The organism is Sinorhizobium sp. GQ132 (genome assembly GCF_059758575.1).
Genome location: NZ_JCAXDX010000020.1, coordinates 1 through 43,810, shown reverse-complemented (window position 1 = coordinate 43,810; position 43,810 = coordinate 1). Strand labels below are relative to the sequence as shown.

Genomic DNA, 43,810 nt, shown 5'->3' with positions numbered 1-43,810 from the left:
TCTAATTTGAGGAGGAATGAGAATGCGCGAGGCACTGATCGTCTGGGGCGGCTGGAGCGGGCACGAGCCGCAGGAATGCGCCCATATCATCCGCGACATGCTGCAGGAGGACGGGTTCAAGGTCTATCTGGAACACACGACCGAAGCCTTCGCCGATCCGTCGATCCACGACCTGTCGCTGATCGTTCCGATCATGACGATGTCGAAGATCGAGAAGGAAGAGGTAAAGAATCTTGCCGCGGCCGTCGAAGGCGGCGTCGGTATCGCCGGCTATCACGGCGGCGCGGGCGATGCCTTCCGCGAGAGCGTCGAATACCAGTTCATCATCGGCGGCCAGTGGGTGGCCCACCCGGGCAACATCATCGACTATCGCGTGAACATTACGCGCCCCGACGATCCGCTGATGGAGGGTATCTCCGATTTTCCCTATACCTCGGAGCAATATTACATGCATGTCGATCCGTCCAACGAGGTGCTGGCAACGACCACCTTCTCCGGCGAGCATGCCTCCTGGATCGAAGGCGTGACGATGCCGGTGGTCTGGAAGCGCAAGCATGGGAAGGGCCGGGTCTTCTACTCCTCGCTCGGGCATGTGGCCAAGGAATTCGAGGTGCCCGAGATGCGCACGATCTTCCGCCGCGGCGCGAATTGGGCTGCGCGCTGACGGGGGATACGGCGGATCGACCGGGTCCGCCGCGCTCGTCGATGGCGCTCCCTCGAGGTCTACGATGCAGCCCGGAGAAGCCTGCAGTGGCGGAGGACATCGAGCCGCAGTTTGACGCGCTCACCCAAGTCTGGCCACGGGGTAACTCAGCGCTGGACGTAGCCGCATAATTTACGTATTTTACGTATATTGGGAACGGAGCGACGCAGATGAAGCAATTCACTTTCAGCGAAATGAATCGCGCGTCCGGCGAGATCCTCGAGGCAGCGTTGATCGAGCCCGTAGCGCTTACCAAGCGCGGAAAGGAAAAGCTCGTCATCCTGTCCGCTGCTCAGTATCAGAAACTGGTTGGCCGACCTCACGCGGCCGCCTACACGCTCGAGAATGCGCCGGACGATATTCATGATGAACTCATGACCGGCCTCGATGCGATCATTGCCAGCGATGACCACGACGATGTTCAAGGCGGGTGACGTCCTTCGCTGCTACTATCTTTGGGCGAGGCAAGCCGGCGACGGTGAGGAATCGGGCCGCAAGGAGCGGCCGGCTTGCCTTTTGGTGAAGACACCGACGGAGCCGGTGAAGCTGTTTTTGTTCCCGATCACCTCACGGAGTCCGGATCCGTCGATCGTCCACATTGCCGTCAGCGAAATCGAATGCCGCCGTGGCGGGCTCCGTTTCCCGTCCTGGCTGATCCTGGACGAGTACAATCTGCTCCGTCTCGACGAAGCCTATGATCTCGCATCGACAACGCCGATCGGCACCTTCAGCCCGGCTTTCGTTCGCAAGGTGGCCACCCTGATCAAGCAAGCGGCGGCACAACGCCGTCTGCGCGTTGTCATCCGAAAGTAGAAAGGATGCCTTCCGGACAGCGAAGGAGCGCGCTTCGAGAAACGCATTGACGCGGGCTACGCCCGCAAATGGGCTTGAAGAGAGGCCGGGCGCGAAAGCAAACCGGCCAATTGCATACCCAATCCTATCCAACACTTCTTATGCAGGATGCCGACGGGCGGATGAGGGGCAATCGATCAATGATCGACGCCTGCATAGGCGCGATCGCCCCAGAGCTTCTCGACAGTTCGGTTTCTGCCGCAGCCGTTGCGATAGTACCAGTAGCGGATCGGGTTCCGCTTGCCGAAGTCCTGATGGTAGTCTTCCGCCGGCCAGAATTTCGCTGCGCCTTCGACGGGCGTGACGATCGGCCGGCCGAGCTCCGCCTCGGCCTTGATCTTTTCCGCCTTCGCGTCCATCGCCTGCCGCTCGTTCAGCGCATAGATCGCGGTCGTATAGGCGAAGCCCCGGTCGCAGAACTGGCCACCGTCATCCGTCGGGTCCGTCGTACGGAACAGGACGCCGACGAGCTCCGCATAGGAGACCCGGTCCGGGTCGAACTTCACGCGCACCACCTCGCGGTGTCCACCCCTCGAATAATCTTCATAGGTCGGGTTCGCGCTCTTGCCGCCGGCATAGCCGGAGATCGTTTCGAGAACGCCGGGCACGGCGTCGAAGTCGCTCTCGACGCACCAGAAGCAGCCGCCGGCGAAGATAGCATATTGCGGTTCTGCCGCCCGCGCCGGCAGCACCAGGAAACAAGTGACGAGAAAACCGAGCAGCAGGCGAAGCATCGGCGACCCTCCATCCTCGGCTATTACCTAACTGCCTCGCGGCGCGTTTCAAATCACTTAGCAACACGTCGATGTGACGGACGTGAAAGCAAAACGGCGAGCCGAGGCCCGCCGTTGAAATGATGCTGAGAAACACCTGCAGGACGGAAGGGTCAGAACCGCCGCTCGACCAGCATCTTCTTGATCTCGCCGATCGCCTTGGCGGGGTTCAACCCCTTCGGACAGGCCTGGGCGCAGTTCATGATCGTGTGGCAGCGATAGAGCCGGAACGGATCTTCGAGATTGTCGAGACGCTCGCCGGTGGCCTCGTCTCTGGAGTCGATCAGCCAGCGATAGGCCTGCAGGAGGACGGCGGGGCCGAGATAGCGGTCACCGTTCCACCAATAGCTCGGACAGGAGGTCGAGCAGCAGGCGCAGAGAATGCACTCATAGAGGCCGTCGAGCTTCAGGCGATCTTCGTGGCTCTGCCGCCATTCCTTGGCCGGCGTCGGCGAAACCGTTTTCAGCCAGGGCTCGATCGAACGGTGCTGCGCATAGAAATTGGTGAGGTCGGGCACGAGGTCCTTGACGACGGGCATGTGCGGCAGCGGATACACCTTCACGGCGCCCTTCACCTCATCCATGCCCTTGGTGCAGGCCAGCGTATTGGTGCCGTCGATATTCATCGCACAGGAGCCGCAGATGCCTTCGCGGCAGGAGCGGCGCAGCGTCAGCGTCGGATCGATGTTGTTCTTGATGTAGAGCAGACCGTCCAGAACCATCGGGCCGCAATCGTCGATATCGATGTAATAGGTATCGATCCGCGGGTTTTTGCCGTCGTCCGGATTCCAGCGATAGACCCGGTATTCGCGCAGGTTCGCCGCACCGACCGGTTTCGGCCACACCTTGCCTTCGGTGATCTGCGAGTTCTTGGGGAGAGCGAGTTCAACCATGTGCCTTAGTCCTCGAGATCAGTAGACGCGCGCCTTCGGCTCGATCTTGTAGGGATCGATGCCTTCGGCGATCAGCTCGGTGTGCACCGGACGAAAATCGAGCCGGACGTCGCCCGCTTCGTTGACCCAGGCAAGCGTGTGCTTGCGCCAGTTGACGTCGTCGCGACCGGCGAGCGGGCCGTCCTTGTAGTCCTCGCGCGCATGCGCGCCGCGGCTTTCCTTGCGCGCCTCGGCGCCGTAGACCGTGGTGATGGCGTTGGCCATCAGGTTTTCGAGCTCCAGCGTCTCGACGAGATCCGAGTTCCAGATCATCGAGCGGTCGGTGACCCTGACATCCGGCAGTTCCTTCCAGATCGCCGACAGGCGACGGCAGCCGGATTCGAGCGACTCCTGCGTACGGAACACGGCCGCGTCTTCCTGCATGGCGCGCTGCATCTTGTCACGCAGCACTGCCGTGGGCGTGGTGCCGTTGGCGTGCCGCAGCCGGTCGAACCGCTCCATGATGCGGTCGCAGGAGGCCGTGTCGACGTCCGGCACCGCCTCGTTGCGGTCGATGATCTGGCCGGCGCGGATCGCCGCCGCACGGCCGAAGACGACAAGGTCGATCAGCGAGTTCGAGCCGAGCCGGTTGGCGCCGTGCACCGAGGCGCAGCCGGCTTCGCCGACGGCCATCAGTCCGGGCGCGATTCGCTCCGGGTTCTGGCCGTCCGCATTCAGCACTTCGCCCCAGTAATTGGTCGGCACGCCGCCCATATTGTAGTGAACGGTCGGCAGCACCGGGATCGGCTCGCGCGTGACGTCGACGCCGGCGAAGATCTTCGCCGATTCCGAAATGCCCGGCAGGCGCTCATGCAGCACTGCGGGATCGAGATGGTCGAGGTGCAGGAAGATATGGTCCTTGTTCTTGCCGACGCCTCGGCCCTCGCGGATTTCCATCGTCATGCAGCGGGAAACGACGTCGCGCGAGGCAAGGTCCTTGGCAGAAGGCGCGTAGCGCTCCATGAAGCGCTCGCCCTCGGAATTGACCAGATAGCCGCCCTCGCCGCGGGCACCTTCGGTGATGAGGCAGCCTGCGCCGTAAATGCCGGTCGGATGGAACTGCACGAATTCCATATCCTGCAGCGGCAGACCGGCGCGCGCAATCATGCCGCCGCCGTCGCCGGTGCAGGTATGCGCCGAGGTCGCGGAGAAATAGGCGCGGCCGTAGCCGCCGGTCGCCAGCACCACCATCTTGGCGGCGAACCGGTGGATCGTGCCGTCGTCGAGGTTCCAGGCGACCACGCCGGTGCAGCGCCCGTCAGCCGACATGATCAGGTCGATGGCAAAATATTCGATGAAGAATTCGGCATTGTTCCGGAGCGATTGGCCATAAAGCGTATGCAGGATCGCGTGGCCGGTACGGTCGGCGGCGGCGCAGGTGCGCTGCACCGGCGGCCCTTCGCCGTAGTTCTGCATGTGGCCGCCGAAGGGGCGCTGATAGATCTTGCCTTCTTCGTTGCGCGAGAACGGAACGCCATAGTGCTCGAGTTCGTAGACCGCCTTCGGCGCTTCCATTGCGAGATACTGCATGGCGTCGACATCGCCGAGCCAGTCGGAGCCCTTGACGGTGTCATAAAGATGCCACTGCCAGCAGTCGGGCGTCATGTTCTGCAGCGAAGCGGCGATGCCGCCCTGTGCCGCGACCGTATGCGAACGCGTCGGGAAGACCTTGGTTATGCAGGCCGTCCTCAGGCCCTGCTCGGCCATGCCGAGCGTCGCGCGCAGGCCCGCCCCGCCGGCGCCGACGACGACGACGTCGAAGGAATGGTCGACATATTGATATGCCTTGCCGTTTGCAGCGGGTGAACTGATCGATGCCATGACGAAATTACCCTGCAAAAGCGATCTTCAGGACGGCGAAAAGACAGAGCCCGCCGACCGCGATCGTGAAGAATGTGTTGAGCATGAGAAGCGCAATCTTGGCGCCCTCCGCATGGACGTAGTCCTCGATGATGACCTGCATGCCGATCTTCATGTGGACGAGGCCGGCGACGACCATCAGACCCATGGCAACCGCCACGAAGGGGTTCGAAAGGGCCGCGATCAGTTCCGCATGCGGTGCGCCCGCATAATGGGCGAGAAAGACGACGAAGAAGATCGTGAGAGGAATGCTGGCGACGGCCGTGAGGCGCTGCCGCCAGAAGTGATCCGTGCCTTCCTTTGCCGAACCGAGACCCCGGACCTTGCCGAGAGGTGTACGCATATTCATGTCGAATTCCCTTAACGAGCGAGGTAGCCGACGACCCAGATGACGAGCGTCAGCGTCGCCGATGCGACGATCATGGCCTTCGCCATTCTCGTCGCGAAGTGCTTCTCATAGCCGTAGCCGAGATCCCAGCCGAGGTGGCGGATGCCGCCCAGCAGATGGTGCACAAGGGCCCAGGTATAGCCGAAGAGGACGACCTTGCCGATGAACGTGCCGAACAGCCAGTTCACCCAGTCGTAGTAGGCAGCGCCCGAAGCAGCGGCGATCAGCCACCAGGCCACCAGGACGGTGCCGAAATAGAGCGCGCCGCCGGTGATGCGGTGCATGATCGACATGATCATGGTGGGGATCGGCTTGTAGATTTGAAGATGCGGCGAGAGCGGCCGGCTTCTTGTGACATTCGTCATCGGAACCTCGCGGGATGACCGGATATGCGTCCAAAACTGGACTCTTTTCGTCCGGTATCGCACCCGATTGTGCGCAATTCAGTCACCCGGACCTTTAATCACCATAGGGCTTCACGACAAGTGTGTTTGCAGTGCAAAATCAATTTAATCGATTTGACGGAAAACGGCATTTTCCCGCCTCGGAGAGACATCCGGCCTTTTAACGATATGCACGAAAAAACCCAGCCGAATCCGTGACATTTCCCGTCGGTTGCCGCAGGATGCACTTTAACGGTTTGTTAACGATGATCCGGAGGCAGCGAGACATGAACCCCTCGCAAATGGTCCGCGCGGCCAAAGCTCTAGTCGTGGCCTTCGCACTTGCGATGCCCGCCGGTTTGCCGGCACGGGCCGCCGAAAGCGACGGTTTCGGCAATGTGGAGACCCGAACCCGCCATGTCCGGATCAAGCATCGCACGCCCCATCACACCTGGCGCAAGGCGCGCCACCGGTCAGTAACGACCGTCGGCGGTTTCGCATCTGCCGGTTCCATGGGCCTGCCCGATGTTCAGACCCGCACCCGGCACGTCCGGCCGAGATATCCCTGGCCGGGATATTCCCGGCATCGTTACGCTCCCCGCGGACGGGATCGTGGTCCTGTGATCGTCATCAATGGGGGCGGATACGCGTCCGGCGGTTACGGCAGCTATGGGAGTTACGACTTCCCGACACCCATTCCGGACATCGGCACCTATGCCGGCGGCCTTTCGGCGTTCCGCGATGAAGGAAACGGCATCTATTTCAGCCGGGACGGCGGCTACGCCTATCTTGCCGGCGAGACCGCAGCAGCCAACCCATCGTCGAAACGCGCGAAGATCATCATCGTCTCGCCGCAGGTAAACGCCAGCGCTTGCTCCTGGGAGCACGGCGTCTGCGTCGTCCGGCCGTAGAGGGCGGACGTTCCTCTCAATCGTCGCCGGCGCCGACAGCCGGACCGAACCGCCAGACCGTCGTGCGCTTCACCTCGCTGTCTTCGAGCGCCCGCGTCACCGGCACCTCGTAGGTCGCAAGGTCAGTCATCCGCCCGCGTGGACAATAGGCCCGGCCCGGATCGCCGACGAGAACGACGGCACCGGCACGTTCGAGCGCGTCGAACCAGGGCAGAAGAAGATCGGCGAAGCTCTTGTCGTAGAAGACGTCTCCGGCGAGGTAGACGTCGGCCGCCCGTTCCGAGCCGACGATATCGTCTCCGGTGAAGGCGAGCGATACGCCGTTGAGCCCGGCATTCAGCCGCGCGGCCGTTTCGGACCATGGGTCGATGTCGGCGGCGGTGACCTCATCGGCGCCGGCCAACTTCGCCGCAATGGCGACGAGGCCGGAACCGGAGGCGAAATCGATGACGCGGCGGCCGCGCACCGTCTCGGGATGATCGAGGACATAGCGGGCAAGCCCCTGCCCTCCCGCCCAGGCGAAGGCCCAGAAGGGCGGCGGCAGACCGATCCGTTCCAGCTCCTCCTCGGTCTTCAGCCACAATTCATGCGCCTCGCCCGCAAGATGCAGGCGGATTTCCGGCACGTGCGGCGGCGCGAGAATGTCGGTGTTGGCGCGGATGAAGCTTTCGGGATCGGTCTTCACGACATTCGGGTCGCTATCGGGGCGGATTGTCCAGCCCGCCCATGCGGCAGACCTCGATCCACTCGTCATCCGTCACCGGCTGCACCGAAAGACGCATCGACGTGACGAGCGACATCTTGGCGAGCTTCGGGTTTTCCTTGATTTCCTTGAGTGAAACCGGCCGTGGCATGTCCCTGACGGCGCGGATGTCGACGCAGTCCCAACGGGCGTCGCCCTCTGCCGTCGAGTCCGGATGCGACAGCGCGCAGACCTCGGTGATGCCGACGATCTCGAGCCCCTCGTTGGAGTGATAGAAGAAACCCTTGTCGCCGATCTTCATCGCCCGCATGTTGTTGCGCGCCAGGTAGTTGCGCACGCCGGTCCATTCGGTGCCCTTCTCGCCGGCATCCTTCTGCATCTGCCAGGACCATTTCGCCGGTTCGGATTTGTAGAGCCAGAACGCCATCGCCCCTCAAGCCTCCGGATTGTTGAAGACCCAGTTGTAGGCCTTGATCTCGACATTGGCGAAGAGACCCGCCTTCGCGTAGGGATCGGCCTCGGCAAGCGCCCTGGCCTCTTCGAGCGTGTCGGCCTTGACGATCACGAGGCTCCCCGTCGGCTTGCCGTCGGCGCCGAGGAAAGGCCCTGCGATCTTCAGGATGCCCCGGGCATTGAGGTCGTTGAGATAGGCGACATGGTCAGGTCGGGTGTCGACCCTGAGTTGCAGCGCGCCGGGCTTGTCGGTGCAGAGCAGTGCGAAGAGCATGGATCCTCCTGAAGACATCATTCGTGGGTGATCGGTCTGGACATCAGTTGTTCGAGAGCCGAGCGGACATCCAGCTTTCCGTCGACGATGGCTGCGACGGCCTCCGTGACCGGCATCTCGATGCCGAGTCCGCCCGCCACGCGGGCGGCGACGGATGCGGCAAAAGCGCCCTCCACCAATTCGCTGCCGGCGGCAGCCCGGCCGTCTTTACCGAGGGCTATGCCGAAGCGCAGGTTGCGCGACTGGTGGCTCGTCGCAGTCAGCACGAGGTCACCCAATCCCGAAAGGCCGCGCACAGTGTCCGCCTCGCCGCCCCTCGCGACGATGAAGCGCGACATTTCCGCAAGCCCGCGCGAGATCAGCGCAGCGCGGGCCGAGTCGCCGAGGCCGGCGCCTTCGACGATGCCGCAGGCGATCGCCAGCACGTTCTTGAGCGCCCCGCCAAGCTGAACGCCGGTGCGGTCCGCCGAGGGATAAAGCCGGAACGTCCGCCCGGAAAGCGCCTCCGCAAGCTCCGTCGCGATCGCGGTATCGGGGGCGGCGATCACCATGGCGGTCGGCAGGCCGCGAGCGATATCGGCGGCAAAGCCCGGGCCGGAAAGCACCCCGACGCGACGGCCCGGCAACTCCTCTTCGAGAACGTCGGTGAGGAGTCGGCCGGTCGATTGCTCCATGCCCTTGGCGCAGGTGACGACGATCGCCCTGGCGCCGATCGCGGCACCGTAGCACCGCGCCGCGTCCCGATGCGCTTGCGAAGGCATCGCAAAAAGCACGATGTCGGCGTCTTCGAGCGCGGTCGCCTGCGAAGAATAGACAAGGCGCGGGGGAAGCGGAATTCCCGGGAGAACCGCGTCATTCCGCCCGGTACGGCGACATTGCGCGGCCGCTTCTTCCCGCCGGGCAAGCAGAGTGACATTCGCCTTGTCCTTCGCTGCCGCGACGGCCGAAAGCGCCGTTCCGAAGGCGCCCGCCCCGACGACCACGATTTTTTGCGCGCTCTTCGATTTGCCGCTCATCTTCCGTCCATCATGCCTTGGCGCCGCGTCTGCCGGAGCCGATCAATGCCTTGGCTTCGGAATCGAGCGGCCAGCGCGAACGCGGAGCCGCATCGAGCCCGTCCGCCGGCAGGCCCGCCGCGAGGCGCTCCGCACCGGCCCAGGCGATCATCGCGGCGTTGTCGGTGCAAAGCGAGAGCGGCGGCGCGATGAAGCGGAAGCCGTGCTCGTCGCAAAGCAACTGCAGTGTCCGGCGCAATGTCTGGTTCGCGGCAACCCCGCCGGCCACGACGAGAGCCGGTTGGTCGACGGAAGCGAAGTCCGCCCTGAACCGTTTCAAGCCGCGTCCGACCCGATCCCTGAGCGTGCGGGAAATGGCGCGCTGGAAAGAGGCACAGACGTCGGCGATATCCTGATCCGTCACCGGCTCCAGCGACTGTGCGGCCTGGCGGACGGCGGTCTTGAGGCCCGAAAAAGAAAAGTCGAGCCTGGCGTCACCGACGAGCGGCCGGGGAAAATCGAAGCGCTCCGCATTGCCGGCCTGCGCCGCCCGCTCGACGGCCGGCCCGCCCGGATAGGGAAGACCGAGCAGCTTTGCGGTCTTGTCGAAGGCCTCGCCGAGCGCATCGTCGATCGTCGTGCCCCAGCGTTCGTATTCGCCGACGCCCTTGACGAGGATCAGCTGTGTATGGCCGCCCGAGACGAGCAGCATCAGATAGGGAAATGAAAGGCCGTCGGTCAGCCGCGCCGTCAGCGCGTGACCTTCGAGGTGATTGACCGCATAGAGCGGCTTGCCGGTCGCCCGCGCGATCGCCTTGCCGGTCATCAGCCCGACGATGAGCCCGCCGATCAGGCCGGGACCGCTTGTCGCAGCGACCGCGTCGATGTCCCGGAGCGTCACGCCGGCGCGCAGGAGCGCTTCCTCGATCAGCGTGTCGAGCGCCTCGACATGGGCGCGCGCCGCGATCTCGGGAACGACGCCGCCATAGGCGCTGTGCTCTTCCAGCTGGCTCAGCACCACGTCGCCGAGAATCCGGCCGTGGCCCTCTTCGTCACGCAGCACGACCGAAGCGGCGGTTTCGTCGCAGCTTGTCTCAATGCCGAGGATGCGCAAAGGCGGGGACGTCACGTGCTATACTCAAAGATTGCGGTCGCAGTGAAAGGTGGTTACACGAAACTCAAACAGCGCCGTGCGCCTTCAGACGCACAAGGGACGCTGTAACGCTTTGAACTGCTGCATGGTTTTGTCCTGAACCGGTTCCGATCCAAGGAAGCATGCAGTAACAACGGATGGCGAAGGATGCAAACGAAACCTTTCCGCATCGGCACGCGCGGCAGCCCGCTGGCGATGGCCCAGACGCATGAAACGCGCGACCGGCTCGCCGCCGCCCATGGTCTGCCACCGGAAATGTTCGAGATCGTCATTCTTTCCACGAAGGGCGACCGGATCACCGACAGGTCGCTTGCGGAGATCGGCGGCAAGGGCCTGTTCACCGAAGAGCTCGAGGAGCAGCTTCTGTCGGGAGACCTCGACTTCGCCGTACATTCGTCCAAGGACATGCCGACGAAGCTGCCGGACGGGCTGTTCCTTTCGGCTTTCCTGCCGCGCGAGGACATCCGTGACGCCTTTGTCGGCCGCTCGGCCGAAAGGCTCGCCGATCTCCCGCAAGGCGCCACCGTCGGCTCGTCTTCGCTGCGCCGTCAGGCGCTGATCCGGCGGCTTCGGCCCGATATCGACGTGATCACCTATCGCGGACAGGTCGAGACACGCCTGCGCAAGCTTGCCGAAGGTCAGGTCGACGGCACGCTTCTGGCCTTCGCCGGCCTGAAGCGTCTCGGCATGGAGCATGTGCCGACGGAGCTGCTTGACCCGGAAGAATTTCCGCCGGCGCCGGCTCAGGGCGCGATCTGCGTCGAGGCCCGCATCGGCGACGACCGTATCAACACGCTGCTTGCGGCAATCGACGACCCCCGCACACACGAGGCGGTCTCCTGCGAGCGCGGCTTCCTGGCGACACTCGACGGCTCCTGCCGTACGCCGATCGCCGGCTACGCGCAATCGGACGGGACACATATCCGTTTTGCCGGCATGATCCTGACGCCCGACGGCACCACCTTCCACCAGATCGAAATCGACGGCAGAGCGGCAGACGCGGAAAGGCTTGGGCAGGAGGCCGGCGAGCGGATCCGCGCCAAGGCGGGGCCGGGTTTCTTCTCGACCTGGAGCTGATCCGATGCGCGTGCTCGTGACCCGGCCACGCCCGGCCGCTGAAAGGACGGCGGCAAGGCTCAGCGCCATGGGTCATGAAGCGGTCATCCTGCCGCTTATGCAGGCGCAGCATCTCGCCGGCGCGGTTCGGGCAGCATTGAGCGAGCCCCACCAGGCGATCGCCGTCACCAGTGGGGAGGCGGTCCGCGTCCTCGGTGCGCTCGGTCCGGCGCTTGAGCCACACCTTGCAACACCGCTCTTTGCAGTCGGCGAAGCGACGGCGCGCGCCGCGGGCGATCTCGGATTTACCGACATCCGCATCGGACCGGGAACCGGCGAGGGGCTCGCCGAGACGGTCGCTGCCCTTCTCCCCCCCGGCGAAATGCTGGTCTATCTCGCGGGTTCACCGCGGACCGAGGGTTTCGAACGGGCATTGCACCAACGGCGAATCGAGCACAGGACCGCCGAATGCTACCGGATGGCGCCGGTCCACTATCCTGCGGAGACGCTGCCCGGGCTCCTCCGCGCGGGCCCCTTCGATGCGGTAATGCTCTATTCCCGCGAGAGCGCGCGGCGCCTGGATGCAGCATTGCGGGAGAGCGGGCTTGAACCCGCGGACCTCGCCTCGCGCTTTCTCTGCCTGAGCTGGCCGATAAGAGAGACCCTGCCGGACGGTCTTGTCTGCAGGGTCGCGGCAGCGCCCGACGAGGAAAATCTCTTTCAGCTTCTTTGAGGCCAAATCAGCAAAGTCGGCGCCGGTTTTCCGCCTGCCTTATGCACATTGCTCGGGTCATCTGGGCCATTTCCGTCAAAAAGCATGGTCTGGGGCTTTCCCTCGTCATCCTCGCTGACTAGGTTTGCGTTTAGAACGGAGGAAGGTGCGGAGCGTTCCTGCTGCAGATCCGCTCAGGCCCGACCGACAGGCAATGAAACGGTAAAAGAGGTGACCATGGCATCGGAAAAGCCGCCGCGCCGCTCGAAACCCGGGAAAGAACCGCTGACGATCGATCTCGAGGCGGAGAAGACCGAACCTGCAGCGGGCGAGGCAGCGGCCGGGCCGGATGCGGCACCGGGCAAGCCGGCGGATATTTCGACGAGCGAGGCGGCTGAAGCCGGCGAAGTGAGGACCGGCGAAGTCGAAAGCAACGAAGCCGGCATCGGCGAACCTCCTTTGCCGGCGGGCGATCCGCAAGAGGAAACAGAGACGGAGGAGGCACGCGCCGACGCGGCTGCGGCCGCCTTCGACGCGGAGCTTCCGCACGCGACCAACGGCGAACTGCCCGAGGCAAAGAGGAGACAGGCCACAGGCGCAGGTGCGCTTGCAGCCGGCATCCTCGGCGGTCTCATAGCGCTCGCCGGTGCCGGCGTGCTGCAATATGCCGGCTACGTTCCGGCGCCCGGACCGGAGCAGCCGGGTACCGAGCAGAACCTTGCCAGCGAGATCGAAGCGATCAAGGCGGAGCTTCAGGCGCAGGCCCCGGCGGCGGCGGTGGACGTCGCCCCTTTGGAAGACCGCCTCGCCGCTCTGGAACAGGCGGCCCGGGAGCCGGGCGCAGCTGCGGCGGACGCTCCCGAAATCAAGGCGCTCGAAGCGGAGGTCGCCAATCTGACGAATGAAATGGCCGCCCTGAAGACCGAGCTTGCCGAGGCTCGCCAGGCGGCGGACGCCGCCAGGGCGGAACTTGCCGGCCGTATCGGCCAGGCGGAGCAGAAGCTCAACGAGCCTGCGAACGATATCGAGATGGCGAAAGCCGTTGCCGTCACCGCGCTGAAGACGGCGATCGATCGCGGCGGGCCGTTCCTCGCCGAACTCGACGCATTGCGCAGCATCGCCCCCGAGGATCCGGTCGTCAAAGAGCTGGCCGATGTCGCCGCGACGGGGGTCCCCACACGGACGGAATTGAGGGAAAGTTTCCGGCCGGCGGCGGACGCGATGCTGGACGCGCTGCATCGGCCCGATCCCGATCAGGGCATTTTCGATCGCCTCGTCTCCAGCGCCATGTCGGGCATTCGCGTGCGGCCGGTCGGCAGCGTCGAAGGCGACACGCCGGAAGCGGTGATCGCCCGCATCGAAGACAAGCTCGACAACGGCGATCTCAAGGGCGCATCGCTCGAATGGGACAGCCTTCCCGAAGCCGCGAAATCCGCTGGCCAGGGATTCAAGGAGAAGCTCGACCGGCGGCTTGGCGTCGAAACGGTGATCGATGCCGCCGTGGCCGGCACCATGACGCGCACGGACAAGCAAGGTTAGCAGGAGAAAGAAGACCATATGATCCGGATACTGTTCTTCGTACTCCTCGTCCTTTGCCTGGCTCTCGGCTTTGCCTGGCTCGCGGATCGTCCGGGGGAATTGTCGCTGATCTGGCAGGGCCAACTGATCGAGATGAGCCTGATGCGCGCCGCCTCGATCCTGATCTCGCTCTTCGCTGCCGTTCTGATCGTCATCTGGCTGCTTCGCACGATCTGGTTGTCGCCGCACACCGTCACGCGTTACTTCCGCGCCCGCAAGCGCGACCGCGGCTATCAGGCATTGTCGACCGGCCTGATCGCGGCCGGCGCCGGCGACGCCAATCTCGCCCGCAAGATGGCCGCACGCACGCGGAACCTCATCAGCTCGGATCAGGAGCCGCTCATCCATCTGCTCGAAGCGCAGACCGCGCTGATCGAAGGCAAATACGACGACGCACGCAAGAAATTCGAGGCGATGGCGGACGACCCGGAGACGCGCGAACTCGGCCTGCGCGGGCTCTATCTGGAAGCCAAGCGCCTCGGCGCCAACGAGGCCGCGCGCCAATACGCCGAGCGTGCCTCCGAGAAGGCGCCGCACTTGCCGTGGGCGACCCTGGCAACGCTCGACCATCGCAGCCAGGCGCGCCAGTGGGACGAGGCGATCCGTCTGCTCGACCAGAGCCGCGCCGCCCATGTGCTCGAAAGGAAGGAAGCGGACCGGAAAAAGGCCGTTCTTCTGACGGCGCGGGCAATGGAAAGATTGGATGCAGACCCGAAATCCGCGCGGGACGACGCGCAGGCGGCGCTGAAGCTCGACGACCGCCTCGTGCCGGCGGCCCTCGTTGCCGCCAAGGCGCTCTTTCGCGAGGACAATCTGCGCAAGGGTGCTTCGATCCTCGAGAGGATGTGGAAATCGGATCCGCATCCGGACATTGCGCGCCTCTATGTGCGGGCGCGCGGCGGCGATTCCACCCTCGACCGTCTGAAGCGGGCGAAGAAGCTCGAATCGCTCCGCAGCAACAATGCCGTCGCACTGGCGACCGTCGCCGAGGCGGCGCTCGATGCGCGCGAGCTCGCTCTTGCCCGGTCAAAGGCAGAGGCCGCCGCCCGGCTCGAGCCGAGGGAGAGCATTTTTCTGCTGCTCGCGGATATCGAGGAGGCCGACACCGGCGACGAGGGCCGTATCCGGCACTGGATGGCGCAGGCGCTGAAGAGCCCGCGTGATCCGGCCTGGACCGCCGACGGCGTCACCTCGCCCGTCTGGCTGCCGGTCTCGCCGGTCAGCGGCAGACTCGACGCTTTCGAGTGGAAGGCTCCGCCGTCGCAGATCGCGGCGGCAACGGAGGACGGGCATCTGAACCCCGACCAGGCAATTCGCAGCCTCCCGCCAGTCGCGACGGTGCTCCGCCCCGCCGAGGAACCGGCTTCTGAACGGACGGTCGGGGCTGCCCCGCCAGCGGAGCGCGAGCAAACCGAGAGAGAACGAGCCGAGGGAGAGCGGGACGAGAAAGAACGGGTCGAGCCGGAGAAGGCGATCACCGTTCCCGACCGGAAGGAACCGGCCGCATCGCCTGCAAAGGACAAGGATGCGGAGGAGGCGCCGGATCCCTTTTTCGGACGCCCCCCGGACGATCCGGGCGTGCGCGAACCGGCGGCGGCGGAACGGACCACCGCCAACTTCCGTCTTTTCTGAACCCCGACATATCCACAGGCTGCAGGCGATAGTGCATGTTTGAACGTTTTCGCGCATTTCTGGAAGGAATGACTGGCTCGGCGCGGATTGAACTGGGGGACCCCCGCGTGGCGGTGATCGGCCTCTGCTTCCAGGTCATGGAAGCGGACGGCGCGGTCCGCAGCTCCGAGCGCCGCAAGATGCGCAAGCTCATCAAGGAGCATTACAAGCTTGACGATGCCGCTCTCAACGCCCTGGTCGCGGCCGGCGAGAGCGCCGAGAGCGAAGCGATCGATTTCTACCAGTTCACGTCGGATATAAAGCGGCACCTGCCCGAGGAGCAACGCATCGAGCTCGTCGGCATGCTGTGGGAAATCGTTTACGCGGACGGTGCGCGCAGCGAGATGGAAGATCACGTGATCTGGCGGATTGCCGACCTCCTCGGCGTTTCCGGGCGTGACCGGGTCTTGAAACGCCAGGAAGCAGCCGCCAAGATCGACATGGTGGAGGAAAACGAGGCGCAACAGGAAAGCTGACGATGCCGCCAGAGGTCCCAGACACCCAAAGAGACCCCAAGAGACCCATCCTCATCGTGCTTCACCAGGAGCGCTCGAGCGCCGGCCGTGTCGGCCACATTCTCGAGCGGAAGGGCTTTACGCTCGACATCCGCCGTCCCGCGCTCGGCGACGAGCTGCCGCCCACGCTGGAAGCGCATTCGGGGACGATCATCTTCGGCGGACCGATGAGCGCCAATGACGAGGAGGAGTTCGTACGGCGCGAAATCGACTGGCTGTCCGTGCCGCTTCTGGAAAACAAGCCCTATCTCGGAATCTGCCTCGGGGCGCAGATGCTGGCCCGAAATCTCGGCGGCAAGGTCGCAGCCCATCACGAAGGCATCACCGAGATCGGCTGGTATCCCCTGAGAGCCACGCAGGCCGGCAAGGCCCTGATGGACTGGCCGGCGATGGTCTATCACTTCCACCGCGAAGGCTTCGACCTGCCGAAGGGCGCCGAATTGCTGGCAACCGGCGATACCTACCCCAACCAGGCCTTCCGCTACGGCGAAAATGCCTGGGGCATCCAGTTCCACGGCGAGCTGACGCGGGCGATGATGCATCGCTGGGTGGTGCACGGCGCCCATCGCTTCGAGCTCCCCGGTGCCCAGCTGGGCAAAGCGCATCTGGAGGGCCGCATGCTGCACGACCATCCCTTGCGGACATGGATGGAGAATTTTCTGGAGCTGATTTTTATGGAGGGCGGGGCTGCAAGAGGGCGCGATCGCGGCGTGCAGCGGCAATTGCCCGCTTCCTGACCCCTCCCGATCACCCCCTCCGCTGCGCCTCCGGCACATCCAGCGTGTCGATCCGGCGCAATTGCGGAAAGCCGAGTGCCCACAGCAGCGACACGAAAAGCGTGCCTGCGCCGCCGAAGACGACCGCGAAGACCGCGCCGAAGCCGGACGCCATCATGCCGGCGCGGAACTCGCCGAGCTCGTTGGAAGCACCGACGAACACCATGTTGACGGCGTTCACGCGGCCGCGCAGCTCATCCGGGGTCCAGAGCGTGATCAGGATCTCGCGCACATAGACCGAGATCATGTCGGAAGCGCCCATGACGACGAGCGCGGCGATCGATATCCAGGGCGTCGCCGAAAGGCCGAAAACGACCGTCGCGAGGCCGAAAAGGGCGACGCCGACGAACATATAGAGACCGGCCCGATTGCGGATCGGGTGGGCGGCCAGCCACACCGCCATGCCGACCGCACCGACACCGGGTGCGGCCCGCAGGAGGCCGAGGCCCCACGGCCCGAGCGTCAGGACGTCCCGCGCGAAGACCGGCATGAGCGCGACGGCGCCGCCGAGCAGCACGGCGAAGAGATCGAGCGAGATCGCCCCCAGCACGATCTTCTCGGCCTTGATGTAGCGGAAACCCGCGGTAATCGTCTGCCAGCTTGCGGCCGACGGCGGGGAGCGCCTCGCGGGCTTCGGCACGGCGAAGACCATCAGGGCGCCGGCAGCGAAGAAGCCGAGGCTGACCGCATAGGGCACGGTCGGGCCGAATCCGTAGAGGAGCCCACCAGCCACCGGGCCGACGATCATCGCCGTCTGCCAGGAGGTCGAGTTCCAGGCGATTGCATTGGGCAGGTCTTCCGCAGGCACCAGATTGGGCGCCAGAGACTGGGAAGCGGGGCCCAGAAAGGCCCGCTCTATGCCGAAGACGACAAGGATCGCGTAAACCGGCCAGGGTGAAAACAGCCCCGTCACCGTCAAAAGGAGAAGTGCTGCGCCGCAGAGCGTGCTGACCAGCATGCAGATGCCCATGATCGCCCGGCGATTGTAGCGATCCGCCACGCTGCCCGTCACGAGAATGAGGGCGAGGGAGGGCAGGAACTGGAAAAGGCCGATGAGACCGAGCGAGAAAGGATCCCGCGTCAGATCGTAGATCTGCCAGCCGACGGCCACGGACATGATCTGGACGGCGAAATAGGCGAGCAGGCGGGAGAAGAAATAACGCCGGTAGCCGACATGCCTGAAGGCGGCGAAGCGGTGCGCGGCATGGACGGCCGACATGCTGGAATGCTCCTGCTGCAGGCTCCTGATATCGTCGCCGATCGACCAGCGGGAGCGTGCGGAAATTGAATCCTGCAGCGATCCTTGCGCATCGGAAGACCGCTGAGCACTGCAGGGAAGGGAAGAAAGGCGCGCTCCGTGCCATTAACATCATCGCGCGAGACGGGCCGGCGTACTTGCTCGTTTAGTTCCTAATGTCTACATGTCTGTCAACAACGAATTGGAGACTGGCATGCTTGCTGTCATCGGCACCTTGAATTTCATCATCAACATTGCGTGGTTTCTGATCATCGCCTCGGCCATCTTCTCCTGGCTCTATGCGTTCAACGTGATCAACGTGAACAATCAGGCGATCAACATGATCGGCCGCTCGCTCTATCAGTTGACCGAACCGCTCTACCGGCCGATCCGGCGCGTGCTGCCCGACATGGGCGGCGTCGACCTTTCGCCGCTCGTCGTGCTGGTGATCCTCTATTTCATCCAGCTCTTCCTGAACACCACCATCGCTCCTGCGCTGCTGCGCTAAGGCGATGTCGGCACGCATGGCGATGCGCTTGAATTCCTTCGTGCGCCACTGAACGTTTCCTTTGATCGTAGCCATTCAAAGGACAAAAACATGCAGCAGCTCAAAGTGCTGCAGCGACCTGCGCGTCTCCTAAGACGCGCGGCGCTCTAGGAAACGTATCGGAAACTGCAATCTCTCCTTTTTCCTTATCCCTGTGCTCGACACAGGGATGAGAGCAGCGCAGCGTCCGCAGCGCGGGAAGCGTTCTTTCAGCCCAAGGACTTGGTCTGGCTGGATTTCTGTGACAAGCACAGGAATGAGGAGATCAAACAAGCGGCGGCGGCTGGCCCGAATCTCAACAGGCCTCAGGAGGTATCGGAGGACTGGAACCTCTCCTCCGTCCTCATCTTGTGCTCGTCACAGGGTTCCATCAGCGCCGCGTCTGCGGCGCGGAAGGAGTTCTTTCAGCCCAAGGACTTGGTCTGGCTGGATTCCTGTGACAAGCACAGGAATGAGGAGATCAAACAAGCGGCGGCGGGTGGCCCGAATTTCAACAGGCCTCAGGAAGGTATCGGAGGACTGCAATCTCTCCTCCCCTCATCCCTGTGCTCGTCACAGGGATCCAGCAGCGCCGCGTCTGCGGCGCGGGAAGAGCTCTTTCAGCCCAAGGACTTGGTCTGGCTGGATTCCTGTGACAAGCACAGGAATGAGGAGATCAAACAGGCGGCGGCGACGGGCCCGGATCTCAACACGCCCCAGAGCAGGGATGAGGAAAAGTTTGTGCGGTTTCGCCCCCGTCGCGCGCGTCGACCTATTCGAGAGTTTACGGCGACCCGACCTAAGATCGTCCTGATCCAAGCGCAAAAAACCTCCGGGTCGAGGTCGACCCGGAGGTTTTCAGTTTCGGAGAAACAGCGAAACGATTATTTCTTCGTCTTGGCGCGCTCGACCGCTTCCCGGATCAGCTGCTTGGCCATGCTGGCATCCTTCCAGCCGAAGATCTTCACCCACTTGCCGGGTTCCAGATCCTTGTAGTGCTCGAAGAAATGCTCGATCTGCTTGAGGGTGATTTCCGGCAGGTCGGTGTAATCGTGCACCTTGTCGTAGCGCTTGGTCAGATGGGCGGAGGGAACCGCTATGATCTTTTCGTCCTGACCGGAATTGTCTTCCATCATCATCACGCCGATGGGGCGGACATTGATGACGCAGCCCGGAACCAGCGGACGGGTATTGCAGATCAGCACGTCGATCGGATCGCCGTCGTCGGAAAGCGTGTGCGGCACGAAGCCGTAATTGCCCGGATAGGTCATCGGCGTGTAGAGGAAGCGATCGACCACCAGCGTGCCGGCCTCCTTGTCCATTTCGTATTTGATCGGATGCCCGCCGACCGGGACTTCCACGATTACATTGACATCTTCCGGTGGATTCTTTCCGATGGAAATCGCGTCGATCCGCATGAGCACCTCCAGGGGTCGTTTGAAAAGTCGTCCCGTCGGATAAAGGGAAACATGCCGCGATGCAACATGACTTTGGTTCCGGGCGGGCGGATTTGCTCTAGGCACGCCACGCGGCTAAAAAGGGGCGGGGCTGATATTTATCTTCGCAGGAGAGACAATGCGCCCGAAACTTCGCTGTTTTCTTTCCGCCGCCCTGATCTCTGCGCCTGCACTTGCCAATGACAGCGTCTACACAGACGCCAGCCGCGACAAGTGCCGGCTCCTGCGCGAGTGGGAAGGCGCCTCGTCGCAGAGCCTTTGTCCCGGGATAGGTGACTATCCCGTCCATTTCATCGAGAGCGATATCCGCCAGAGCTTCTTCTTCGGCCATGTCAGGCAAAGCTATCTGGAGAACGGCTTCGAGAGTTTCGGTCCCTTCAACCATGCCGAAACCACCGTCGAATGGCGCCTCGACGACAGCAGGAAGCCGGTCGCCGCCATCCTGCGCTGGATCATCGAGAACCCGGATCCGCAGACGGACAGGAGCACGAAGGCGTTCCAGGGACAGGTTCTGGTGATTTCGAAGGTCGCGCAGAAGGAGGACGGCGACGGCTGCGTCGTCGGCTATGTCGACGCGCTCGCCAATGCCGATGCGAACACGCTGGCCCGCAGGATAGCCGACGAAGAAGCCGCAAGCTTCCGCTGCGGCACGGACCAGGCATCCTATCACGGAAACCGCGGCGAGAAGGCGGGAGAACCCATGCACTTCCTGCCGAAATGAGGCTATCCTAAACGCCCGGACCGATGACAGCGCTTGGCGGCACTCCTCAACTCCAGACGAAGCCGACCTTCTTCAGGTGTTTCTCGCCGAAATCCTCCATCCCTTCGGCAATATCGCGACCGCCTGCCGAATGGAAGAAATTACAGGCGTTCGCGCTGTCTTCCAGGCACCAGACGACCAGCCCTTCGCAGCCGAGCGATTTCAGAAGGCTCTTTGCTTCGCCGAAGAGGACACGCCCGAGGCCGATGCCCTGATATTCCGGCCTCAGATATATCTCGTAGATTTCGCCTTCCTGCGGCAGCGCCCGAGCCCGGCTCAGGCCCAGCGTCGCATAGCCGGCTATCGTGCCGGCGACGTCGACGACGAGAAGGGTCGCCGGTCCGCGCGTGGCCTTGCGCCACCAGGTCTCGTCGCGGCGATGGACCATTCGGACAAGGGGGCGGTGCGGGATGATGCCGCCATAGGCCTGCAACCAGGAAACGCGATGCACGTCGGCGATTGCCGCCGCCTCATGCGGCTCCCCAGGCCGAACCTCGATCGAAACAGTCTTCATGACTTGCGACTCTAAACACACGACGCGGCGGACAGGAATCCCGCCGGACTGTCGCGCGGCGTTAACCCACAGGCAACTTTAACGGCACCTGCCCCAAGGTTAACGCCTTTTTAACTTTATCCGCAAGCCGCCCGCGAAAGGCACACACAGCAAAAACCCCGGATCGCTCCGGGGTTCGTAAGATCGACGAAATCAGAAGGGTCGGACTCGCCCTCTCCTCGGGTCCAGCCCTTAAGCCGCGCCGGCAGTCCGCGACTTCTCGAAGCGCTTGCGCTCGTTCGGATCGAGATGCATCTTGCGGAGCCGGATCGACTTCGGCGTGACCTCGACCAGTTCGTCGTCCTGGATCCATGACAACGCCCGGTCGAGCGTCATGCGGATCGGCGGCGTCAGCTTTACCGCCTCGTCCTTGCCGGACGCGCGCATGTTGGTGAGCTTCTTGCCCTTGAGGACGTTGACTTCCAGATCGTTGTCGCGCGTGTGGATGCCGATGATCATGCCGGCATAGACCTTTTCACCTGCGTCGATGATCATCGGGCCACGATCTTCAAGGTTGAACATCGCATAGGCCACGGATTCGCCGGCGTCGTTCGAGAGCAGAACACCGTTCACCCGGCCGCCGATCTCACCCTTGTAGGGCTGATAGTCGTGGAACAGACGGTTCATGATCGCCGTGCCGCGCGTATCGGTCAGAAGCTCGGACTGATAGCCGATGAGACCGCGGGTCGGCGCGAAAAACACCAGCCGCACGCGGTTGCCGCCGGACGGACGAAGCTCGGCCATTTCGGCCTTGCGTTCGGACATTTTCTGGACGACGACGCCCGAATGCTCCTCGTCGACGTCGATGACGACCTCTTCGATCGGCTCCAGAAGCTGCCCGTTCTCATCCTTGTGCATGACCACTCGCGGACGCGAGACGGCGAGCTCGAAGCCCTCGCGGCGCATCGTTTCGATCAGGACCGCGAGCTGCAGTTCGCCTCGGCCCGACACGTAGAACGAATCCTTCTCGGACGATTCCTCGATCTTCAACGCGACGTTGCCCTCGGCCTCCTTGAACAGACGGTCGCGGATGACGCGCGAAGTGACCTTGTCGCCTTCGGTGCCGGCAAGCGGAGAATCGTTGACGAGGAAGGACATGGTGACGGTCGGCGGATCGATCGGCTGCGCCTTCAGCGGCTCGTTGACGGCCGGATCACAGAACGTGTCGGCGACGGTACCCTTGGAGAGGCCGGCGATCGCCACGATGTCGCCCGCATGGGCTTCCTCGATCGGCTGACGCTCGATGCCGCGGAATGCAAGAATCTTGGAGATGCGTCCGGATTCGAGCACCTTGCCGTCCTGCCCGAGGACCTTGACCGCCTGGTTCGGCTTGATCGAACCGGAATGAATGCGCCCGGTGATGATGCGGCCGAGGAAGGGATTGGCTTCCAGAATGGTGCCGATCATCCGGAACGGACCTTCGCCGACGCTCGGCTCCGGAACGTGATCGAGAACGAGATCGAGGAGCGGTGCCAGGCCCTGATCCTGTGGTCCTTCCGGCGCGACGTTCATCCAGCCGTTACGGCCGGAACCGTAGAGAATCGGGAAATCGAGCTGCTCATCGGTCGCGTCCAGCGCCGCGAAGAGATCGAATACCTCGTTGATGACTTCCTCGTGACGGGCATCGGGACGATCGATCTTGTTGATCGCCACGATCGGCCGAAGACCGACCTTGAGGGCCTTGCCCACGACGAATTTCGTCTGCGGCATCGGGCCTTCGGCGGCGTCGACCAGAACGATGGCGCCGTCCACCATCGACAGAATGCGCTCGACTTCACCGCCGAAGTCGGCGTGGCCGGGGGTATCGACGATATTGATGCGCGTACCCTTCCACTCGACCGAAGTCGCCTTGGCGAGGATGGTGATGCCGCGTTCCTTTTCCAGTTCGTTGGAATCCATCATGCGCTCGGCGACGCGCTGGTTTTCGCGGAAGGAGCCCGACTGCTTCAGGAGTTCGTCGACGAGCGTGGTTTTCCCATGGTCGACGTGCGCGATGATCGCGATGTTGCGAATGCTCATTTTTTGTCTCGGAAAGTTCGTGGGCACGCGCGACGAGGCAGGTACCGCTTTTCAGTTGCCGCGCTCATACAGGTTTTTTCCCGGAAGCGAAAGGGGGCCGGCGCGCAGGGCTGACCTGCGTGAGGCGCCGCCGGCTCAAACGGACACCGCCGGATTGAGGATCACCCGCCAGAGTTCCCGATCCTGCCGGTCCATCAGCCGCACCGTCATCTGCCGCGTCTGGCCGCTGATATCGACGATGCCGAAGAATTGCAGGCCCGCCGACGGCGGCAGGTTGCTGTCGATTCCTCCGCCCGACGCCTTGATGAAGCGAACCTCGGGACCGAAGGTCATGTCGAGCTCCTTCGGTCCGTAGGTGCCGGAATGAAGCGGCCCGGAGACGAACTCCCAGAACGGCGAGAAGTCCTTGAAGGCGGCCCGCGAGGGATCGTAGTGATGCGCCGCCGTGTAATGCACGTCCGCCGTCAGCCAGACGATGTTCTCGATCGCGTTGTCGCGGACGAAGCGCAGGAGATCCGCAAATTCCGTCTCGCGCCCCTTCGGCGCGCCATTGTCGCCATCGGCGATGGCATCCGATCCGCGCCTTGCCGAATAGTCGTCCCAGACGATGAGACCGATCGGCATGTCGCAGGCGATCACCTTCCAGGTGGCACTGGACACCGCAAGCTCGCGCTTCAGCCAGTCCGCCTGCCGCCAGCCGAAGAGGTCGCCACCCCCCTCGCCCTGGTTGGGGCCGCGATAAGAGCGCAGATCGACGAAGAAGACGTCGAGCAGCGGACCATAGGCGATCTTGCGGAAGATGCGGCCGGGCTCCGTCGGCAGCGTGCGGATCGCCGTCATCTCGTGGAAGGCGCGGGCTGCGCGGGCGGCATAGACGGCGACATCCTTCTCTGGATAGCGCGGATCGTCGCTGAGATCGGTCGAGGCCGACCAGTTGTTCAGGACCTCGTGGTCGTCCCACTGATAGAAGGTGGGACATTCGGCATGGAGCCTCCGCACATGCTCGTCGAGCAGGTTGTACTTCCACTGGCCGCGATATTCCTCGAGCGTGCGCGCGACGTCGCGCTTCTCGGGCGTGACGATCCGGTTCTTCCACATGCCGCCGTCGCGCAGCCTGATCTCGTCGGGGATGGGGTTGTCGGCATAGATCGTGTCGCCGGAATGAATGAAGAAATCCGGCTCGTGCAGCCGGATGGTCGAATAGGTCTTCATGCCGATCTCGTCGATGCCCCAACCCTGCCCCGCCGTGTCGCCGGACCAGACGAAGCGCACGGAGCGGCGCCGCAAGGGAGCCGTCCGGAAGCGCCCGACGACCGGTTCGGAGACGCGATTGGCGTCGTAGAGATCGGTCGCGACGAAGCGATAGAAAATGTCCTGGTCCGGCAGCAGCTTGTCGAGCCGGCACTTGACGGCGCAGTCCGTCAGCGGCGTCGCATCGATATCGGCAAGCCTGACGGCATTCGAAAAGCTCTCGGTGGTCGAATATTCGACGGAAACGCGCGCCGGCCGATCGACCCGCGTCCAGACCATCCCCGAGCCCGTATCGACATCGCCGGACTGCACCCCATGGGCGAATTCCGGCCGCCCGTAGCCGCGCGCATAGAATGGCGTGGCGAGACCGGAAGAAGCGACAAGACCGGCGGCGCCGGCAGAGAAGAGGAAAGAACGCCTGGTGAGGGTGTTTCGAAGAGCGGCCAATCCCTGCCTCCGGTTCCGTTTCGCGAATCGTCGGTTCTCGCGAGCGGACCATTGGCCAGCCGGATGTCAGCGGCTTTACAGACGGATGAAACTATTCGGACTGTTTGGCGACAGTTCTGTGAAACGGGCGCGGGCCACCCGCCGCCGCTTGTTCGATTTCCTCATTCCTGTGCTTGTCACAGGAATCCAGCCAGACCAAGTCCTTGGGCTGAAAGAGCTCTTCCCGCGCCGCAGACGCGGCGCTGCTTGCATCTCTGTGACAAGCACAGAGATGCGGAAGAAGGAGAGATTTCAGTCCTCCGATACCTTCTTAAGGCCTGTTGAGATTCGGGCCACGCGCCGCCGCTTGTTTGATTTCCTCATTCCTGTGCTCGTCACAGGAATCCAGCCAGGCCAAGCCCTTGGGCTGAAAGAACGCTTCCCGCGCCGCAGACGCGGCGCCGCTCTCATCTCTGTGACGAGCACAGAGATGACGAAGGAGGAGAGATTGCAGTCCTCCGATACCTTCCTGAGGCCTGTTGAGAATCGCGCCACCCGCCGCTTGTTTGATTCCCTCATTCCTGTGCTTGTCACAGGAATCCAGCCAGACCAAGTCCTTGGGCTGAAAGAACGCTTCCCGCGCCGCAGACGCGGCGCCGCTCTCATCTCTGTGACGAGCAGAGAGATGACGAAGGAGGAGAGATTGCAGTCCTCCGAAATGAATCTCAGTAATGAAACAGGCCTTAATGCAGGAACCCGTAGTGATGGCGGATGTGCTGATTGAAATAGTTGCCGGCGGAATCCGCATGCAACAGTTCCTCGTAAACCTCTTCCGGAACGTCGAGGTAGTGATAGGGCCTGCGGTTGCCGAGGAACCAGACGCTCAACGTCCGGCGCGGCGCATCGTATCTGACCTCGTGGATGGCGGAGGAGTCGAGGATTGCGGAGGATCGTAGAATTCGCATCGGCGTCTTCCCGATTGCTTGTCGCTATCGCCCCCTATTGTACATCAATCGTGCGATCCTTTAAATATTGGAGCGCTTCCAAGGACTTCCATCCGGACTTGGGCCGCAATTCACGAGGTTCCTTCCTTGCCCCCCTCAGATATGCCGTCCCGCGACCGCCTCGAAACCGTTCTCGCCCGACTTGACGGGCGGCGGAACGATGAACGCGTTTTTGTAAAGCTCTATCGGGAGCGAGCCCGCGCGGAAGCGGACGCTGCCGACGGGAGGCGGCGCGAGGGCACGAGCCTCGGGCCCCTCGACGGGCGGATCGTCTCCATCAAGGACCTCTTCGACATCGCCGGCGAGCCGACGCTTGCGGGCTCCATCATCCGCCGCGCGGCGCCTCCGGCAACAGCGGACGCGGCGATCGTCCGGCGTCTCCGCGCGGCCGGCGCCGTCATCATCGGCAAGTCTCACATGACGGAATTCGCGTTTACGGCCGTCGGCCTCAATCCGCATTACCCGGTGCCCGGCAACGCCGTCGACCCGAGCCTCATTCCCGGCGGTTCCTCCTCGGGTGCCGCTGTCTCGGCGGCGGAGGGCACGAGCGAGATCGCCATCGGCTCCGACAGCGGCGGCTCGGTGCGCATTCCGGCCGCCCTGCAGGGCCTGGTCGGCTTCAAGCCCACCGCCCGCCGCGTATCTCTGGAGGGCGCATTTCCCCTGTCCCCCAGCCTCGATTCGATCGGCCCGCTTGCGCGCACGGTCGCCGATTGCGCGGCCGCCGACGCGGTCATGGCCGGCGAGACGCCGAGGCCGCTCGAGCCCGTGCCGCTCGCCGGCCTGAAGCTCGGCATCCCCGAAGGCGCCCTTCTCCAAGGGCTTGCGCCGGAGATTGCGGCGGCTTTCGAAAGGAGCCTGCAGGCACTCTCCCGTGCGGGTGCGAAACTCGCCGCATGCAGGATCGACGATCTGCTTGCCCGCTTCGCCGAGGCAACCGCGATCGGCTCGCTCGCCGGCCTCGAGGCAAGCCGTGTGCACGCGGGCTGGCTCCTGGACGACAATGCGCCGGTCGACATCCGCGTAAAATCCACATTGCGCCGCCGCCTCACGGTCCCCGACGCCGCGATCCAGGACCTGCTGCGGACGCGGCAAGAGCTCATGCGCGCCATGGACGAGCGGCTGGCACCCTTCGATCTCACGCTGCTGCCGACCACACCCATCCCCGCCGTCAGCATCGCCTCGGTCGAAGAGGACAGGAGGGAATACCGCCGCGTGGAGTACCTGCTGCTGCGCAACACTCAGGTTGCCAACCAGTTCGACCTGACCGCAATAACCCTGCCGATGGCGGGCTCGAGCCGGCCGGCAGGGCTGATGCTGATGGGCCGGCACGGCGCGGACGCGATGCTGCTTGGCGCTGCGGCCGCAATGGAGGGTCTGCTCCAGAAGGGGTGAACGGCTTCGCTTTCCCCTCGCGCGGGATGGCCGTTCGCGTGCAGGCTTACCGGCGATGCCTCAATGCATCGACCGGCTCGACCATTCCTCATTGAGAATCCGAAATGCGTCTTCGAGCGCAGCGACCAGCACGTCGGTCAGCTCGCCGCCGTCATTGTTCATGAGGTACAGGGCCACGGTCGCATCCTGCGGGTCGCCGTAGCGCTCAACATCGTCAGACATCGAATCGTCCTTCCTTCGCCGCATGCATTACGGCTGTCGGGCGACGTTAGAAAGGCTGACTTGTGCAGAACTGGACGGAGACCGGCTTTCAAACCAAGGTTCGGCGGGCACCGGAAATTTCGCTCGCCCTCATTTTCCCGGCGCGCTGGAGCGCTTCCAGGAAAGTGTGTAACGGTTTTCCGTCCGAAACTGCGTTGGATCCGTTAGAGCATTTCAGTGTTTCTATGAAACGGTGAAATGCTCTAGACCGCCCGGGAGTGTCACAAGCGGAGCCGAGATGGCGAAGAAAACCAAAGGCGACGACGCCCCCTACCTGCACCGCCTCAAGGCCGAATTTCCGGAAATCCACGCCGCGCTTGCCACCGGCAAAATCCCGTCGCTGCGCCAGGCGCTGGTCCTCGCCGGCCTGAAGCCGGAGCGCAGCCGTCTGGAGAAGCTCAAGAACTCCTGGGCGAAGGCAAGCGATGCCGAACGTGCAAGCTTTCTCGCCTGGCTCGTCTCCAAAGGCGCGCTGCCGGCGCCCGCCGCCGCCCCGCTGGAAGCCGGCCCGCAGCCCGCCGGAACCCCGATCGCCAGCGGCCGCTACCTGCTTCCCTCAACAATTGCCGGGATCAGAACGATAATGACCCGGCGCGGGCTGAAACCTGCCGACGTCATGGCCGAAATGGGCTTCCCGCCCGACGGCCGCCCGCTTGCCCGGGCGTTGACGCGCAACGCCAGTTTGAGGCTGTCGGTGATCGCGGGATTGGAGGCGTGGCTCAGCAGGAATGCGGGGGAGTGATGCTGAGGGGATGGATGAGGGCGCTTCGATGTTTGTGCTCACAGAATCAGACCGGGTTGAGATCCGCCTCTCGGGCTTGGTGAAGCCTACGACGGATGCAAAACCGGTGCGCAATTTCACCCCGCCTCATAAGATCGAGCGTGCCGGGAGTTATGGCAACGATGAAAAATTCGGAAATACGCAGTAAGGCATCTGGCGGAGAGGGGGGGATTCGAACCCCCGATGGGCTTGCACCCATGCCGCATTTCGAGTGCGGTGCATTCAACCACTCTGCCACCTCTCCGCGGGGCCGGTTGGCGCTTGTTCAGCGCGGCCGGTTCATAGCGGGAGAAAGATCCACCTCTGATGGAACCGGAAGGCTGGTGACAGAGACCCGGCGCAACGACTGTGGCCGGCATGTGCCGGTCGGGGAATCGAGCTAGACTTCGCGGACTAGCAGAGTAGAACGGCTCTCGGACACACGGAGGGATCGTCCATGGTGTTGCCGACCAACAGTTACAGCTTGGATTTGCCAGAGCGTTGCCTCGACCTGTTTTCAGCCCTCCTTCCGTTCGTTGAACAGCATGGGCAACTGGCAAGTCGCTACGGTGGGCGACTAACAACGACCCTGACGCTGGCGATGGCGGTGCCTATGCTGACTCTACCCATCGAGCGCATCGAAAGACAGCTCCAGAACGCGGAGGGTTATGCGGACGATCGTGTGGTTGCTAGGCGGCTTGTCGAGAAGATTGAGGCCGCTGTTCTTGGCAAGAGACTGAGCGACCACCCAATTTTTGCAGATCTGGATTGGTCGTTCATGCAATCGGTCGCGCCGTTCAACATCGCTCGCGGTCTGCCAGAAGAGATTGCCGAACACCTCGATACCCGGATAGCTAGGAGTTCTGCAAAGGAACTTCAGTTCACGACCTTTCTGAGCTGCCTTCGCAACGGGCTATCTCATGGCGGCATTCTTTACCTGAACGAGCACGGCCAGACGACCGGAGGTGAGGCTCGCATGTTCTGTTTTGTCAGCGCGCGACAGGACCGCACCCAACCTAAGTGCGACAAGCGCGATGGTCGCTGCCCCACCGTCGTTCCCCGAACACGAGATCTCCGTCTCCTACGTATCAGCGAAGTCAGATTCCGCGAATTTCTCTTCAGATGGGTTCACTGGCTAAAGGAAGCCGGCCTTGAGAACCTCGCGGCCGAAGAAGCAAAATAAAAAACTACCGAAAGCTGAGCTATGCCAGTAAGTTCCGCTCATGGGGGAACCATGAGTCAGCAGCTAATTAATCAGTATTTGAATGAAATCGATCGTCTCCGGAAATTCTCGGGCTTTTCGAACGAGCAGATTATCCGACCTGCCTTCCGCCGCCTGCTCGACACCTGGGCGAGTTCCGGCAAGCTCGTCTTTATGGAGGAATACCCCTACCAAACGTCCATGAAGTCGACAGTCTACCCGGATGGCACGGTGCTGCACGACATCCGCGTGCCGCTTGGTTTCTGGGAGGCGAAGGATACCAAGGATGATCTAGACGAGGAAATCCGCAAGAAGCTCGCCAAAGGCTATCCGCAGGACAACATTATCTTCGAGAACTCCGAGGTCGCGGTCCTTATTCAAAACCGGCAGGAGGTGATGCGCGCGTCGATGACGGACACATCGACGCTGCACAAGCTGGTCACGCTTTTCTTCGGATACGAACGAGCCGAGATCGCCGAGTTCCGCAAGGCGGTGCAGCAGTTCAAGGCCGACCTGCCGGCTGTGCTCAAGGCCCTACGCGCCCGCATCGACACGGCCTATGAAGAGAACGCCGAGTTCCGCGAAGCAGCGGCGGGTTTCCTGGAGACCTGCAAGGAGACGATCAACCCGGCGCTCGGCGAAGCAGACGTGCGGGAAATGCTGATCCAGCACATCCTCACCGAAGAAATCTTCGCGCATGTGTTCAACGAGGGCGATTTCCATCGCGAGAACAACATCGCTAGGGAGCTCTATGCGCTGGAAGGCAAATTCTTCACCGGTGCGGTGAAGCGTGAGACGCTGAAGGGACTGGAGCCCTACTACGCGGCGATCCGGGCGAACGCAGCGCAGATCAGCAGCCATTCGGAAAAACAGACCTTCCTGAAGGTAATCTACGAGAACTTCTACAAGGTCTACGACAAAAAGAAGGCCGACCGCCTCGGTGTCGTCTACACCCCCAACGAGATCGTGAAGTTCATGATCGAGGGGGCGGACTGGCTTTGCGAGAAGCACTTTGGCCGCAATCTGATTGACGAGCATGTCGAGATCCTCGACCCCGCGACCGGGACCGGCACGTTCATCTGCGAACTGCTCGAATATTTCCGTGGCGACCCGAAGAAGCTCGCCCACAAATATAAGAACGAGTTGCACGCGAACGAGGTGGCGATCCTTCCCTATTACGTCGCCAACCTGAACATCGAGGCAACCTATGCAGCGATCTCTGGCCAGTTCGCGGAATTCCCGAACCTCTGCTTCGTCGATACGCTGGACAACATCAATGCACTTGGCATCAAAACCGGACAGCATGTGGGCGACCTGTTTGGAGCAATGTCCGACGAGAACATTGAACGCATCAGGCGCCAAAACGCTCGTAAAATCTCGGTCATTATCGGAAACCCACCATACAATGCCAATCAACAGAACGAAAATGACAACAACAGGAACCGCAGCTACGAACATATCGACAGGCTGATTAGGGACAGCTACATCCGGCTTTCGACAGCGCAGAAGACCAAGGTTTATGACATGTATGCCCGCTTCTTCCGCTGGGCTTCAGACCGCATGCACGACGACGGTGTGCTGGCCGTCGTGACCAATCGCTCCTTCATCGATAGCCGCACCTTTGACGGCTTTCGGAAGGCGGTGGAGCAGGAGTTCAACGAAATCTACGTGGTCGACCTCGGCGGCGACGTGCGCGCCAATCCGAAGCTCTCCGGCACCAAACACAATGTCTTCGGCATCCAGACCGGCGTTGCCATCTCCTTCATGGTCAAACGGCGGCGCGAGAAGGGCTGCAAGATCTTCTATGCGCGGCGGCCGGAATTCGACACGGCCGGGGACAAGCTAGCTTTTCTTGGATCGTCGAAGTTCTCTGGAATCCACTTCGACCGGATCGAGCCGGACAAGAAGGGAAATTGGATCAATCTGGCGGAGAACTCGTGGGACGAACTGGTTCCGGTCGCAAGCAAGGATACGAAGGCCGCGAAGTCGCCGTCGCGAGAACGTGCAATATTCAAGTTATTTGCAGGCGGCATAAAAACCAACCGAGACGAATGGGTGTATGATTTCTCGTTCAGAAAATTGGAGCAAAAGATCCGTTACTTTCAAGCGGTCTTAAATGACGCGGCTGCAAAGAACGTTGGAGATATCGTGTCTCTGAGTGCTCAGATCAAACTCTCCAGTTCACTCAGATTGCCGAAACATCATCTCGCATTTGCAGGTAGTCGTATCGTTCCCGTGGAACTCCGCGCCTTTGTGGAGGGCTATTATTACAGTGACAAAAATCTCAGTGACCGCCTTACGGAGCATCACTTTGCTGCGTTCGGAAAAGATCTGCGAGGGACAAACACCGTCGTCGCGTTCAGATGCGTTTCGGCTGACGATGGCCTTACAGTCCTCGCTGCTAGCCGGCCTGTCGACTACAGCTATGTCAAAACCGGAAATGGCGGAACAGAGACGCTCCCCCTCTACCGCTACACCTCATCTGGCGAGCGGGTCGACAACATCACCGACTGGGGCCTGAAGCAATTCCAGAAGCACTACGGCAAGGCGGAGAAGAGCACCAAGGAAGACATCTTCCACTATGTGTATGCGGTGCTTCACGACCCGGTCTACCGCGAAAAATACGCGCTGAACCTCAAGCGCGAGTTCCCGCGGATCCCGTTCTATCCGGAGTTCCGCCGCTGGGTGGACTGGGGCAAGCGGCTGATGAATCTGCATATCAGCTACGAGACGGTCGAGCCGTGGCCTCTTGAGCGGCTCGACATGCCCGATGAAAAGGCGCGCGCGGCCGGTGTAGCACCGAAGGCCATTCTGAAGGCCGAACCGGAGAGCGGCGTGATCCGCATCGACAGCGAAACCGTGCTTTCCGGCATTCCTCCGGCAGCCTTCACCTATCGACTCGGCAACCGCTCGGGCCTTGCATGGATTCTCGACCAATACAGGGAAAAGAGGCCGAAGGACCCGACAATCCGCGAGAAGTTCGACACCTATCGCTTCGCGGACCACAAGGAGAAGGTGATCGACTTGATTGCCCGCGTTACCCGTGTTTCCGTCGAAACCATGGAAATCGTTGACGCAATGAGATCTGCGCGCAGGGAAGGATACAAAAGCGTCGAAACGGACACCAGTAAAGAACGAATGGTTACGACCACGCCGGAATAAAGATCCGCTTCAATGGCACCAATTGCTGCGTTTCCAGATCCAGCTTGTCAAACTGTTCCAGAAGGCTCTTTACGAGTTCGTCCAGATCCATCAGCGCCAGCGGAATGTTGGCCCGCTCAGCTTCGTAGCGCGCCTCTCGGGTAAAGCCGCCGGTGCTGACGTAAAGCCCCTTGTCTTGTGGATGACGCCCTCCAAGAAAGCTACGGACGTCAGGAGCGCCCATGGCACCTTTGCGGTGTTTCACCTCGACCACGATCCGGGGAGACTCGAAACCAAAGCCGTCCGGCGATGCTACGATGTCTTTGCCGCGATCCGGACCAGCATCCGACACGCGGGTTTTGTAGCCAAGCGACCGTAACATCCCGGCGACCAGGTCTTGCATGTCCTCCCAACTCAGCGCATTCACCCTGTCCTTGATGAATTCGTGGGCGCGACTCGCCATCGATTCAAAGACATCCTCCTCCGCGGCCTGGGCATTCGCTAGCAGCGGCTCGACTTTAATTGGCTCGCCGGAAGCTAAGGCTTGCTTGAGCTCACCAGCGACTTCGCTTGATATCCTGAAAAGGGTTGAAATCGACCCCAGGCTGTTCCGGCTGTCGACCGATAGCAGGTCGCGACTAACTTCGCCCTCCCAGCGCACTGGACGGACGTGTGGATCTGCTGGATCGACAATTGGATCGAAGCGGTAGGCGCCTGTAATCTCCCCGAGCAGATAAACGCGGCGCGAAGGATCGTAGGTCACGATCATGTCACCTACGACGATTTCATTAACGAACCTGTGCAGTTGCCCCGCTGCCATGGCAACGCCCTGCGGCTTGATCTCGGGCCAGGTTGCCGCAACCTTATCGGCAATCGCCTTACGATTTTTAACCTGCCCTAGATCGCCGACAGCACCCCAACCGACCGCCACCGCCGACTGCTCCTTGAAAGCATCAAACAGCCGGCCATTGCGCTCCGCGCGCACCATCCAGGACCTAGTCATGCAAATCTCCTTGGTTGTGCGCACTGTCTTGCACAATCTGCTTGCGTGCAAGTAGGTTGTGGTTCGAAGCCAGAAATGTGTGAAGCCGATGAGCTTGTCGCGTAGACAGATCTACGATCTTGTGTGGTCCAAACCTATGAACAAGCTCGCGATGGAGCTTGGGCTCTCTGACCAAGGGCTCGCAAAGGCATGCCGCCGTTACGACATACCCGTGCCTCCGCTCGGCTACTGGCAAAAACTAGCACATGGAAAAACGGTAGATCGGCCACCGCTCGAAAGCACTCATTTCGATGAAAACACGATCGCTCAGGTTTCACCGGGCGTGAAAATGCGACCGAAGCCGATCAAGGCAGAGATCATTAAGGAACGTGGCTCCGCAACCCAACCACAAGCCGAGCCTAAGACCGAGAAAATCGAAAAGCCTCATCCGATGCTGATAAAGATCAAGAAGGCTTTCGATCGCTGCAAAAAGCCAGGTGAGTTCGCTTACATCGACGTGAGCCCATTCAAAATCCGCGCCTCGCCCCTAGAAGCCGAACGTGTATTGTCGCTGATTTCTAGCGTCGTTGCCGCGGCTCCATCCGAAAACTGGGAGATCAAAACCTTGAAGGATGGCGATTGGGAGCTATTGGCGAGCGGAGAACGGGTCGAGATTTCTCTCACCGAGAACACTAAGAATGTTCCGCACGTCCCGACACCAACCGAAGTTCGTGAAAGCAAGCTCTACTCCTGGATCAAGATACCGGAGTTCGACCATGTGCCGTCCGGGGAGCTCAAATTCACCATCACGAACGTCTCTTACCTTGGCGTCAGATCGAACTGGGCCGATGGAAAGAGGCAGACGCTAGAGTCGGTGCTGCCGAGTTTTATCGAAGGCGTCTCATTGGCTGGAGCCGCGCTCTATGCTCGCCGTCTGGAGCGAGAAGAACAGGCACGCAAGCAGAAATCTGGCAACGGCAAGAAGCCGAACGTCGTCGGATGGAGGAGATCGAACGAACACGGTTCGCTGCGTTGAAGCAGCAGGCGCGGCAGCATAACGAGGCCGAGTCGTTGCGCGCCTATGTGAACAAGGTGAAGAGCATGATCGATCTGGCTGCGGAGGATGACAGGCAGAAGGTCCAAGCCTGGATTGAGTGGGCTGAGAGATCAATCGATAGTCTCGATCCATTGTCTAAGGGTCTTCCGATTTTGATGTCTGAAAATGAGGCCTACACCAACTCGTGGCGCTACCGCGATCAATAGCGTCCTTGACGCGCATGAGCTCACCGGCTCGATCTGCGCGTTCCGATGCTGCTTCACAGCACCCAACACGCCAAGCGCACCGGTGAAAGGCCTAAGACTTTGGATGGCATTTAGGAATATCCGAAAGTGCCGACGCGTATGACTAGCGTGGTCGAGGCCACGCTAGTCATCATGGGCGTCAATTTCGACGCTTCCGATAGTGCCTTTAGGCTTCGGTTGCGATCAGCATTTCCAGGATATCGCGGAGCTCGTGCTTCGTTGCCTTTTGCAATCCGAGCTGCGCGAGGCATGCCGTCGCGGACGGGACACTATCCTGCAATTCGCCGAAGTCTTCGAAGAACTGTCCGCAGGTGTCCCGCCGGTCGTCGTGCGGTTCATCACCCACGCCATACTTCGCCTTTGCGACACTGAGCATTTCCTTGAGTTCAGGGCTGAGAGACATTTTACGCTGCCTCCTTCACTGCGGCACCGTTCCCAATCTGGAGCAGATAGACCCTGTCGTTTCCTTCTTCGAGAAGGGCGACCAGCGGGCGGCCAGAAAGGGAGAAGATCTCCAACGTGAAGCGACTATCGGTTTCGATACACGGAGCCTCCGGATCGCCACCGTCGACCATCCGACCAAAGGCCTCACGAATCAGCGCCCCCTGAGACCTCCGCGTCATGTAGTGCACATTATAAGCACCATCAGTCTCGCGCAGCGGTTCAAGGATGTTCACCGGGCGATCGATACTCTTGCTCAGGCTTGACGGATGAATTCCATCCACCTGCCCGTCGACGGTGTTCTGGTGCGCCAGCACGACCAGACCAGCGGGTGCGCTCAGATATTCAACAGCGTGATAGGGTGCCTTCAATACAAGCCCGCGCTCGCCAGAATGGCCGTAAAGCTTCGCGATATGGCGACGGAAAGACCGCTTGCTCAGAATTTCACAAGATGCTGCCGAAGTGTTCATTGGTTTGTCCCTAGCTCTATTGGTGGGACACCCCATAAGTCACACATCTCGTTACTTTTCAAAAGGATTTCATAGGGTAATGATAGTTATTTGTTTTCATTCAGAAATTCTCGTCGAGCAGCAACGAGCTCCTTCAGATTCGCAATGCTCATTTGACAGATATTCTTGAGCGTTTTCAGACGTTCTGCATCTTCGTCACCGTAGCACTCGCGACCTCGAGCATGCAGTTCAATCTGGTGGCCACGAACTAGCAGTGCGACCGCGTCGCTCATCGAGATCTCCGGCACCGGCCCGAGCGTTTCTAGGATACGGCCCTCGAGCATTGGATCGATGGAGAAACGGCAGTTATCGGAAATAACGCGAATCCGACCGGCGATCGACGCCAGAACACTGACGGATGTCTGTATCTCATCCTCGGCCCGGGTAGGCGAAGGCGCCGCCAGCACCAGGCTCAAGAAAAGACCGCATGCGGTTCTGAGCTTGCCGCAGTGGCGAGCTGTAGAAGTGATTTTTGATCTGGATGACATTATCGCGTCGCACCTCTCTCGTCGACAGACCCGGCGAAATGCCGGGCCTCACGACGCTCTTTGGACGGGTGCAGTCCAGGCGCAATGGCGGAGAAGCCACAGAGGTGACCCATTCAGGCCGCAGGACGCTCCTTCAGAATGGCGTGCACCCACCGCACGCCAACAGGCGGCAGATGACCATCCTCTGCCGCGAGCAGCGTGCCGAGCAGACGAGCAACGTCGCCGTAGGTGCGCTCCTCCCGGAACCAGGTCAGGTATTCGTGGCCGCAGAGCTTCCGCATGTCGGGATCGTAGCGAGGCGGAAACGGCTCGAGGTCGTTAGCCAAGATCTTGCACAGATCCCGAAGCGTCAGAGGCGCGCCGTCGCGCACGCCCGCGCCGTGACTGTCCTTGTTATCCACGTAGTATTCGAAGCGGTTGCGGAAGAACCGGCGGATGTCGATGATGTCCATTATTGTCTCCAAAGAAAAGGGCAGCGGCAGCCCGCCGGATCGGCGGGCAGCAGATGGTGTGTGAAGCAGAAGAGCCGAGATAACTACTACTACGAAGCGGTAGAGCCACCCGGAGATGGGAGAAACTATATGAAGTCGTGTAACGGTCAACTTATAATAATATATCTCCTCTATAGTATTGAAACTTAGTTGACCGTTACATTGCAGTTCCTCCGAGCGTTGATTCGGCAGCGACGGATGCATCCGCAGCCTCTGCCAGGCGCTTACGATATGCTCGAACACGAAGCTTGGTCTTCTCCCGGTCATTTGCTAACCGGGCCCGCTTCAGGGGGGATACCGAGCCAAAACGAGCAGTCATCTCCGTAATTGCACGCCGCTGAAATTCGTGGCACTTCTTCGCGAACGGGCAGAGGAAGCAATCGGCAGCACCGTGATCGTGAGCAGGCACAAGGCCGAGGCACGCCGGGGCAAGGCCGACGATGGGCAAATCCCTCTTCGGTGCGGGCTCTATCAATCCAAGGTCGATGTCGTCCCGAATCTCGCTGATGGTTCCAGGCCGCGTTGCCTCCGGCACCAGCTCCATTCCAGCCGCTAAAGGCACATGACGCTTCTTGACACAGTGGTTCGCGAGCTTCGCCGCCCAGGACTTACCGGGAGCGTTCATGTGATCGAGCAGAAAGCGTCGAAACTCATCCTGATCCTGGAGCCCGCGATAATGCTCCGTCTGATACGGCGCCAACGCTGACATACCGTCGACAATAAGAGGCAGGTTCTCCACGGCAAAGGCTTCGAACTTGCGGGTCCACTCTTCGACAGATCCCTTGGACCCAAACATCTGGTCGGGCGTCGGCGCGTGATGCCACTTGCGCCTTCCAGCGAATTCGAACCCGAAATCAATCAGCAGGTCGTAGGGTAGACCATGCCGGTCGGCGTGCTGGCGTGCCTTCCAAACGCGGGTGAGCTGCGGCCCGGCGTCGTCGAAAAGGGAAAACGACAAGCCTACGCTGCGCCGACCCTGCTCACGGTCCCTGTGTTGCTCAATGAACCTCCGAAACCTCTGGCGATAGAGAGATACGAAGAGCTTGGTTGCAGCGAGAGGCGACATGAACCGATACGCGAACCACTTCTCATGTGCGATTTCACGTTCAACTTCCAGCACATCGGGCATAATGAGACGCATGGCCTCAATGTTGTCCATCAGGCGTTCGCTATCGGAAATCGAAAATGCAGGCATGACTTCTCCTTCGGGCGAGTTCATCGTCCGTTCATGCGTTTCAGGGGCTGTAGCGCGTTACTAGCTACTGTATAGCGATCCACGGATCGGAGCGCATACGATCGTGAGCGAAAGTTTCAGACCCGGTGAAACGCCGTTGACTCGAGGATCTTCGCTGGCGCGATCCGTGGCGCAGAATGCGGTAGAAGTGCGCATCAACGCTCACGCTCGCCCTACGAGCTTCCCTGTCGATTTTCGGCATGGGAGGATTGGACCTCGGGCACTCGCCAGCATGGAAGGCATCCCCATCATAGACGTTGATTTTTCCTAGGACTTCGCTCTCCCGGTCGCCCTCTCCGAGGCTCGGCGTGAGAAAGGCAAAGGAGGCTTCTCGGCACCGGATGGTGGCGAACAGTAGGGCGGCGCGCAGCGAATGATCGTCGGCGATGATGTCAATCCAATCCCAAGTATGACGCTGTCTGGGGCAGCCCGACCCTATCCATACCGGGAATGGCGGGGCCGCATCGCTCGTAGATAGATCTACTACTCCATACCTGGTGACACACTTGGATATGTTTTCGACGCTGGGAATCAAGGGTTTTTGAGAGACCTAGACCGACCAACCTGCCACACCGTAGGCACTTGCACCTTGTGTCCGGCACCGTCTCAAGAACGCCCAGGCTAAGCTTCGGCTCGACACAACCAAAGCGGGCTTCAGAACCTTTACGCGTTGGGCAAAAACGCAGAAATCGAACGGATCTGTCAAGTTAGCGTAAAGTTAGCGTAAAGGTTCGTCAGGCTTCGGCGTCAATTGACAACGTCTGCACACCCGCGAACGCAACCAAAGATAGGCATTTAGCAAGGATTTCCGCCCTCAAACCTGACAAACTTGCGCGCTCACCGGGAAAAGGTAAAGGTCGCGCAAGCCTGCGTGACACGGCCGACTCGTCGATTGATCTATCCGAGGCGTCCCACGAGATCGTCAGCGCTCAGGTGCGTATAGCGCTTGAGCATCCGGAGTTCCTTGTGACCTGAGATGCTGCTGACCTCGATCACGTTGAGCCCGCGCTCGAACAAGCGGCTGACCCCTTCGTGACGTAGATCGTGGAACCGCAGCTCTGTGACCTCAGCCCGGGTCAGAAGACGATACCAAGCTTGCTCCAGCGAACCTGGAGCCATCGGAAACAAGCGGGGCTGGTCTGGATCCGCCCGCGTCTTCCACTCCGTCAGCGCGTCGAACGCACGCTGTGACAGAGGCACCTCTCGTCCGGATCCATTTTTCGTCATCTTCAACGCGATCACCCGGCGATTGTGCGAGATATCGGACCATTGTAGCCCGAGGATCTCTCCACGGCGCATCCCGGTCTCGATGGCAAGAATGATGAGCGTCTTGAAGAACGGTATTTTCCCGCCGGCGCATGCGTCGAGCAGGCGCTGCTCTTCATCGCCCTGCAGACGACGTTTGCGCTCATTCCGGACCACTGGGCGACGAACGAGCTTTACGACGTTCCGACCAAGTGGCAGTCCCCAGTCGCGGATCGAGACCTCGATGACGTGGCTGAGGATCGCCAGCTCTCGGACGGCGGTAGATGGAGCTACGCTGCGAAGCCGCTCGTCACGGAACGAAGCAATGTCCTGCTGGCTCAGCCCGATCATGGTCCGGTAAGCAAGCTCGTGACGCCGTAGGACGTCGATCCTCTGGATCTCCTGAACCGAGCCGCGCTTGGTCGGCGACACCTCGCGCTGATAACGTTCCAGCAGTTCACCGAGTGTCGTGGTCTCGAGGATCTTCGTGTCCGGAGCGGCACCGAAGCGATCGACCTGGTTCTCCAGGTCACGAGCCCACTTCTCTGCCTCTTGCTTCGTGTCGAAGGACTTGCAGCGGGGCTTCATGCCGCGCCGACGCACTTGTGCCTGCCAGCGTCCCCTGAGCTTGCGAATCGTCGCCATGTGATCTCCAATGGATGTCGAAGATCACGCGTAGGACGCCCCTGGAGGGGTGCCAAGGCTTATCCCGGCCCGGCGAGCATTGATGCGCGCTAGCTTTGTGGTGGTAACCCGTAACAACCAGGGAGGGAACGTGGACCCCTACGATTTTGACGAACATCGGAAGAGATTCGCAGGATGGGCTGCTGCAACTGCAGCGAGGGCTTCTTCGAAATGCCGATTCAGTCGAGAACAGGGCCTTCAACTCATTAGGGAATCTGACCTTTCGATACTCGGCTTGACTTGGGAGCAGCTGCCGACGCTGCCGATTTCGAAGCTTGCCATCGCGAATTGCGTAGCCAGGTCTGTGAGCTGGCCCCAAGTTTGTTGGGAACGCAGGGTTCCGCCTTCAGTCCGGGAATAGCCGCGAAGCTCATTAACGTCTACTTGAAAGCGATGCTCCTAAGCGGCCCTTCCCTACAGAGGGGACCGCCTGGCTTGATGGAAAAGGCAAATGCGCTTCATCCACCGATAGATAGATTGTTACTGGAGATGCTCGCCAAAAGAGACAGCCCCGATAGGCGCAGGTTTTGGAGGCACCGGCTGAAGACAGGCTGGTCAAGCTTCAGCGATGCCGAATATGAACTGACCATTGAAGAAATTAGAGTGGTTACGGGCGGCGCGCTCTGGAAAATTGAGAGATTCTGGCTGCCCGGTGCACAAGACTGTGGGACGGAATGAAGGATGCAGAACCGATATGCAGGCGATATCGGCGACTTCATCAAGCTTGCGCTGTTGAGATACGTCGGAAATGGCCGGCGGCTTGGTGTTGCTTGGTATCTCTATCCCGACGAAGATCACAACTCGGACGGCAAACATATAAGCTATCTTCGCGACCACACTCGCTGGCGCTACCTCGATCCTGAGCTGCATGATGGTTTAACTGAGATCGTGAAGCGGAACCGATCGGTAGCTTCTTTGGAGCGAGCCGGCTTCGTCAATGCAAGTTATTCCGGTGAAGTCCTGATCTCAGCCGGTCTTTCGGCATCGGAGCGCACACACTGGCGAGCTAATTGGTTCCAACGTGTTCTCGCTGATCTAGGGGACGCAGACATCGTGTTTGCCGATCCTGACAATGGTCTCACAGACGACGAACCACGTCGCCATCGAACTAAGCGCTTCGGTAAGCAGATACCGCTAGATGAAGCACGACGATTGGCAGACGGCCGATCGGCGATCGTCTATCATCACAACACACGATTTAAGGGCGGTCATGACGCCGAGGTCGATCACTGGCTAAAGCGGCTTGGTAACGACACCTTGGCAGTGAGAGCAAATTCCTACAGCTGCCGAACTTTCTTCATTCTGAATCCAGACGGCGAGACTATGAAACGTGCAGAGTCTTTCTGCGACAAGTGGTCCGGTCACGGGCTGCGTCTTCACGCAAACGCAGCGCGCCGCGCTTAGCCCCCGTCTCACAGATGATCGACGTTGGGACCGGTCGCTTTGGCGATCAGAGCTTCTGGCCTCGGTATATGGCCTTTCACCAGCTCGTCCGGGTGAGTTGGGAAGACGTGGATCCGCCCGCATTTCTCAACGCGAAAAATAGTTATTCCCAATAATTCGCATGCCGGCATGATCTTTTCTGCGTGTATGTCGAACCACCGTGACACGGGCAGCGCAATCCCGATATTTGCGCCCTGAAGCGCCTTTCGTCCCGTCCATGCTACAGCGTTGTGAAAGGCAGCGGCGGTGGCAAAATAGGCACCGGGACTATTTGCCTCTGTCCCAAATTTCTTGCTTCCTGGTTTTGAGCTTGTTCCGCCCTTTGCCTCGATTACCCATCGCGCCCCGGTAGTCGGGTGCAGAGCATCGATATCGTAACCACGCTGTCTCGTTGTGATGATCTTTGGCGCAAAGCCCTTGCCCCGTAGCCACGTGCCTACAGCATGAGCGACCTGATTTTCATCCAAAGGAAGGCTCGGTTCGCTACTTCCGTCTTGACCATTGGTAGACTTGTCAGATTTCAGCATTGGCTCAACGGCCATTTTAGCGGCATCTGCCTCAATCACCGGTCCGTCGTCGTCTTGAACGGGGGATGCCCGCTCTACTTCGCGGCGATCGCCGAGAGGGAGGGGCTCGAATCTCTGATGGGCGTGCACCCATGCCGCATCGTCGCGCGTCCTGTTAGCTTTTCCGTGACCTTGCGTCTTCACCAATGAATTGCTCCTCGACTAGCGTCTTTGCCATTTCGCAAGCACGGGCATTAAGAGTCAACTTGCAACCTCCGCCTGTTTACGGCTTGATAAGACCTTAAGCTTGAGGTGGGGGCACCGCTGTGAGATTGATCGGGGTATTGCGTCACTGGTTGTTGGCGATGTCGGCACTGATCTTGTCGATCACGCCATGTTTCTCTGCGGAAAAGGCGTTCGGTCCCTTCTCCGTCATTGATACAAACCCGGATATCATCATTCTGAATGGTGAAATTGACGTAGGATCCGCCCTCAATTTTCGCCGCGCTCTGCAGGCGGCACCGAGTGCGAAGCTCGTAACTCTGAACAGCCCAGGCGGCACTGTCCAGATGGCGCTGCTAATAGCAGACGACATCCACGCGAAGGGCCTTTCGACATACATTGCTAAGGGAAGCGAATGCCACTCGGCTTGCGCCTTTTTGTTCCTTGCCGGCATAGAGCGGCAGTCTGACGGAGCGCTGGGTGTTCATCAGATATCATCTGGGTCAAACGACCTGGTTAGTGCGCAGCTCTCGATTTCCGATATCATCGACGTTCTCAATCGCTTCCACACTCCGATCGAAGTGATGACAACGATGTTCAAGACGCCCCCAAGCGAAATGCACGTTTTCACGCGTGAGGAAATCGACCAGTATAAAATCAATCGCAAGCGCGGAGATCCCGAACCTGCTGACGCTCAGCCAATCACGTCCTCTGGACCGAGCACTACACTGATCACTGGCACTCCTACGCCCGCCCAGTCAGCTAATCCCGAGGGTCAAGGGCCGGCAGCGAACGAACAAGCTCTTGTTAAGCCATCGGCAATAGAAGACTTCATGCGCCGCCCTACACGCATGGCACTCTTTGCCGGACTCGATTTGTTCGGAGACGATCTGACATCGAAGCGAACTGCCGACGCAGCCGAGTGTGCCCAAAGTTGTCTATCGATGAATGGTGAATGCAAGGCATTCACGTTCAACGTGAACCCAAAGATCACGCGTGGGCCTAATTGCTACTTGAAGTCCAGCGAGGGCCGCGCTGACGGCAATTCAGTCGCAATTTCGGGCAAATTTCTTAGCAGCGCCGAAGCGGATCCCCAAGCTTTCACAATCGGCACCATCGATCCAACAGCAGCACTATTCAAAGATGTAGATCTGCCAGGAGGCGACCTAACGTCGCGCCCGTCGCAGATTGGACGCACCGCTCAGCAATGCCGTCTTGCATGCATTGATGAAGCGCGCTGTGTCGCTTTTACCTACATCAAACGGAAGAAAGAGTGTTGGCTTAAGGGCGCAGTCGGGTCGCCGAGGTATCAGCAGGGCTTAGTGACCGGAGTGAAAAAAGTGCAATCCTTCTCGGCTGCGAAAATCGTCAACCTTCAGTGAAGCAATTCGCGGGAGGCCGTAGTCTACGTCAAACGGTTTCATACCGCGGCGGCGCACTTGAGCTTGCCAGCATTCTCGAAGCTTTCTGATCGTTGCCATGTGATCTCCGATAGATATTAACGATCACGCGTAGGATGCCCCCATTTAGGAGCCAAGGATATTTCAGGGATTTATTGGCTGTCTATCTCGCTGGGTCCGACAG

General features: G+C 61.0%; 45 protein-coding genes and 1 tRNA gene. 20 read left to right on the top strand and 26 right to left on the bottom strand.

The window, feature by feature from the left end:
• The first annotated feature begins 22 nt into the window (after positions 1 to 22).
• The 3 genes from AC6CIG_RS28190 (at position 23) to AC6CIG_RS28180 (ending at position 1,516) form a co-directional block, all read left to right on the top strand.
• Positions 23 to 664, top strand: a complete 642-nt coding sequence (locus AC6CIG_RS28190; protein ID WP_018097300.1) for a ThuA domain-containing protein — start codon at positions 23 to 25, stop codon at positions 662 to 664.
• A gap of 209 nt (positions 665 to 873) precedes the next feature.
• The gene (locus AC6CIG_RS28185; protein WP_018097301.1) at positions 874 to 1,137 is read left to right on the top strand and encodes a type II toxin-antitoxin system prevent-host-death family antitoxin; all 264 of its coding nucleotides are present in this window, start codon (positions 874 to 876) and stop codon (positions 1,135 to 1,137) included.
• The gene (locus AC6CIG_RS28180; RefSeq protein WP_437412434.1) at positions 1,109 to 1,516 is read left to right on the top strand and encodes a hypothetical protein; all 408 of its coding nucleotides are present in this window, start codon (positions 1,109 to 1,111) and stop codon (positions 1,514 to 1,516) included. Before AC6CIG_RS28185 ends, AC6CIG_RS28180 begins: the two co-directional genes overlap by 29 nt.
• A 176-nt stretch (positions 1,517 to 1,692) precedes the next feature.
• On the opposite strand, the gene msrA is transcribed toward AC6CIG_RS28180, so the two are convergent.
• The 5 genes from msrA to sdhC form a co-directional block, all read right to left on the bottom strand.
• Positions 1,693 to 2,289, bottom strand: coding sequence for a peptide-methionine (S)-S-oxide reductase MsrA (gene msrA, locus AC6CIG_RS28175; protein ID WP_498324223.1), 597 nt, complete (start codon positions 2,287 to 2,289; stop codon positions 1,693 to 1,695).
• 152 nt (positions 2,290 to 2,441) lie between these two features.
• Entirely contained in the window at positions 2,442 to 3,221 is a 780-nt protein-coding gene (locus AC6CIG_RS28170) for a succinate dehydrogenase iron-sulfur subunit (protein ID WP_003531162.1), read from the bottom strand.
• A gap of 18 nt (positions 3,222 to 3,239) precedes the next feature.
• On the bottom strand, positions 3,240 to 5,081 hold the full coding sequence (gene sdhA, locus AC6CIG_RS28165) for a succinate dehydrogenase flavoprotein subunit (RefSeq protein WP_026168837.1): 1,842 nt from the start codon (positions 5,079 to 5,081) through the stop codon (positions 3,240 to 3,242).
• 7 nt (positions 5,082 to 5,088) lie between these two features.
• On the bottom strand, positions 5,089 to 5,469 hold the full coding sequence (sdhD, locus tag AC6CIG_RS28160) for a succinate dehydrogenase, hydrophobic membrane anchor protein (RefSeq protein WP_018097305.1): 381 nt from the start codon (positions 5,467 to 5,469) through the stop codon (positions 5,089 to 5,091).
• 11 nt (positions 5,470 to 5,480) lie between these two features.
• Entirely contained in the window at positions 5,481 to 5,873 is a 393-nt protein-coding gene (sdhC, locus tag AC6CIG_RS28155) for a succinate dehydrogenase, cytochrome b556 subunit (RefSeq protein WP_018097306.1), read from the bottom strand.
• A 305-nt stretch (positions 5,874 to 6,178) separates the two neighbouring features.
• On the opposite strand from sdhC, the gene AC6CIG_RS28150 reads away from it, so the two are divergent.
• On the top strand, positions 6,179 to 6,802 hold the full coding sequence (locus tag AC6CIG_RS28150) for a hypothetical protein (RefSeq protein WP_127710617.1): 624 nt from the start codon (positions 6,179 to 6,181) through the stop codon (positions 6,800 to 6,802).
• Positions 6,803 to 6,818: 16 nt separating this feature from the next.
• Here AC6CIG_RS28150 and AC6CIG_RS28145 read toward each other — a convergent pair whose 3' ends face one another.
• From AC6CIG_RS28145 to tsaD, 5 genes are read right to left on the bottom strand one after another with little or no spacing between them, the layout of a single operon-like run.
• Positions 6,819 to 7,487: a class I SAM-dependent methyltransferase gene (locus AC6CIG_RS28145; RefSeq protein WP_018097308.1), complete on the bottom strand. Its 669-nt coding sequence runs from the start codon at positions 7,485 to 7,487 to the stop codon at positions 6,819 to 6,821.
• Positions 7,488 to 7,500: 13 nt separating this feature from the next.
• Positions 7,501 to 7,932, bottom strand: a complete 432-nt coding sequence (locus tag AC6CIG_RS28140) for an EVE domain-containing protein (protein WP_100672780.1) — start codon at positions 7,930 to 7,932, stop codon at positions 7,501 to 7,503.
• 6 nt (positions 7,933 to 7,938) lie between these two features.
• Complete coding sequence (locus tag AC6CIG_RS28135; protein ID WP_100672779.1) at positions 7,939 to 8,232, bottom strand: YciI-like protein; 294 nt, start codon at positions 8,230 to 8,232, stop codon at positions 7,939 to 7,941.
• 17 nt (positions 8,233 to 8,249) lie between these two features.
• Positions 8,250 to 9,248 carry an NAD(P)H-dependent glycerol-3-phosphate dehydrogenase gene (locus AC6CIG_RS28130; protein WP_127710615.1) on the bottom strand — a complete coding sequence of 333 codons (999 nt, stop codon included), beginning with the start codon at positions 9,246 to 9,248 and terminating at the stop codon, positions 8,250 to 8,252.
• A gap of 10 nt (positions 9,249 to 9,258) precedes the next feature.
• Positions 9,259 to 10,356: a tRNA (adenosine(37)-N6)-threonylcarbamoyltransferase complex transferase subunit TsaD gene (tsaD, locus tag AC6CIG_RS28125; RefSeq protein WP_164866959.1), complete on the bottom strand. Its 1,098-nt coding sequence runs from the start codon at positions 10,354 to 10,356 to the stop codon at positions 9,259 to 9,261.
• Between the two features lie 171 nt (positions 10,357 to 10,527).
• On the opposite strand from tsaD, the gene hemC reads away from it, so the two are divergent.
• From hemC to AC6CIG_RS28095, 6 genes are all read left to right on the top strand, one after another.
• Positions 10,528 to 11,457, top strand: coding sequence for a hydroxymethylbilane synthase (gene hemC, locus AC6CIG_RS28120; RefSeq protein WP_127710613.1), 930 nt, complete (start codon positions 10,528 to 10,530; stop codon positions 11,455 to 11,457).
• Between the two features lie 4 nt (positions 11,458 to 11,461).
• A complete protein-coding gene (locus tag AC6CIG_RS28115) occupies positions 11,462 to 12,169 on the top strand; it encodes a uroporphyrinogen-III synthase (protein WP_100672775.1) in 708 nt (235 codons plus the stop codon).
• A 216-nt stretch (positions 12,170 to 12,385) separates the two neighbouring features.
• Entirely contained in the window at positions 12,386 to 13,687 is a 1,302-nt protein-coding gene (locus tag AC6CIG_RS28110) for a COG4223 family protein (protein ID WP_127710611.1), read from the top strand.
• 18 nt (positions 13,688 to 13,705) lie between these two features.
• Complete coding sequence (locus AC6CIG_RS28105; protein ID WP_127710609.1) at positions 13,706 to 15,358, top strand: heme biosynthesis protein HemY; 1,653 nt, start codon at positions 13,706 to 13,708, stop codon at positions 15,356 to 15,358.
• Between the two features lie 35 nt (positions 15,359 to 15,393).
• The gene (locus tag AC6CIG_RS28100) at positions 15,394 to 15,873 is read left to right on the top strand and encodes a tellurite resistance TerB family protein (RefSeq protein WP_127710607.1); all 480 of its coding nucleotides are present in this window, start codon (positions 15,394 to 15,396) and stop codon (positions 15,871 to 15,873) included.
• A 2-nt stretch (positions 15,874 to 15,875) separates the two neighbouring features.
• Complete coding sequence (locus AC6CIG_RS28095; protein WP_127710605.1) at positions 15,876 to 16,649, top strand: glutamine amidotransferase; 774 nt, start codon at positions 15,876 to 15,878, stop codon at positions 16,647 to 16,649.
• Between the two features lie 10 nt (positions 16,650 to 16,659).
• Here the strand turns inward: AC6CIG_RS28095 and AC6CIG_RS28090 are convergent, their stop codons facing one another.
• Positions 16,660 to 17,907 carry an MFS transporter gene (locus AC6CIG_RS28090; protein ID WP_018097319.1) on the bottom strand — a complete coding sequence of 416 codons (1,248 nt, stop codon included), beginning with the start codon at positions 17,905 to 17,907 and terminating at the stop codon, positions 16,660 to 16,662.
• A 232-nt stretch (positions 17,908 to 18,139) separates the two neighbouring features.
• Between AC6CIG_RS28090 and AC6CIG_RS28085 the strand changes: the two genes are divergently transcribed.
• Positions 18,140 to 18,433, top strand: a complete 294-nt coding sequence (locus AC6CIG_RS28085) for a YggT family protein (RefSeq protein ID WP_003531184.1) — start codon at positions 18,140 to 18,142, stop codon at positions 18,431 to 18,433.
• Positions 18,434 to 19,335: 902 nt separating this feature from the next.
• Here the strand turns inward: AC6CIG_RS28085 and ppa are convergent.
• A complete protein-coding gene (gene ppa, locus AC6CIG_RS28080) occupies positions 19,336 to 19,869 on the bottom strand; it encodes an inorganic diphosphatase (protein ID WP_003531185.1) in 534 nt (177 codons plus the stop codon).
• A 157-nt stretch (positions 19,870 to 20,026) separates the two neighbouring features.
• Between ppa and AC6CIG_RS28075 the strand changes: the two genes are divergently transcribed.
• On the top strand, positions 20,027 to 20,629 hold the full coding sequence (locus tag AC6CIG_RS28075) for a hypothetical protein (RefSeq protein WP_127710601.1): 603 nt from the start codon (positions 20,027 to 20,029) through the stop codon (positions 20,627 to 20,629).
• Between the two features lie 46 nt (positions 20,630 to 20,675).
• Here AC6CIG_RS28075 and AC6CIG_RS28070 read toward each other — a convergent pair whose 3' ends face one another.
• The 4 genes from AC6CIG_RS28070 to AC6CIG_RS28055 form a co-directional block, all read right to left on the bottom strand.
• Positions 20,676 to 21,182 carry a GNAT family N-acetyltransferase gene (locus tag AC6CIG_RS28070; protein WP_437412437.1) on the bottom strand — a complete coding sequence of 169 codons (507 nt, stop codon included), beginning with the start codon at positions 21,180 to 21,182 and terminating at the stop codon, positions 20,676 to 20,678.
• 231 nt (positions 21,183 to 21,413) lie between these two features.
• The gene (gene typA, locus AC6CIG_RS28065) at positions 21,414 to 23,240 is read right to left on the bottom strand and encodes a translational GTPase TypA (RefSeq protein WP_127710597.1); all 1,827 of its coding nucleotides are present in this window, start codon (positions 23,238 to 23,240) and stop codon (positions 21,414 to 21,416) included.
• Between the two features lie 135 nt (positions 23,241 to 23,375).
• On the bottom strand, positions 23,376 to 24,938 hold the full coding sequence (locus AC6CIG_RS28060; RefSeq protein WP_498324222.1) for an alkaline phosphatase D family protein: 1,563 nt from the start codon (positions 24,936 to 24,938) through the stop codon (positions 23,376 to 23,378).
• A gap of 722 nt (positions 24,939 to 25,660) precedes the next feature.
• Positions 25,661 to 25,882, bottom strand: a complete 222-nt coding sequence (locus AC6CIG_RS28055) for a KTSC domain-containing protein (protein ID WP_100672766.1) — start codon at positions 25,880 to 25,882, stop codon at positions 25,661 to 25,663.
• A gap of 126 nt (positions 25,883 to 26,008) precedes the next feature.
• Between AC6CIG_RS28055 and AC6CIG_RS28050 the strand changes: the two genes are divergently transcribed.
• The gene (locus AC6CIG_RS28050; RefSeq protein WP_127710592.1) at positions 26,009 to 27,316 is read left to right on the top strand and encodes an amidase; all 1,308 of its coding nucleotides are present in this window, start codon (positions 26,009 to 26,011) and stop codon (positions 27,314 to 27,316) included.
• Between the two features lie 60 nt (positions 27,317 to 27,376).
• Here AC6CIG_RS28050 and AC6CIG_RS28045 read toward each other — a convergent pair whose 3' ends face one another.
• Positions 27,377 to 27,538, bottom strand: a complete 162-nt coding sequence (locus tag AC6CIG_RS28045; RefSeq protein WP_018097328.1) for a hypothetical protein — start codon at positions 27,536 to 27,538, stop codon at positions 27,377 to 27,379.
• 277 nt (positions 27,539 to 27,815) lie between these two features.
• Between AC6CIG_RS28045 and AC6CIG_RS28040 the strand changes: the two genes are divergently transcribed.
• Positions 27,816 to 28,319, top strand: a complete 504-nt coding sequence (locus AC6CIG_RS28040) for a hypothetical protein (RefSeq protein ID WP_127710590.1) — start codon at positions 27,816 to 27,818, stop codon at positions 28,317 to 28,319.
• Between the two features lie 193 nt (positions 28,320 to 28,512).
• Here the strand turns inward: AC6CIG_RS28040 and AC6CIG_RS28035 are convergent.
• Positions 28,513 to 28,602 (bottom strand) — tRNA-Ser (locus AC6CIG_RS28035).
• Positions 28,603 to 28,794: 192 nt separating this feature from the next.
• Between AC6CIG_RS28035 and AC6CIG_RS28030 the strand changes: the two genes are divergently transcribed.
• On the top strand, positions 28,795 to 29,520 hold the full coding sequence (locus tag AC6CIG_RS28030; protein ID WP_437412439.1) for a hypothetical protein: 726 nt from the start codon (positions 28,795 to 28,797) through the stop codon (positions 29,518 to 29,520).
• A 21-nt stretch (positions 29,521 to 29,541) separates the two neighbouring features.
• A complete protein-coding gene (locus AC6CIG_RS28025; RefSeq protein ID WP_498324221.1) occupies positions 29,542 to 32,700 on the top strand; it encodes a type ISP restriction/modification enzyme in 3,159 nt (1,052 codons plus the stop codon).
• On the opposite strand, the gene AC6CIG_RS28020 is transcribed toward AC6CIG_RS28025, so the two are convergent.
• Positions 32,681 to 33,682 (bottom strand): restriction endonuclease, encoded by a 1,002-nt coding sequence (locus tag AC6CIG_RS28020; RefSeq protein ID WP_437412441.1) that lies wholly within the window; start codon positions 33,680 to 33,682, stop codon positions 32,681 to 32,683. The genes AC6CIG_RS28025 and AC6CIG_RS28020 overlap by 20 nt on opposite strands.
• Before the next feature lie 136 nt (positions 33,683 to 33,818).
• Here AC6CIG_RS28020 and AC6CIG_RS28015 point away from each other — a divergent pair, with 136 nt between their 5' ends.
• Both AC6CIG_RS28015 and AC6CIG_RS28010 read left to right on the top strand, forming a co-directional pair.
• Entirely contained in the window at positions 33,819 to 34,697 is an 879-nt protein-coding gene (locus AC6CIG_RS28015; RefSeq protein ID WP_498324220.1) for a hypothetical protein, read from the top strand.
• A complete protein-coding gene (locus tag AC6CIG_RS28010) occupies positions 34,661 to 34,924 on the top strand; it encodes a hypothetical protein (RefSeq protein WP_437412443.1) in 264 nt (87 codons plus the stop codon). Before AC6CIG_RS28015 ends, AC6CIG_RS28010 begins: the two co-directional genes overlap by 37 nt.
• Positions 34,925 to 35,129: 205 nt before the next feature.
• Here AC6CIG_RS28010 and AC6CIG_RS28005 read toward each other — a convergent pair whose 3' ends face one another.
• From AC6CIG_RS28005 to AC6CIG_RS27980, 6 genes are all read right to left on the bottom strand, one after another.
• Positions 35,130 to 35,366, bottom strand: a complete 237-nt coding sequence (locus AC6CIG_RS28005; RefSeq protein ID WP_437412444.1) for a hypothetical protein — start codon at positions 35,364 to 35,366, stop codon at positions 35,130 to 35,132.
• Position 35,367: 1 nt separating this feature from the next.
• On the bottom strand, positions 35,368 to 35,874 hold the full coding sequence (locus AC6CIG_RS28000; protein ID WP_437412445.1) for a hypothetical protein: 507 nt from the start codon (positions 35,872 to 35,874) through the stop codon (positions 35,368 to 35,370).
• A gap of 86 nt (positions 35,875 to 35,960) precedes the next feature.
• Positions 35,961 to 36,329, bottom strand: a complete 369-nt coding sequence (locus AC6CIG_RS27995; protein ID WP_498324219.1) for a hypothetical protein — start codon at positions 36,327 to 36,329, stop codon at positions 35,961 to 35,963.
• Between the two features lie 185 nt (positions 36,330 to 36,514).
• Complete coding sequence (locus AC6CIG_RS27990; RefSeq protein ID WP_437412447.1) at positions 36,515 to 36,853, bottom strand: hypothetical protein; 339 nt, start codon at positions 36,851 to 36,853, stop codon at positions 36,515 to 36,517.
• Positions 36,854 to 37,049: 196 nt separating this feature from the next.
• On the bottom strand, positions 37,050 to 38,087 hold the full coding sequence (locus AC6CIG_RS27985) for a hypothetical protein (RefSeq protein ID WP_498324218.1): 1,038 nt from the start codon (positions 38,085 to 38,087) through the stop codon (positions 37,050 to 37,052).
• A gap of 936 nt (positions 38,088 to 39,023) precedes the next feature.
• A complete protein-coding gene (locus AC6CIG_RS27980; protein WP_437412449.1) occupies positions 39,024 to 40,016 on the bottom strand; it encodes a site-specific integrase in 993 nt (330 codons plus the stop codon).
• 720 nt (positions 40,017 to 40,736) lie between these two features.
• Here AC6CIG_RS27980 and AC6CIG_RS27975 point away from each other — a divergent pair.
• Positions 40,737 to 41,459 carry a hypothetical protein gene (locus AC6CIG_RS27975; protein ID WP_437412450.1) on the top strand — a complete coding sequence of 241 codons (723 nt, stop codon included), beginning with the start codon at positions 40,737 to 40,739 and terminating at the stop codon, positions 41,457 to 41,459.
• Positions 41,460 to 41,467: 8 nt separating this feature from the next.
• Here the strand turns inward: AC6CIG_RS27975 and AC6CIG_RS27970 are convergent, their stop codons facing one another.
• Positions 41,468 to 42,211: a hypothetical protein gene (locus AC6CIG_RS27970; RefSeq protein WP_437412451.1), complete on the bottom strand. Its 744-nt coding sequence runs from the start codon at positions 42,209 to 42,211 to the stop codon at positions 41,468 to 41,470.
• A gap of 158 nt (positions 42,212 to 42,369) precedes the next feature.
• On the opposite strand from AC6CIG_RS27970, the gene AC6CIG_RS27965 reads away from it, so the two are divergent.
• Complete coding sequence (locus AC6CIG_RS27965) at positions 42,370 to 43,608, top strand: PAN domain-containing protein (protein ID WP_437412452.1); 1,239 nt, start codon at positions 42,370 to 42,372, stop codon at positions 43,606 to 43,608.
• Positions 43,609 to 43,810: the final 202 nt, after the last annotated feature.

Bases quoted from the DNA above. Each gene is read 5' to 3' on its own strand.
- AC6CIG_RS28140 (WP_100672780.1), bottom strand. From the start codon at position 7,932: ATGGCGTTCTGGCTCTACAAATCCGAACCGGCGAAATGGTCCTGGCAG.
- AC6CIG_RS28090 (WP_018097319.1), bottom strand. From the start codon at position 17,907: ATGTCGGCCGTCCATGCCGCGCACCGCTTCGCCGCCTTCAGGCATGTC.
- AC6CIG_RS28105 (WP_127710609.1), top strand. From the start codon at position 13,706: ATGATCCGGATACTGTTCTTCGTACTCCTCGTCCTTTGCCTGGCTCTC.
- AC6CIG_RS28110 (WP_127710611.1), top strand. From the start codon at position 12,386: ATGGCATCGGAAAAGCCGCCGCGCCGCTCGAAACCCGGGAAAGAACCG.
- sdhC (WP_018097306.1), bottom strand. From the start codon at position 5,873: ATGACGAATGTCACAAGAAGCCGGCCGCTCTCGCCGCATCTTCAAATC.
- AC6CIG_RS27980 (WP_437412449.1), bottom strand. From the start codon at position 40,016: ATGGCGACGATTCGCAAGCTCAGGGGACGCTGGCAGGCACAAGTGCGT.
- AC6CIG_RS28085 (WP_003531184.1), top strand. From the start codon at position 18,140: ATGCTTGCTGTCATCGGCACCTTGAATTTCATCATCAACATTGCGTGG.
- AC6CIG_RS28040 (WP_127710590.1), top strand. From the start codon at position 27,816: ATGGCGAAGAAAACCAAAGGCGACGACGCCCCCTACCTGCACCGCCTC.
- AC6CIG_RS28115 (WP_100672775.1), top strand. From the start codon at position 11,462: ATGCGCGTGCTCGTGACCCGGCCACGCCCGGCCGCTGAAAGGACGGCG.
- AC6CIG_RS28025 (WP_498324221.1), top strand. From the start codon at position 29,542: ATGCCAGTAAGTTCCGCTCATGGGGGAACCATGAGTCAGCAGCTAATT.
- AC6CIG_RS28015 (WP_498324220.1), top strand. From the start codon at position 33,819: ATGAACAAGCTCGCGATGGAGCTTGGGCTCTCTGACCAAGGGCTCGCA.
- AC6CIG_RS28070 (WP_437412437.1), bottom strand. From the start codon at position 21,182: ATGAAGACTGTTTCGATCGAGGTTCGGCCTGGGGAGCCGCATGAGGCG.
- AC6CIG_RS28190 (WP_018097300.1), top strand. From the start codon at position 23: ATGCGCGAGGCACTGATCGTCTGGGGCGGCTGGAGCGGGCACGAGCCG.
- AC6CIG_RS28100 (WP_127710607.1), top strand. From the start codon at position 15,394: ATGTTTGAACGTTTTCGCGCATTTCTGGAAGGAATGACTGGCTCGGCG.
- AC6CIG_RS28075 (WP_127710601.1), top strand. From the start codon at position 20,027: ATGCGCCCGAAACTTCGCTGTTTTCTTTCCGCCGCCCTGATCTCTGCG.
- msrA (WP_498324223.1), bottom strand. From the start codon at position 2,289: ATGCTTCGCCTGCTGCTCGGTTTTCTCGTCACTTGTTTCCTGGTGCTG.
- AC6CIG_RS28170 (WP_003531162.1), bottom strand. From the start codon at position 3,221: ATGGTTGAACTCGCTCTCCCCAAGAACTCGCAGATCACCGAAGGCAAG.
- sdhA (WP_026168837.1), bottom strand. From the start codon at position 5,081: ATGGCATCGATCAGTTCACCCGCTGCAAACGGCAAGGCATATCAATAT.
- AC6CIG_RS27985 (WP_498324218.1), bottom strand. From the start codon at position 38,087: ATGCCTGCATTTTCGATTTCCGATAGCGAACGCCTGATGGACAACATT.
- AC6CIG_RS28135 (WP_100672779.1), bottom strand. From the start codon at position 8,232: ATGCTCTTCGCACTGCTCTGCACCGACAAGCCCGGCGCGCTGCAACTC.
- AC6CIG_RS28180 (WP_437412434.1), top strand. From the start codon at position 1,109: ATGACCACGACGATGTTCAAGGCGGGTGACGTCCTTCGCTGCTACTAT.
- AC6CIG_RS27975 (WP_437412450.1), top strand. From the start codon at position 40,737: ATGCAGAACCGATATGCAGGCGATATCGGCGACTTCATCAAGCTTGCG.
- AC6CIG_RS28005 (WP_437412444.1), bottom strand. From the start codon at position 35,366: ATGTCTCTCAGCCCTGAACTCAAGGAAATGCTCAGTGTCGCAAAGGCG.
- sdhD (WP_018097305.1), bottom strand. From the start codon at position 5,469: ATGAATATGCGTACACCTCTCGGCAAGGTCCGGGGTCTCGGTTCGGCA.
- AC6CIG_RS28130 (WP_127710615.1), bottom strand. From the start codon at position 9,248: ATGAGCGGCAAATCGAAGAGCGCGCAAAAAATCGTGGTCGTCGGGGCG.
- AC6CIG_RS27965 (WP_437412452.1), top strand. From the start codon at position 42,370: ATGTCGGCACTGATCTTGTCGATCACGCCATGTTTCTCTGCGGAAAAG.
- AC6CIG_RS28010 (WP_437412443.1), top strand. From the start codon at position 34,661: ATGGAGGAGATCGAACGAACACGGTTCGCTGCGTTGAAGCAGCAGGCG.
- AC6CIG_RS28150 (WP_127710617.1), top strand. From the start codon at position 6,179: ATGAACCCCTCGCAAATGGTCCGCGCGGCCAAAGCTCTAGTCGTGGCC.
- typA (WP_127710597.1), bottom strand. From the start codon at position 23,240: ATGAGCATTCGCAACATCGCGATCATCGCGCACGTCGACCATGGGAAA.
- AC6CIG_RS28020 (WP_437412441.1), bottom strand. From the start codon at position 33,682: ATGACTAGGTCCTGGATGGTGCGCGCGGAGCGCAATGGCCGGCTGTTT.
- ppa (WP_003531185.1), bottom strand. From the start codon at position 19,869: ATGCGGATCGACGCGATTTCCATCGGAAAGAATCCACCGGAAGATGTC.
- hemC (WP_127710613.1), top strand. From the start codon at position 10,528: ATGCAAACGAAACCTTTCCGCATCGGCACGCGCGGCAGCCCGCTGGCG.
- AC6CIG_RS28030 (WP_437412439.1), top strand. From the start codon at position 28,795: ATGGTGTTGCCGACCAACAGTTACAGCTTGGATTTGCCAGAGCGTTGC.
- AC6CIG_RS28095 (WP_127710605.1), top strand. From the start codon at position 15,876: ATGCCGCCAGAGGTCCCAGACACCCAAAGAGACCCCAAGAGACCCATC.
- AC6CIG_RS28185 (WP_018097301.1), top strand. From the start codon at position 874: ATGAAGCAATTCACTTTCAGCGAAATGAATCGCGCGTCCGGCGAGATC.
- AC6CIG_RS28055 (WP_100672766.1), bottom strand. From the start codon at position 25,882: ATGCGAATTCTACGATCCTCCGCAATCCTCGACTCCTCCGCCATCCAC.
- AC6CIG_RS28045 (WP_018097328.1), bottom strand. From the start codon at position 27,538: ATGTCTGACGATGTTGAGCGCTACGGCGACCCGCAGGATGCGACCGTG.
- AC6CIG_RS27990 (WP_437412447.1), bottom strand. From the start codon at position 36,853: ATGGACATCATCGACATCCGCCGGTTCTTCCGCAACCGCTTCGAATAC.
- AC6CIG_RS28000 (WP_437412445.1), bottom strand. From the start codon at position 35,874: ATGAACACTTCGGCAGCATCTTGTGAAATTCTGAGCAAGCGGTCTTTC.